A 45973-nucleotide genomic window follows, 5' to 3' on the forward strand; every position below is an offset into this window, starting at 1 on the left:
TCTGCCTGTATGGCGGTTACACTCTACATCCCAAAACCTGGTTCAAGGCTACAGTTAATGTTTGGTATTTTGGATTATCCAGCGTTTGTTGGTGCAGTGATCATTTTTTTGGCTATTCCTGGCCCGGGTAATTTGGCATTACTGACTTCCACGGCGACAGGAGGTAAGCGCGGCGGTATCAGTGCTACCTTAGGTGTGATCGCAGGCGATCAAGTCTTGATGTGGGCTGCTGTGGCCGGTCTGGCTGCAATTTTGAAAGCTTCTGCGCTTTGGTTTGGTCTTTTGCAATGGCTCGGGGCAATATATTTGGCCTATTTAGGATGGCAAATGATCAAATCTTCTCCTTCTGATGCGCCAATCTTAGACATGTCATCGGGACGGTTTTTCAGACAAACCCTCTGGATCACGCTGTTAAACCCCAAGGCTATTATTTTTTATATGGCATTTTTGCCTTTGTTTCTAGACCCGCTTCAGCAGCCTGGATTGCTGACTTTTGCGGTCATGGCGGTCACTGTCGCTGCATTGACATTTTTATATGGTGTGGGGCTGACCTTGCTTGCTTCGAAATTGTCTGGTTCTATGCGCCGTCATCCGCGCTTAGGACAATACTTGCAAAAAATGGCAGGTCTGGTTTTGTTGGGTTTTGGTTTGCGTTTGGTTTTACAGAAATAAACATCACATGGCTCATATTTTTTGCATTGCAAATCAAAAAGGCGGGGTTGGCAAAACAACTACCACCGTCAACCTCGCGGCCGCGCTTGCACTGATAGGGCAGCGCGTATTGATGATTGACCTTGACCCGCAAGGCAATGCCACCATGGGCTCGGGTGTAGACAAGCGTCAACTACAGCAATCGGTGTATGAGGTGTTGTTGGGCGAAACCGCGCTGGCTCAGGCGCGGGTCTCTAGCGTATGGGGAGAAGCGGCTGCCAAACCGAATATGCCCACCTACCATGTACTCGGTTCAAACCGTGATCTAGCAGGCGCAGAGGTAGAGTTGGTGAATCTAGAACACAGGGAAAAACGGTTGAAAAATGCGATTGCCGAAGTCGTGCATGACTATGACATCGTGCTGATTGATTGCCCGCCGTCACTTTCATTGCTGACCCTCAACGGTTTATGTGCGGCCCATGGTGTCATTGTTCCCATGCAGTGCGAATATTTTGCCCTTGAGGGCTTGACAGATTTGGTCAACACGATCAAACAGGTTCACGCCAATTTAAACAAAGACTTGAAGATCATCGGTTTATTGCGCGTCATGTTTGACCCGAGAATCACTTTGCAACAGCAAGTCAGCGACCAATTGAAGGCGCATTTTGCAGACAAGGTATTCAATACATTGATCCCCCGCAATGTGCGACTGGCTGAAGCGCCGAGTTATGGTTTGCCGGGCGTGGTGTTTGATCCCGCCGCCAAAGGCAGTCTGGCCTTTATCGATTTCGCCAAAGAACTGGTGCAACGTTTTCAGCAGGTTTGATTTTTTAAATACAAAGAAAAAATGGTTACCAAAAAAATTAAAGGATTAGGGCGTGGACTGGAAGCCTTATTGGGTCCTACGGCCAGCGAAATAGTGCCCCATGCCGGCGCTGATGCAACGCCTACCGTATTGAATTTGGATCAGATGGTGGCCGGTGTATACCAACCGCGCAAGCGCATGGACGAAGGCGCGTTGTATGAGTTGGCAGAAAGCATCAAATCGCAAGGCATCATGCAACCTATTTTGGTCAGAAAAATAGCCAGCGGTGGATATGAAATCATTGCCGGTGAAAGACGTTTTCGCGCGGCCAGACTGGCTGGTTTGACACAAGTACCGGTATTGGTCCGCGATGTCAGTGATCAAAATGCCGCGGCCATGGCGTTGATAGAAAACATGCAACGCGAAGATCTCAATCCATTGGAAGAAGCCATTGGCATACAACGCTTGATCAAGGAGTTTGGACTCACCCATGAGCAAGCCGCGCAAGCGGTCGGACGTTCACGCAGTGCCGCGAGCAATTTGCTGCGCCTGTTGAATTTGGCTGAGCCCGTTCAAACCATGTTGGTGGCAGGCGATATTGACATGGGCCACGCGCGCGCATTGCTGAGCTTGGACAAAGCGGCACAAATCACTGCCGCGAACCAGATCAATGCCAAAAAATTATCCGTCCGAGAAGCTGAAAACTTGGTGAAAAAAATTGGCGCAGATTTCTCCCTGGTGACGCAAAAACCGACAAAAGAAAAATCACGAGATATCAAGCGACTGGAAGAAGAGTTGTCTGACTTATTGACGGCGCAAGTGGAAATACGCATCAAAAAACAAACCAAAAGTAACGGAAAAATCGATCAAGCAGGCGAACTCTCGATAGCATTTGGCTCTATCGAATCCCTCAATGGTTTGATTGAAAAATTGCAACCCAAATAAGGCGTAACGCGTGACTGTATATTCAGTCAAAGTGTATGCTTGATGGACAGGCGAAAAAAACATGTTTTTATCAATGACTCACTGTGGAGACAACCCATGCCAATCCCCCATACTCTGACAGCATTGCGCTGCTGCACTGCCGCTTTTACGCTGGCGATTGCAACACATAGCTTTGCACAGGAAACGTTCAAGATCGGTATCGTCAGCTTTCTTTCGGGCCAAGCAGCAGAAAGCTTTGGCATACCTGCTGTCAACGGGGCCAAAGTTTTGGTGGATGCTTTCAACAAAGGCCAAGCCCCTGCCCCGTACAACAAACCCGGAATCGGCGGTATGCCCATCGAGGCGATTTATGTGGACGAAGCGGGTGGCGCGACCAAGCAAGTGCAGGAGCTTCGCAATTTGTACGAGCGAGAGAAAGTCGATGTGGTGGTGGGATATGTCGGCTCGGGAGATTGCTTGGCTGTTGCGCCAGTTGCAGAGGAATTGAAGAAATTTTTGATTTTGTATGACTGCGGCACGCCGCGCATTTTTGAAGATAACACCTTCAGGTATGTGTTCAGAACCGCTGCGCACGCCACCATGGACAACGTCGCCATGGCCAGGTATTTGAAAGAGCGAAAAATACCCGTCAAAACATTCAGCTTGATCAACCAAGATTACGCTTGGGGACAAGACTCGCGCAAAGACTTTATTCTGTCAATGAATAATCTTTACCCTGAAGCCAAACCAGCAGTAGATCAATTGCCAAAATTTGGGGCGGGTCAATATGGCACTGAAATTTCTGCGCTCATGTCTCAACCGGTGGACCTGATTCATTCGAGTTTGTGGGGCGGCGATTTGCAAGCCTTTATTTTGCAGTCAGCGCCACGCGGCATGTTTAAAAAGACGCAAGTCGTGTTGACGGCAGCAGACCATGTGCTGCCTGCATTAGGAAACAAAATGCCCGATGGCACCATCATCGGTGCGCGAGGCGCATATGGTTTGATGGCGCCGCCTTCACCGTTGAATACTTGGTGGTGGGAGTTGTACAGCAAAGCCAATAATGTGTATCCGGTGCAGGCGCCTTATCGCATGGCACAGGCGCTCATGGGCTTGAAACTGGCCGCAGAAAAAGCCATGGCAGCCAACAACGGAAAAAAACCATCCACCGAGGTGTTGGCAGCTTCATTGCGTGGCAGTGAATGGATGTCGCCAGCAGGCAAGATTCGCATGGCATTGTCCAATGGGCAGCAGGCTATTCAGGACACTGCCATCGGCCGCACCCAATGGAGTGAGGAGAAAAAGATGGTATTGCTTGAAGACATTCAGCGATTTGACGCGGAATGCGTCAACCCGCCCTTGAACATCAAATCCGAAGAATGGCTCAAGTCGGGGTTTGCGGGTGCCAAATGCGATCAAAAACCAACTACCGCTACCGACACCAACAACAAAGCAAAAAAAGCAGTGAAATAAAACATGAATTCTGATTGCTGAACTTATGCAACTCGCATTGACTATTCTGGTTGATGGCATCAGTTATGCCTCCTGGCTTTTCATTGTCGCGCTGGGCCTGACATTGGTGTTTGGTGTGTTAAAGATATTGAACATTGCGCATGGGAGTTTTTATGCGCTGGGTGCGTATGCAGCAGCCTCGGCGGTGGCGTGGATGAACGGCGTTACTTCCCAACCGCAGTGGTCTTTGTTGGCCATGCTGTTCGCCGCGGTGGTGGTGGCCATGTGCGTTGCCCCAGTGACAGAGCGAAGCGTGTTGAGATTTTTTTATGGTCGAGATGAGGTGTTGTTGGTCTTGGTCACTTATGCGATGTTTTTAATGCTCGAGGACATCACCAAACTCATTTGGGGTGCCAATCCTTACTATGTCTCTGAGCCCTATGCATTGTTTGGCAATATAGAAATTGGACAGCAAAGCTATGTCGGCTATGACTTGTTTTTGGTGCTGTTGGCGCTGACAGTGGGCTTGCTACTCTGGTGGGGTTTGAACCGAACCCGTACGGGAAAAATAGTGACAGCGGTGATTCACAGTCCAGAAATAGCCGCCAGCATGGGCATACAAGTTTCACGCGTTTATATGCTCGCTTTCACGGCAGGAATTTTTCTTGCAGCGCTGGGAGGCGCGTTTACTGCGCCCATGATTTCGGTCCAACCTGGCGTGTCTGTGGGTGTCATCATTATTTCCTTTGCCGTGGTCATCATTGGTGGACTCGGCAGCATAGAGGGTGCGGCCATCGGTGCTTTGATTGTCGGTTTGGCGCGTGCGTTTGCCGTGCATCTAGTGCCTGTGGCTGAATTATTTTCGGTGTACTTGGTGATGGCCTTGGTGTTGGTGTTCAGGCCTCAGGGTTTGTTTCAGCGCATACAAGCGCGAAAAATTTAAATCGATGCAAAACATACTCATTACCGTGTGCGGCATATTGATCGTTGGTGGCGGCGTTGGTTTGTTGCTTCCCCCTTGGTTGCAATTCATGTTGACCATGGCCATGGCCAATGGTTTGGTGTCTTTAGGTATTGTGTTGTTGATGCGCGGCGGTGTGGTGGCATTTGGTCAGGGATTGATGTCTGCCATCGGTGGATATGCGGCGGCGTTGGCGTTCATCCATTGGGGTTGGCAGGACGCTTTGTTGTTACCCATGCTCGGTGGCATTGCCGCTTGTTTGTTAACCGCACCTTTTGGTCCTTTGCTGGCCAGATACCGAGGGATTTTCTTTTCCATGTTGACCTTGGCTATGTCCATGGTCGGCTATGGCATTTTGGTGAAAACCGACAGCCTAGGCGGTTCGGATGGTTTCAATATGGGACGGGTCAGTTTGCTCGGACAAGCGTTGCCAGATCAGCAGGTCAGCTACGTGTTGTTCGTGGTTACCTTGGTTTTTAGTGTCTGTGCTTCAACGGCGGCCAAGGTGTATTTCTCATCCACCAGGGGTTTGGTGACTCAAGCCATACGCGATAACGAATTGCGGGTCGAATACATGGGCGGCTCTGTCAGCCACAACATGGCGATCAATTTCTGGCTCGCCTCTTTTCTTGGCGGCACCGGCGGCGCATTGGCGGTGATGGCGCTCGGTCATATTGACCCCAACTTCAGCTACTGGACCACTTCAGGGGAATTTGTGTTCGTTGCCATACTGGCAGGCACACAAAGTGTGATGGCTGTGATGTTGTCGTCGGTCTTGCTTGAAGTGGTACGTTCATTTTCAAGTTCGTATTTTCCCAGCACCTGGCAGTTGGCATTGGGCGTGTTTTTATTGTTGGTCATACGCTTCTTACCCATGGGCTTGGGGTCGCTGTGGCCGAATAAAAAGGATGCGGCATGAGCAGCGAAGCCTTTGTATTGCAAGCCAAGGGCTTGAACAAGCAATTTGGCGCCGTTGTCGCCGCCCAAGATATCCATGTCAGTGTTCGTTCTGGCGAGCGTGTGAGTTTGATTGGCAGCAACGGTGCCGGTAAAACCACCTTTGTGAACATGATCACTGGTTACGTCAAACCAGACAGTGGGGACATTGAATTTACCGGTCAGCCCATCACAGCCATGACTCCGCGGCAAATCACGCGTCTTGGCGTGGCTCGTTCGTTTCAAATACCGCAGTTGTATGCCAGCTTGAGTGTGCTGGACAATGTGTTGGTTGCACAAGCCTGCCACGATGACCGTTTATCGCTGTGGCGAACGGCACGCACAACGCAAGCCATTGCGCGCGCAGAGCAGGTGTTGACCCGTTTTCGATTGCAGGATCAACGTCATCGTTTGGTGGCCGAGTTGCCAGGCGGTATGCGCAAATTGCTCGATATTGCACTTGCGATGACAGGCCAACCAAGCTTGTTATTACTCGACGAACCTACCAGCGGCGTGGCGGCTGAAGAAAAGTTTCCGATGATGGACACGGTCATGCAGGCGCTGGACGGACAAGCCTTGACCACATTGTTTGTAGAACATGACATGGATATCGTCAGCCGTTATTGCGACCGGGTGATCGCTTTTTACAGCGGACGCATCATTGCAGACGACGCGCCCTCAGTGGCTTTGGCCAATGCCGATGTGCGTCGGTATGTCACAGGAGAAATCAACACAACCATCGGGGCCGCACATGCTTGAGTTGAAAAACCTCCATGTAGATATTGCTTCAGCCCAAGTGCTGCGCGGCTTTTCCTTGACGGTACAACAAGGGCAGATGGTGGGGCTGGTTGGACGCAATGGCGCAGGAAAAACCAGTACCTTAAGAAGCATCATGGGGCATTTGCCGCTGCGCGAAGGCGGTATTCAATTTGACGCTCAGGACCTGTGCACAATGCCTGCACATGCGCGAGCCGCATTGGGCATAGGCTATATGCCCGAGGACAGAGGACTGGTGCCAGAGTTGACGGTGGAGGAAAACATATTGATTCCGTTGTGGGTCCATAAAAGCTTGAAGTTAGAAGACCGCTTAGGCTTTGTTTACCACGTATTGCCTGAACTCAAAGAAATGGCACAACGACGCGCATTGCTGTTGTCGGGCGGCCAGCAAAAATTGGTGGCACTCGGTCGGGCATTGGCGGTGGGGACGCGCTTGCTGCTGTTGGATGAGCCCTTTGAAGGCGTGGCACCCGCACTGTCTATGAGACTCTCCGAGGTCATCTCCAAGCTCAAGGGAAGTGAATTATCCGTGTTGATTTCACAATCAGATTTGAACCACTCCAGCGGCTTGCTGGACGCAAGCGTGGTGATTGAGCGCGGCGCAAACGCCTCAATCTGACGATCATCATTTCTCACATGATGTGTGCGTAAGCGGATCCTATGCCACAAGCCTGAATATATAGAAACCCAGTACCGTTAGTCTAAAAAAATCTTACCTGGGTTCATGATATTTTTCGGGTCCAGTGCTTGTTTGATGGTGCGCATCATGGACACAGCGCCCACACCTGCCTCGTTCACCAAAAACTCCATTTTGTGCAGTCCTATGCCGTGCTCGCCGGTACAAGTGCCGTCCAAGGACAATGCACGAGCGACCAGTTGGTTGTTCAGGGTTTCTGCCTGGGCGCGCTCCTCGGCGCTGTTCGGGTCGATCAGGTAGCCGAAATGGAAATTGCCATCGCCCACATGGCCAACCAAAAAATAAGGGATGCCGGAAGCATCTACCTCGGCGATTGAATCTAACAAGCAATCGGCCAAGCGTGAGATCGGCACACAGGTATCTGTGCTGATCACACGACAACCTGGGCGGCTGGTGAGGCCGGCGAAATAGGTGTTGTGTCTGGCGGTCCACAAACGGGTTCTGTCTTCAGGTGTGGTCGCCCATTCGAAAGCTTGGCCGCCGAATTCAGAAGACACCTCTTGCACGGTTTCGGCTTGTTCCTTGACGCTGGCAGGCGAGCCGTGAAACTCCATCAGCAACATCGGTTGAACTGGCAGATTGACTTTGGAATACGCGTTCACCATGCGGACCGCATTGGTGTCAATCAATTCAACCCGCGCAATAGGAATGCCCATTTGAATGATTTGAATCGTCGTATGGACCGCTGCTTCAATGGAAGGAAAAGAGCAGGTGGCAGCAGAAACAGCTTCAGGCAATGGAAACAGTTTTAAAGTGATTTCCGTGATGACGCCCAGTGTGCCTTCGCTGCCGACCATCAAGCGCGTGAGGTCGTAGCCGGCGGAGGATTTGCGTGCACGCGTGCCCGTGCGAATGACTTCACCGCTGGCTGTCACCACTTCCAAGCCAAGCACGTTTTCGCGCATGGTGCCGTAGCGAACAGCATTGGTGCCGCTGGCGCGGGTGGCGCTCATGCCGCCGATGCTGGCGTCTGCGCCCGGGTCAATCGGAAAAAACAGGCCGGTGCTTTTGATTTCCTCGTTCAATTGTTTGCGGGTCACGCCTGGCTGCACTGTGACAGTCAAATCTTCAGGGTTGATACTGAGCACTTTTTTCATGCGCGAGACATCAATGCTAATGCCGCCTTGGACAGCCAGCAAATGGCCTTCAAGAGATGAGCCAATGCCAAAGGGAATGACGGGAACCGAATAATCACTGGCGTTTTTCACTGCAAATGCCACATCAGCCGTACTTTCGGCAAACACTACAGCGGCCGGCGGCGGCACCGTGGTGTAAGCGGATTCGTCACGACCGTGATGTTCACGCACAGACAAAGCAGTGGAACATCGATCGCCGAAATGCGCCTTGAGTAAGTCAATCAAGACCTGCGGCACATCGCGCAGGGCAATGACGGGCATTAAATGTTGGGCGGTGGTCGGTGCGTTCATGGCAAATTGCTCCTATGGTGTGACATTTTAAGCAGAGCAAGCCTTGTCAACACAAGGCGTAAACCCGCGCGTAAAAAGGCTGTATGAACAAGCCAGTGTCAGCAAGCACAAAGCCTCGGCGATGGAAACAATCAGGGCTTTTCTGGTAATGAGATACCAGGAAAGATTTTGATGACAGCGCTGTCGTCTTCCTTGGCAAAACCAGCGGTGCTGGCTTGCATGAACATTTGGTGAGCGGTAGAGGACAGCGGCAACGGAAATTGAGTGGCGCGTGCCATGTCCAGCACCAGTCCCAGGTCCTTGACAAAGATATCTACCGCAGACAAAGGGGTGTAGTCTGCTGCCAGTACATGGGCCATGCGGTTTTCAAACATCCAACTGTTGCCCGCACTGTGGGTGATCACTTCGTACAAGGCGGCAGGATCTACCCCTTCGCGCAGTCCGAGCGCCATGGCTTCTGCCGCAGCCGCAATATGAACGCCGGCCAGCAATTGGTTAATGATTTTGACCTTGCTGCCCGCGCCCGCGCGATCGCCCAGTTTGTACACAGAGGCAGCCATGGCATTGAGCATGGGTTCGCATAGGGCATAAGCGGCAGGCGATCCTGAGGTCATCATGGTCATTTGACCGCTGGCCGCTTTGGCTGCGCCGCCGGATATGGGCGCGTCCAAGTAAAGCAAACCCAGAGTATGTAAACGCGCTTCCAGCGCCATGGACCAGTTGGGGTCGACAGTGGAGCACATGACGAACACGCTGCCGGCTTGCATGGCGGCGGCTGCGCCTTTCTCACCGAACAAAACCGATTCGGTTTGTGCCGCATTGACCACCACGCTGACGACCACCGAACACGCAGCAGCCACATCCGCAGGCGATTCACATGCCACCCCGCCTTCGTTCGCAAACGCTGCGGCCGCGCCGGGGCGTGCATCACACACATAAACCTCATAGCCGGCGCGCCGCAGGCTGCCTGCCATACCGCGGCCCATGGCCCCCAGACCGATCACACCTGCTTTGATTGCCGCGCTCATGCTGAAACTTTCATAAAACCCCAAGCGTAGCCGACTTCTGGTTCAACTGAGACAATGTCAGCAAGCAAAAGGACATCGACCATGGGAAACCGACTCACACAAATAGCCACCCGCACCGGAGACGATGGCACCACCGGTCTCGGCGACAACCGCAGGGTCAGCAAAAACAGTTTGCGTGTGCATGCCATGGGTGAGGTCGATGAACTCAATTCACACATAGGCGTGTTGCTGTGTGAAGACATGCCGCCTGCCTTGCGCGAGCTGCTGGTCGAAGTCCAGCATCAATTGTTCAATGTCGGGGGTGAGCTCAGTATTCCCGGTTTCGAATTGCTGAAAAAAGACGCCTTGCTGTTGTTGGACAACGCCTTGGCAGACCATAACGATGCGCTGCCTAAGTTGCAGGAATTCATATTGCCAGCAGGCACTCGTGCCGCAGCGCTCGCCCATGTGTGCCGTACCGTGGCGCGACGTGCAGAGCGTGCCGTGGTGGCGTTGGGTGCCGAAGAAGCCTTGAACCCCACACCGCGCCAATACCTGAACCGCTTGAGTGATTTGATGTTTGTATTGGCGCGCGTGCTCAACCGCATGAACGGTGGAGATGATGTGTATTGGAAAAGTGAACGCATGAAAACCTCAGACGTATGAAGCAGGATCGGTGTCAACAAAGCCAGGTAGTGCAACCAGGACAGGTAAGCCTCCAATGGCATCGTATCTGGCTGAATGTGGCGTTGCTAGGGTGCTGCTCATCGACTGTGGCGATTGCAGCAGACAGGGGCTTGTATGCCATGGCGAATCCGGCGGCTGTGGCTTGTCAGGAGGCGGGCGGAAAGCTGACCAAAATCTATACCGACAAAGGCGAACAAGGCATGTGTACCTTGCCGTCAGGTGTGGTGTGCGAGGAATGGGCGTTTTTCAAAGGCACTTGTGGACTGGAACAGCCGGCGCAAAGCAAGTCTTCGACAGAAGGGGATAAGCCGGCTTCTTCCAAGTAATTTTTAATTGGGGTCAGATACCAATTAATTGAGCGACATATTCACGCCATGCCGGCTCGGTCGCCACACACCGCCTGCGGTAACGTTCGCGTCGGCCCGCCCGCCATGTCGTTTGTCCATTCGAAGTATTTCTCAGACAGTATTTCTGCGGTTATAGAAATCCCGCTTTAACCAAAAATTCACTGAAGGCCGAACAGGCGGAGGCGTTTTTTCGAGCGAAAGCGAAGAAAGAAAGCACGCCGGACGGGTCGGCCAAAGCGAGTTTTCAAATGGTAGGAGCGTGCCTTCAAATGCAGAAACGCCAACCTCTAACGGATGGGTGGGCCCAAGCGTGACTTAACGCTTCGAGAGAAGAAATGACAATATCAAGCAGATAGGTTGGCCTGAGAGTGCTTCAAACACCACGAGCCTCAAACCCTTGGCGCCAGCACGGACAAGGTCAGGCGCGACACGCAACTGGTGCGCCCTTGGTCATCGGTCATATCGATTTGCCAGACGTGTGTGCTGCGACCCATGTGTACAGGTCGTGCGATGCCGTTGACCCAACCTTCAGCAACGCCTCGGATATGGTTGGCGTTGATGTCAAGGCCAACGATGCGGTGCCCGACGGGCGTCGAATAATCAGCGCCGCATGAACCTAATGTCTCAGCCAACATGACACTGGAGCCGCCATGAATCACGCCGTAGGGCTGACGCGTGCGTTTATCTACCGGGATGCGTCCACGGATGAAGTCGGCGCCGATCTCCATGAACTCAATGCCCAAGCGTTCGGCTGCGGTGTCGACGTGGGTGGAGGTTAATATTTCAGTACTGATGGGTTTGGTCCAAATCGCCATGACAATCAAACTCTTTCAAAACAATGCTTCATCTTAGTGGCCTTGGCGACAACGCCAAATCACCTGTAGCTGATAACCTCTCGTCCTATGAACACCACCGCAACTGCTCCACCTCCATTTGTCCCGCAAATCCGTTTGTATCAGCAGTGGCTGGCCGAGCATCGCCAATTGCATTTTGCAGATTACCAAGCCATGTGGCGCTGGTCTGTCTTAGAGATAGAAAGCTTTTGGCAAACGGCATGGGACTATCTGGATTTGCAGTCGCCCACCAAGCACACGGCGGTGCTCGAGCGCAACACCATGCCGGGCGCGCGTTGGTTTCCAGGCGCACAGGTGAACTACGCGCAACAAGTGTTGCGCCATGCGGAGCCTGCGCATGCCGCTTGCATGCCGGCCATCATCAGCAACAACGAGCATGGAGCGCGGCGCGAACTGAGTTGGCCCGAATTGAAACGCCAGGCCGCTGCTTTGTCGCTCCATTTGCAAGCGCAGGGCGTGCAGCCCGGCGATCGCGTGGCGGCATATATGCCGAATATTCCAGAAACCATGATTGCTTTTTTAGCGGTGGTCAGCGTAGGCGGCATTTGGAGCGTGTGCGCACCTGACATGGGCACAAACGCTGTCGTTGACCGGTTCAAGCAAATCACCCCCAAGGTGTTGATCGCCGTCGATGGTGTCACCTATGGCGGCAAAGACCTAGAGCGACACACGGTGGTCAGTGAACTGCGTGCCGCTTTGCCCAGCGTCGAGCATGTGGTGATTTACCGCAACCTTGGCGATCAACCGGTCATTGCTGACAGCGCAGACTGGGCGCACATCATGCAGCGCGATGACGATGCGGTCAAAGCTTTCACTCCGCTGTGGTTAGCTTTCAATCATCCCTTGTGGATCGTCTATTCCAGCGGTACCACCGGTTTGCCCAAGCCCTTGGTACATGACCATGGCGGCACTATGCTCAATGGTTTGACACATAAAAACCTGCATTACGACGTGGCCTGTAGTTACGAGCCTAACTCTTGGGGCGAACGTTTTCTCTGGTATTCGTCCACCGGTTGGATCATGTGGAACGCGCAACTCAGCGGCTTGCTCAGCGGCACCACCTGCGTGATTTACGACGGTAACCCGGGCGGCTCCAAAGACAAACCCGATTGGAGCGTGTTGTGGCGTTATGCCGCAGCTGAAGGCGTGACGTTTTTTGGCGGCGGCGCTGCGTTTTTTGCCAATTGCATGAAAGCAGATGTGCAACTCGGTCACACGCCAGGCTTGCACACGGTACGCGCTTTGGGCACCACAGGGTCGCCATTGAGTGCCGAGGTGCAGCAATGGGGCAGTGACCAATTCAAGCAGGTGTATGCCAACGCTGGTGTCAAACGACCTGACATTTGGTGGTGCAATATTTCAGGCGGTACGGATGCCGGTGCGTATGTCGGCGGGCACCGTGAATTGCCTATGGTGGCTGGAGAAATGCAATGCCGTTTTTTAGGTGTCAGTGTGGAGGCGTGGAATGAGCAAGGCAAACCGGTGATAGACGAGGTGGGAGAACTGGTGGTGACGCAACCGCTGCCATGCATGCCGCCGTTTTTCTGGGGCGACACAGACAACCAACGCTATTTGGGCAGTTATTTCGATACTTTTCCTGCCGGCCAAGGCAGACAACCTGGCGGCGGCGACCTTGGCGCAGACGCGGGTGCGGTCTGGCGACACGGCGACTGGTTAAAAATCACCTCTGAAGGCCGCGCCGTCATATACGGACGCAGCGACGCCACTATCAACCGCTATGGTTTGCGTATGGGTACCAGCGAGTTGTACAGAGCCATTGAGTCCTTGCCCGAGGTGTTAGACAGCATGGTGGTGGATTTGGAATACCTGGGTAAAGAAAGTTATATGCCTTTGTTTGTGGTGTTGCGCCCGGGCTTGGCGCTGGACGAGGGATTGCGTGCACGGTTGAACGGCGCGATACGTACCGCACTGAGCCCGCGTTTTGTGCCCAACGACATCTTCCAGGTGGCGGAAATTCCGCGCACCTTGTCAGGCAAAAAACAAGAATTGCCGATTAAAAAGCTGATGCTCGGTCAGCCGGTGGAAAAAGTGTTGAACCGGGACGCCATGGCTAATCCTGCTTGTTTGGATTGGTATATCGAATTAGCGAAGAGGCATTTGGCGGGGGTAGGCTAAAGCTGGTTGGTAATTGGGGCCATGTAATTGGTATCTGACCCCAATTACATGGCCCCAATTACAAAACCATAAAATCTTATGCCCGGGTTTAACATCAGACAATCACACACACGGACAACCGGAGCATTCATGGCCAAGACCGCATTCCACTGGGACGATCCTTTGTTGCTGGACCAGCAACTGAGCGAAGACGAGCGCATGATTCGCGACGCCGCGAATGCGTATTGCCAGGACAAATTGCTGCCGCGCGTGACCGAAGCTTTCCGGCATGAAAAAACCGATGTCGCGATATTCCGCGAAATGGGCGAACTTGGTTTGCTTGGCCCCACCATCCCCGCGCAATACGGCGGACCGGAATTGAACTATGTGGCTTACGGTTTGATCGCGCGCGAGGTCGAACGCGTGGACTCCGGCTACCGCTCGATGATGAGCGTGCAATCTTCCTTGGTGATGTTGCCGATTTTTGAATTTGGCACCGAAGGCCAGCGCCAAAAATACTTGCCTAAACTCGCCAGCGGCGAATGGATAGGTTGCTTCGGTTTGACCGAGCCCGACCACGGCTCTGACCCAGCCAGCATGGCCAGTCGCGCGCACAAGGTCAAGGGTGGTTACACACTCAGTGGCAACAAAATGTGGATCTCCAACTCACCGATTGCCGATGTGTTTGTGGTCTGGGCCAAAGAAGTGACCGAGGCTGGCGTGGTCGGGCCGATTCGTGGCTTTGTATTGGAAAAAGGCATGGCGGGTTTGAGCGCGCCCGCCATCCACAGCAAAGTGGGTTTGCGTGCCTCCATCACAGGAGAAATCATCATGGATGGCGTGTTTGTGCCCGAAGACAACGCCTTTCCCGAAGTACAAGGTTTGAAAGGCCCGTTCACGTGTTTGAACAGCGCACGTTACGGCATTGCGTGGGGTGCCTTGGGTGCAGCAGAAGATTGTTTTCACCGCGCGCGGCAGTACACCTTAGACCGACAACAGTTCGGCAGGCCGCTGGCCGCCAATCAGCTCATTCAGAAAAAAATGGCCGATATGCAAACCGAGATCGCACTTGGCTTGCAAGCCTGTTTGCGTTTGGGTCGCATGAAAGACGAAGGCACGGCGTCGGTGGAAATCACGTCCATATTGAAACGCAATTCTTGCGGTAAGGCCTTGGATATAGCTCGCATGGCGCGCGATATGATGGGCGGCAATGGCATCAGCGACGAGTTCGGGGTGGCTCGCCACTTGGTGAACTTGGAGGTGGTCAATACCTATGAAGGCACGCACGATATTCACGCCTTGATTTTGGGCCGCGCCATCACCGGCATTGCGGCGTTTGCCAATTAAGCAGACTTGATCGTTGGCACAGCCATCACCGTTAATGTTTCTTTTGTAAATGAAGAGGATGCATTGATAACCAGAACAAGGCGGCATTGTCCTTGCCGCCGATAATCAGCGCATGAGCAAGAAGCAGCGTATCGTGGTGGGATTGAGTGGCGGCGTCGACTCGGCGGTCACGGCATTGATGTTGAAACGTCAAGGTCATGAAGTGGTAGGCATCTTCATGAAAAACTGGGAAGACGACGACAGCGATGAATATTGTTCATCCAACCAGGACTTCATAGACGCCGCCGCCGTCGCTGATGTGATCGGCATAGAGATCGAGCACATCAACTTTGCTGCTGACTATAAAGACCGCGTGTTCGCCGAATTTTTGCGCGAATACCAGGCCGGGCGCACACCTAATCCAGATATTTTGTGTAACGCAGAAATCAAATTCAAAGCATTTCTCGACCATGCGTTTGCGCTAGGGGCGGACAAAATGGCGACCGGTCATTACGCCCGGGTGCGCCTCAACCCGCGCACTGGTTTGTATGAATTGCTCAAGGGGTTGGACAACAGCAAAGACCAAAGTTATTTTCTGCACCGACTCACCCAGTCGCAGTTGTCGCAATCTTTATTTCCTGTGGGCGAGTTGCAAAAAACCGAAGTGCGCCGCATCGCCGATGAAGCCGGTTTGCCGAATGCGCGTAAGAAAGATTCCACCGGTATTTGCTTTATCGGCGAACGACCGTTTCGAGAGTTTTTAAACCGCTATATCGCCAAAACACCAGGGCCTATCAAAAACGATCTGGGTAGAAAAATCGGAGAACACCAAGGGCTGAGTTTTTACACACTGGGACAGCGTCAAGGCTTGGGTATAGGCGGCATCAAAGAAAAAGGTGTGCAGCGCGGCGGTGGCGATCACGCGCCTTGGTTTGTCGCACGCAAGGACATGCAAACCAACACCTTATGGGTGGTGCAAGGCCATGACCATCCATGGTTGTTGTCGGGGCGCTTGCAGTTTGAGGACGCGAGTTGGGCAACGGGATCTGCACCTGTATTGACAGATTGTTTTGCCAAAACCAGATACCGCCAAACCGATGCTGCTTGCTCTTTTTACTCACCCTCTGCAGGCGCTTATGAATTGTCATTTCCCGAAGCGCAGTGGGCGGTGACGCCCGGGCAGTCGGCAGTGTTGTATGACGGCGAGGTATGTTTGGGCGGCGGCGTCATTCTTTAAATGACAAAACCCCGCGAGGCGGGGTTTTGTAAACTGACATCAGACGCAGTTTTAAGCTGCAGTCAGCCAATAACCTGCGTTGAATGGGCTGCTCATGCGCAATGCCAGCGGAGACACATCGACCAGTTTGTCGGTCGGCATTTTTTCACCGTCACCGATTTCAATGCCTGTGGGTTCAATGCCGTCTGTGCGCTCAGCCGCTGTAGCCCGTGCTACTGAAAAAGAATAAAAGCAGCGGAATGACACTTTGCGCTCGGCCCAAAACTCGGCGGCTTCACGGAACACGTCCAACAGCTGTTCGCGTGCTTCTTTGTCGAATTTGGCGTGCGCTGGAATGTGTTCAAGCACCAAAATGAAACCGGGTTGCTGACCTGATTTGTAAAGCGCATCGCTTAAGCAGTCAAACAAAGTATCGAAATTTTTGCCGACTTGCTGTGGAAACGTGAATTGCTGAGCTGTCATGTCCAAAATATCTTGCTTGCTTTGGGCCAGCGCCAAATTGGCATACAAAAAGTGATAACCTAATTGCGATGCAGCAGTTTGCAAATCGGCCACGCGAAATGCGCGTATGGATTGCACGATATTTGTTTTGACTGTACGAAGAGGCATGTCCATCGCCATGGTATTCCTGCAAAATTGGAGTTTGAAACACTGTTTAGCGGTGTAAATGCCGTCAACAATGCCACTTGGCAGCACTGCATTCAGTGTTCAAACTCGGGTTAACCCGAAAATTCGATTCAGCAATTATCCGGCAAACTCGTTAAATATGCAAGGATAGGCTGCTTAACCAGCGTCCAAAACAGTGTCTATTTGTCTAAGTTGGCAAGTGCTCGCTTGCCGCCAGTGCTTTATCGAACTGAGTTTATATCGGCCACAGCAATGGCAGTCATGTTCACAATCCGTCTGACCGTGGTGCTGGCGGTCAGGATTTGCACTTGCTTGGCTGCCCCTAGCAAGACCGGGCCGATCGCAATATTGCCGCCTGCCGCGGTTTTCAGCAGGTTGTAGGTGATATTGGCTGCATCCAAGTTGGGTAAGACCAGCAAATTGGCATCTGAATGCAAAGTGCCATTTGGCATCAACACTTGTCTGGCGGCTGTGTCTATGGCCACATCGCCATGCATTTCGCCGTCAATCTCTAGCCAAGGGGCGCGTTGCTGCACCAATGACAGTGTGCGGCGCATTTTCAAGGCAGTCGGATGGTTGCTACTGCCGAAATTCGAATGCGACAACAAGGCCGCCTTGGGCTCTACACCGAAGCGCTTCATTTCCTCTGCTGCCATGATGGTGATTTCGGCCAATTGTTCGGCGCTGGGGTCGTAATTGATGTGCGTGTCAACCAAAAACAGCTGGCGTTCGGGCAGCAACAATGCGTTCATGCAAGCGTAGGTAGTGACGCCAGGACGTAGACCGATCACCTGATCTACGTAGTACAAATGGGAATCCGTCGTTGACCAGGTGCCGCAAATCAGGCCGTCGGCTTCACCCTTGTGTACCATCATGCAACCGATCAATGTCAGGCGACGACGCATATCTATCTTGGCCAGTTGTTGGGTGACGCCTTTGCGCTCGGTCATGCGGTGGTAACTTTGCCAAAAGTCCCGGTAGCGGTGATCGTCCTCTACATTCACGACTTGGTAATCAACCCCCTCGGTCAGGCGCAGGCCAAAGCGCTCGATGCGTTGGCTGATGACTGACGGGCGGCCGATCAAAATAGGTTTGGCGAGTCCTTCGTCGAGCACAATTTGCGAGGCGCGTAACACGCGCTCGTCCTCACCTTCGGCATAACAAATGCGTTTTTTACTGCCGCGCTTGGCCGCACTGAATACCGGCTTCATGGCGGCGCCAGAGGCATAAACCAGCGATTGCAATTTTTCGCGGTAAGCGTCCATGTCGGCGATGGGACGTTGCGCCACGCCGCTGGCAATCGCCGCTTGCACCACAGCAGGCGCAATCTTCATCATCAAGCGCGGGTCAAATGGCTTGGGAATCAGGTATTCGGGGCCGAATGCCAGGTTTTCGCCTGCGTAAGCAGCGGCAACCACTTCACTTTGTTCTGCTTGCGCCAGTTCGGCGATCGCGTGAACTGCCGCTATTTCCATTTCAGATGTGATGGTGGATGCGCCTGCATCGAGTGCGCCGCGAAAAATATAGGGAAAGCACAGAACGTTGTTGACTTGGTTCGGGTAGTCGGTGCGCCCTGTGGCCATGATGGCGTCGTCACGCACCTTCAACACCTCTTCGGGTAGGATTTCCGGTGTTGGATTGGCCAGCGCCAGAATCAGTGGCCGCGCAGACATAGCTTTCACCATCTCCGGTTTGAGCACACCGCCGGCAGACAAGCCCAAAAACACATCGGCGTTTGCAATGACTTCGCCGAGTGTGCGAGCCGAGGTGGGTTGAACAAACGCGATTTTGTCTTCGTCCATCAATTCGCTGCGACCTTCGTAGACCACGCCAGCCAAATCAGTGACCCAAATATTTTGGCGTGGCATGCCCAGTTTCACCAGCATGCCCAGACAGGCCAGTGCTGCCGCGCCAGCGCCGGACGCCACCAGTTTGACCTTGGAAATATCTTTGCCGACGACTTTCAATCCGTTCAATATGGCGGCGCCGACCACGATAGCGGTGCCGTGCTGATCGTCATGAAACACCGGAATCTTCATGCGTTTTCGCAATTGGCGCTCGACATAAAAACAATCTGGCGCTTTGATGTCTTCCAGGTTGATGCCGCCGAAAGTGGGCTCTAAAGCCGCAATGATGTCCACCAGTTTGTCGGGGTCTTTTTCGTTGATCTCAATATCAAACACGTCGATGCCGGCAAACTTTTTGAACAATACGCCTTTGCCTTCCATCACCGGCTTGGCGGCGAGTGGGCCAATGTCGCCCAAGCCCAGCACAGCCGTGCCGTTGGTGATGACCGCAACCAAGTTGCCTCGGCTGGTGTATTTGTAAGCGTTGTTCGGGTCTTTGACGATCTCTTCACAAGGCGCGGCTACCCCAGGCGAGTAAGCCAAAGACAAGTCATGTTGGTTGACGAGTTGTTTCGTGGCTTGGATAGCGACTTTGCCAGGTGAAGGGAACTCGTGGTATTCGAGTGCTGCGCGGCGCAATTCGGCGCGGGCTTGCGGGCTGGTGTGGTCGGCCGCTGGCGCTTTCTGATCACTCATGCTTTTCTTTCGATCAATGCGGGTTCAAAATTTGTAGCTGTATTCAACAATATAAGCGTCGCTGTCACGGACATTGGTACGCGCAACCCAAGCTCTTTCCCAACGCAATTCGAGCGCATGTTGTTCAGCTATGTCAATACGGGGACCGACCCATATTTTGTTGAGATCATGGCCGCTGCTGTTATCTAAAGCTCTTTGCACACGCAGACCCGATGAAATACCCAACGCATTGTGATCGTAGTGCAATGCAGCCTCGCTGTAGCCGTAAAAATACTTGTCACTGCTGCCGTGAACCCGACCGGCCAGAGCGCGAAAACTCATGCTTAGCTCGCCTTGTAAGGGAACATTTTTCAGCGCCCGCAGCGCCAACCTTTGCACATGACTGTAAGACGAGGTGTTGCCATTTGTGGTTTTATCCCGCTCTACATTGACCAGCAAATCGATGCGGTGAACCCCAGCGTCTTTGAAACTTAATCCGGGCATCAAGGTGATGGATTGGGCGCGGCTGATTTGATCGGACATTTTTTCGTATTCATACGCCATACCCAATGCCGGGCGCCCGCCCCACAGCGTGACTTCTGCTTGCACGTTGCCACTCACCAGGCCTGCCAGCAGGCAAGCCCATAGGCTGTGGAGGCAGGAGAAAGAAAAGGGTGAGCTAAAGCAATGCATTGCTCAGAGCATACAACGAACAAATCCACAGATTTTTGATCCCATAAGAAAGCATGGGCTCACGGTACCAGCCATTGCAAAGCCTTGCTGCGCTGCGAGGTTTGTTTGCCAGCCAATACAAAACCTTGGCACTCTGCGGTCACAGCCATGAATTTCCATACGCCCTCCTCCAGCAGTTGCCATTCTCCGGTGACGCCCGGTGCGGGCGGCGCCAGCAGCAACGGCAAATCAGGTGTTTTGACTGCCACCGGCATGACAGGAAATACAACCTCGGTCTGGGTCCCGGCCAAGCTGGCGCCGAGTGCGCGTGCAGCCGTCATGATGGGCATCACATAGGGAAGCAAGCGGTTATTTGCCGAAGCGTACTGCGCCACATCGCCCAGCGCGTAGACGTGCGGATCGCTGGTTTGCAAAAAAGGGTTGACCAGCACGCCTTTGTCGCATTGCAGACCCGCGTCTTTCAACCAACTGATTTGGGGTCGAAGTCCGATGGCACTCAGCACCAAGTCTGTATCGATGGTTGCGCCGCTTTTCAATGTGGCTTGCAAGGCGCCGCTGTGTTTATTCAGACCGATCACGCTGTCACCAAAATACCAAGCCACACCCAAGGCCGTCAGCGCTTGCTGCAATTGCAAACTGGCTTGCTCAGGAAGCAAGGCGGACAGTGCGCGAGAAGCAGGATCGGCGACCTGAACCTTGAAACCCGCGCGGCCGAGGTCATTGGCGAACTCGCAACCGATCAAGCCTGCACCCATGATGAGCACGCGCATGCCCGGGTGTAAGCGTTCACGCAGCCGTGCGTAGTCGGCAAGTTGATTCACCGACAAAACGGAATCGGCGGCGTCACCCTCTAGCGGGATGCGAATCGGGTCTGCGCCGTTGGCCAGTACCAAGCGGCTGTAAGCGAACACACCTTGGTCAGTGTGCAATTCTTGCTTGGTGAGGTCTAGGGTCAAGGCGCGTGTGTGGGTTTGCAATTGCAGGTTCAAGGGAGCTGCCAATTCGCTGGCCAAGCCGTTACGCAACTGTGCAGGCAATTTGTTTTGCGCAAATGCTGTTGACAACGCGGGTTTCGGGTAGGCATCCCCTGCATCAGCGGTCAACAGCATCAGCGGCGTCTGCGTGTCATGCTTTCGAAACTCCTTGATGACCGTCCAACCGGCCAGGCCGCTGCCCAGCACCAACACGGGTGCGTTGCTCATGGCTTAGACCTCAACCATTTCAAAGTCAGACTTTGACACGCCGCAATCGGGGCATGTCCAATCGGCTGGCACATCGGCCCACAGCGTGCCAGCTGCAATACCGTCTTCGGGTCGACCGGTGGCTTCGTCATAGGTAAAGCCGCAAACAATACAAACATAGGTTCGGTGGGTGTTGCTCATGAAAACTCCTGCGTGATTCGTTAATGATTAAGGGTGAGTATCGCTAAATCCTGTGCTCAGGCTGTGACCAAGGCCAGACGTGCTTTGTAGTGGTTGGCGTGCCGTTCTTCCACGGTGGCCAAAGCCGCAAAGCGTTTTTGAGCTTTTAACAATGTCGCTTTGAACTGTGCCGCGTGAACACGGGACTCTTCGATCTGCTCGTTCATCTCGGCTACTGCTGCCGCGTTGCCCTCGGCCTCGGCAGCTTGTCTGAACGAGGGGTACATCTCTGTGTACTCGTAGGTTTCGCCATCGATGGCGACTTGTAAGGCCTTAGCTGGTGTCATATCCGCTTTGGGGTAGAGCAAATCCAAATGACCGAAAGCGTGGTGCAGCTCCTGCTCGGCGGTTTCCTCAAACGTGCGGGCGGTTTCTTCATCCCCCATGGCGCGTGCAATGCGGGCGAAATAACGGTATTTGGTGTGCGCCATGGACTCGCCAGCAAAAGCGGCTTCAAGATTGGCCATGGTCTTGATCTCGGGGCGTTGGTTGTTGCTCATAAAGACTCCTGTGATTGATGAAATGAATCGGTACAGGAAGAATGATAGAGGCTTTCGATAAATAAAGCCAATTGATATAAGCTAATTGATTGATAGCCTCTATGATGTGAGAGGAGGACGGCTTCAGCCTCGCATCAAAGCTTCAATTTCATCCGCGTCCACAGGCACCGCGCGGCTGATCAACTCGCAGCCGCTGGCCGTGACGATGGCATCGTCTTCAATGCGTATGCCGATGTTCCAAAACTCTTCAGGCACGTCCTTGCCTGGGCGCACGTACAAGCCTGGCTCCAAGGTCAGCACCATACCGGGATGCAAAACCCTGCTCGGGCGCGGTTGCACCATCAGGCCGGTCAACGGATCGGCTTTGGCGGCCTCGGTATTCTTTTCGCCGGGCTCGACATAACTACCGCAATCGTGAACATCCATACCCAGCCAGTGGCTGGTGCGGTGCATGTAAAACGGGAAATAGGCTTTCTTCTCCAGCACATCGTCCAGCGAGCCGTGTTTGTCGTGCGACAACAGGCCCACATCCAGCAAGCCTTGGGCTAAGACTTTCAGTGCTGCGTTGTGTGGGTCGTTAAAACGTGCGCCAGCGCGGGTAGCGTCTGCTGCAGCGTATTGCGCGGCCAGCACAATGTCGTAGAGCCTGCGTTGAGGAGCAGTGAATTTGCCATTCGCAGGGAACGTTCGGGTGATGTCAGACGCATAGCCGTCGAGTTCGCAACCGGCGTCAATCAACACCAGTTCGCCGTCATGCACGGGTGCGGCATCGGCGCGGTAATGCAGCACACAGGCATTGGCACCGGCGGCAACGATGGACGTGTAAGCAGGGAATTGCGAGCCGTGGCGGCGGAACTCGTGCAGCATTTCAGCGTCAAGGTGGTATTCGCGCACATCCTGCCCGTCGCGCAGCATGCGTGCGCTCAATTGCATGGCGCGTACATGGGCAGCGGCGCTGATTTGCGCGGCGCGGCGCATGGCGTCTTGTTCGTGCGCGTCTTTGACCAAACGCATGTCATCCAGCAACACGCACACATCTTGTTGAACCGAGGGACAGGACACGCCCAAGCGAACACGGGCGCGAACTTTGTTTAACCAACCATCGACTTGGGCAGACATTCCATCGTGCGTGGCAAACGGGTACCAGACCGAGGCCTGGTTTTCCAGCAGCTGGGGCAATTGCGCGTCCAAATCGGCCACAGAAAACGCTTGGTTCACCCCTAGCGCGGCTGGCGCGGCTTCAGGACCTAAGCGAATGCCGTCCCAAATTTCACGTTCCAAATCTTTGGGCTGGCAAAACAAAGTGCTGCGTCCGTTGGCCTCTATCACCAACCATGCATGTGGTTCGGAAAATCCGGTGAGGTAATAAAAATAGCTGTCGTGGCGAAACGGAAAATCCGCGTCGCGGTTGCGCACGCGCTCAGGCGCAGTCGGAATCAAAGCGATGCCGCCAGCGCCTAATTGGGCGGCTAAAGCAGCGCGGCGGGTGGAGTAAATGGAAGTCATAGAGCCATTGTAGAAGTCGGTTTTGGCGATTGTCTTTGTGGTTGCTATAAAACCTTTAAAAGACTGTATTCAGTCGACGCATTTCGCTCACTCAATCAAACCCATCAGCTATTTGAAAACCTACTCGGCGCAACTGCTGGCACACATCGCCGCATACCGCGTGCCCTTGGTGATTACCCAAAATGGCGCCGCGCGGGGCGTATCGCAAGAGGAGGCGCTTTATGAGGAAACGTTCAACTGCGCCAATCGCTCCGGCGTTCCCACATCCACCCATAGGCCGCTGTACAACGACGCGGTCACCCAACCCTCGTCCATGGCACGACGCAGTAAGGGAGCCAGCGGCGCTTTGACGGATTGCGGGTTGCCTGCGGGAATGCCACACCGGGCTTCGCTGAAAAATGTTTTTTTGTACAGTGCAATGGTGCTGAAGGTGTAACGCGGTGATTCATCTGAAGCAGAGGATGCACCCGCACCAGTCAATGAACCAGTATTTGCATCCGCAATGTGCTGGGTCGTTGTTGTGGGGCACGGCAGGTTCAAAGCCAATCCCTCGGCGGACAAACCAAAGTCGCCAGCCGGGTTGTGTGCCGGATTGGGCACCAGCCAAAGATGCGCCAATGCATTGCTCGCTTTGAAATTGTCGTAAACCTCCGTAGAAAAATCAAACCCAGGCGCAAACACATCGCCTGCCGCCACCCAAAAAACGTCTTTCAACAAAGGCAGGGCACGCACAATGCCGCCCGCAGTTTCAAGTGCTTCACCTGCACCGCGTCCTTCGTGCGAGTAAAGCAGGCGCATAGGGTGGGTCGAAGCGGTAGTTGCAACAGGCGCAAAAGCCGATGAATATGAAACCAAGTAAGACCCGAAAGCCGGTTCAATCTGATCGCCTAGCCAGCCAGTATTGATCACCACCGATGAAACTCCGGCGCGTGCCAAAGCACGCAACGGATACTGAAGCAACGGCAATCCATGCACTTGAAGCAGTGGTTTAGGGCAGGTGTCGGTGAGCGGGCGCATGCGCTCGCCGCGACCAGCGGCCAAGACCATGGCCTGGGCCGAACCTGTAAAAATGTTTGCGTGCGTGTTCAAAGTCACAGTGCTGCGAGTGTAGCCAGCCACGCCGTTGCTGCAGCCAGCGAATCGGTTTGAATGACTGTTGCCTGTGCTAACCGCTGGTCAAAACCGCTGCTACGGGCCACACAGCCGCACCCAGCCGGTTTGGTTAAAATAATAGGTTCCCCTATTCACACCCCTTTTACGGAGCCTTTCATGGCGAACCACCAACAAATGGCCAGTGCAATTCGTGCATTGGCAATGGACGCGGTACAACTTGCAAATTCCGGTCATCCCGGCGCGCCCATGGGCATGGCGGATATCGCAGTTGCACTCTGGGGCGAACACCTCAAACACAACCCAACCAATCCGCATTGGGCCAACCGAGACCGCTTCGTGCTGTCCAACGGACATGGCTCAATGTTGATATATGCGTTGCTGCACCTTACTGGCTATGACTTGCCGATGAGCGAGTTGAAAAACTTCCGCCAGTTGCACAGCAAAACCGCTGGTCACCCCGAGGTCGGTATCACCCCCGGCGTGGAAACCACCACCGGCCCGCTCGGCCAAGGCATCACCAACGCGGTGGGCATGGCGCTGGCAGAAAAACTGCTGGCTGCCGAATTCAACCGCCCCGACCACGATATCGTTGACCATCACACCTATGTCTTCTTGGGCGACGGCTGCATGATGGAAGGCATCAGCCACGAAGCTTGCGCTTTGGCAGGTGCCTGGAAGCTCAACAAGTTGATTGCGCTTTATGACGACAACGGCATTTCCATCGACGGCAAGGTCACGCCTTGGTTCATCGACGACACACCCGCGCGTTTCAAGGCCTACGGCTGGAACGTCATCACGGTCGATGGCCATGATGTGAATGCGGTGTCTCAAGCCATTGCCAACGCTAAACACAGCGCAGACAAGCCCACCCTCATCGCTTGTAAAACACACATTGGCCAAGGCAGCCCCAATCGGGTCGACACCGCCAAAGCACATGGAGAGCCTTTGGGCGCAGACGAAATCGCGCTGACCCGAGCCGCCATCCATTGGCCGCATGAGCCGTTTCATGTGCCTGCTGATGTGTACGCCGATTGGGACGGCAAGTCCAAAGGCACGCAGCAAGAACAGCATTGGAAGCAGTTGTTCCAAGCGTATGCAACCGCACACCCCGCACTGGCTGCTGAATACAAACGCCGCATGGCAGGGGAGTTACCTTCCAATTTCCACCAAACCGTGGTCGATGCCGTGGTCGCAGCCAATACCAAAGCAGAAACTGTGGCCAGCCGCAAAGCCAGTCAACTGGCGCTTGAAGCCTTGACCGCGGCCATTCCCGAGCTGCTCGGCGGCAGTGCCGACTTGACCGGCTCTAACCTGACCAACACCAAGTCCACACCGAATATGCGTGTCGATCTGGCGGGCCGCGTCGTCAAGGACGAGCATGGCCACGGCGGTCGTCATATCAATTACGGTGTGCGAGAGTTCGGCATGGCTGCCATCATGAATGGCATCACGCTGCACGGCGGCTTCATCCCTTACGGCGGCACATTCCTCACTTTCTCCGACTATTCACGCAATGCCATCCGCATGGCGGCATTGATGAAGCAGCGCGTGGTGCATGTGTTCACCCACGACTCCATCGGTTTGGGCGAAGACGGCCCAACCCACCAATCGATAGAACACGCAGCTTCTTTGCGCTTGATCCCTGGACTGGATGTGTGGCGTCCGGCGGATACCGCAGAGACAACCGTCGCATGGGCAGTGGCATTGCAAAACGCACACCGCCCGACCGCCTTGCTGCTCAGCCGCCAAAACCTGCCATATTTGCCCAAAGGCGACAGCAAGGCCAAAGACGCCAGCGGTCTGGACGCGATCAACAAAGGCGCTTATGTGCTGGCCGAGCCCTCCGAAGTTGGCATGAATAAAAAAGCGCAAGCCGTCATCATCGCCACCGGCTCTGAAGTACAGCTTGCACTCAAAGCGCAGGCTTTGCTGGTTGAACACAAAATTGCTGTACGCGTGGTGTCTATGCCCAGCACCACCACGTTTGACCGCCAAAGCGTGGCGTACAAAACGGCAGTATTGCCAGCCGGAGTGCCGCGCATTGCGGTCGAAATGGGCAGCACCGACGGTTGGTGGAAATACGGCGTGTCGGCAGTCGTAGGTATAGACACTTACGGCGAGAGTGCGCCCGCGCCCGTGTTGTTCAAGCATTTCGGCTTCACGCCTGAAAACGTCGCTGACACCGTGCGCAAAGTGTTGCAACGCGGTTGATGTTTCAACGCAGCCTGATGGATGCAGGCTGCGTAGGTTTTATATTGTTTAACTTGTCTACAGAGAAAGATCAGCCATGGCTATCAAAGTAGGTATCAACGGATTCGGTCGCATCGGTCGCATGGTATTTCGTGCCGCTATTCAAAACTTCAACGACATTGAAATCGTTGCCATCAACGATTTGTTGGAGCCAGATTACCTCGCATACATGTTGACGTACGACAGCGTCCATGGCCGCTTCAAAGGTGAGGTGTCGGTTGACAACGGCGTGCTGGTGGTCAATGGCAAAAAAATTCGTCTCACACAAGAGCGTGACCCGGCTGCATTGAAATGGAACGAGGTCGGCGCTGATACCGTGATTGAAGCCACGGGTTTGTTTTTGGACAAACCCACCGCCGAAAAACACCTGGCGGCTGGCGCCAAAAAAGTGTTGTTGTCAGCACCCTCAAAAGACGACACGCCCATGTTTGTTTACGGCGTGAATCACCACACCTACGCCGGACAAACCATCGTCTCTAACGCCTCTTGCACCACCAACTGCTTGGCACCTGTGGCCAAAGTGTTGAATGACAAATGGGGCATCAAGCGTGGTCTGATGACCACGGTGCATGCCGCCACGGCCACACAAAAAACCGTGGACGGTCCATCGAACAACGCTTGGCGCGGTGGCCGCGGTATGTTGGAAAACATCATTCCTTCCAGCACTGGCGCAGCCAAAGCGGTTGGCGTGGTGATTCCGGCATTGAACAAAAAACTCACTGGTATGTCCTTTCGTGTGCCGACCTCCGATGTGTCCGTGGTCGATTTGACGGTGGAGTTGGAAAACCCCGCCAGCTATGCCGAGATTTGCGCTGAAATGAAAGCACAAAGTCAGGGCGCATTGAAAGGCGTGCTGGGCTACACCGAGGACAAAGTCGTGGCCACGGATTTCCGCGGCGAGCCTTGCACCAGTGTGTTTGACGCAGACGCAGGCATTGCTTTGGACAGCACCTTCGTCAAAGTGGTCAGCTGGTATGACAACGAATGGGGTTACTCCAACAAGTGCTTAGAAATGGTGCGCGTGATTGCCAAGTAATCAGGTCAATCTCATCACCCAAGCGCCCTGCGGGGCGTTTTTTGTTGGCGCGTGTGGTGATGCGTGCCAAGTGAACTGACAGCGTGACATCAAAGGCTAACATCCATCCATGGATTCAGTGATTTCAAATTTCAAAGCGCATATCCGTCAAGCCGCTGCTGATGGATTAGTCTTACGCATACAAGGCGGCGGCACCAAGCATTTTTACGGTGAGCACAACCCTTCCCATGCCGTGCTGGACACACGCGCCTACACTGGCGTGGTCAGTTACGAGCCCAGCGAGTTGGTGGTGACAGCGCGATGCGCAACACCACTGGCAGAACTTGAGCAACTGCTGTCTACCCAAGGTCAATGTCTGGCTTATGAGCCGCCACATTTTGGCGCAGCTGCGACCGTCGGCGGCATGGTGGCCTCTGGGCTGGCCGGACCGTCGCGCGCCACTGTCGGTGGTGTGCGTGACCATGTGCTGGGCGTCAAGATGATCAACGGCTTAGGCGAAGAACTGACCTTTGGCGGTCAGGTCATGAAAAACGTCGCTGGCTATGACGTGTCGCGTTTGCTTGCAGGAAGCATGGGCACCTTGGGGGTGATCACTGAGGTGTCGCTCAAAGTGTTACCAAGCGCACCAGCGGAAGCCACGCTGGCCTGTCAACTGTCGCAGCTTGACGCTTTGAACCAATTGCATCGTTGGGGCGCGCAGGCGCTGCCGCTGAATGCAAGCACTTGGTTGAATGACCTCACCGACACGGCCAACAACGGTGTGTTGTTCGTGCGATTGCGCGGCGCGGTTGCTGCCGTCGAAGCCGCTTGTCCGCGCATGATCGCCGAGGTGCAGGCCTTGGGTGGTCAGGCCAGACGCATGGAACAACTTCCAGCGGCAGAGGATTGGCAGGCTGGGCGAGAACAAACCCATTCTTTTTTCAAGGCAGCATCATCTGAACACTGTTTGTGGCGTTTGAGTGTGCCGCCGACCACGCCGGTGCTGGATCTGCCCTACGCCATGTATATCGAATGGCACGGCGGTTTGCGCTGGTGCTGGGCGCCTGTGTCTGCGGCGTCACAGTTGCGTCAGGCCGCTCGCCAGGCTGGCGGTCATACCACCTTGTTCCGACGAGGCTTGGGCGTTGGTGATGATGTGCCTGTATTCACGGAATTGCCCGCGGTACAACTGCGTATTCAGCGCGATTTACAAAAACAGTTTGATCCACACGCTGTGTTTAACACGGCACGACTTGGTATTTAATTGATGCAAACCCAACTCTCCCCCGAATACCAGCACACCGCCGATGGCCTAGAAGCTGAAGCCATATTGCGCAAATGTGTGCATTGCGGATTTTGTACCGCGACTTGTCCGACCTACCAACTTCTCGGTGACGAGCTAGATGGCCCGCGAGGACGCATTTACCTGATCAAACAAGTGCTTGAAGGTGCAACGCCGACACGCGATACACAGTTGCACTTAGACCGCTGTTTGACCTGCCGCAACTGCGAAACGACTTGTCCCAGCGGCGTTCAATATGGCCACCTGGTGGACATCGGTCGCAAGCTGGTCGATGACAAAGTGCCGCGCCCTGCCAGCGAACAAGCGGTACGTTGGGCTTTGAAAGAGGGTTTGAATTCACCGCTGTTTGCGCCGGCCATGAAGTTGGGTCAAGCCGTGCGCGGTTTGTTGCCTGGTTCCCTCAAAGCCAAGGTACCCGAAGCGCGTAGCGCAGGTCTTTGGCCGACGCAAAACCATGCACGGCAAGTCTTGATGCTGGCTGGGTGTGTGCAACCGTCTATGAGCCCAAACATCAACAGTGCGACTGCGCGGGTGCTGGACGCTTGCGGCATTCAAACCTTGGTTGAGCCGCTGGCTGGTTGCTGTGGCGGCGTCAAATTTCATTTGAACGACCAAGACGGCGCCTTGGTGCAAATGAAAAACAACATCGATGCCTGGTGGCCACATGTCAGCCAGGGCGTGGAGGCGATTGTGATGAACGCCTCAGGCTGCGGCGTTACCGTCAAAGACTATGGCCATATTTTGCGCAACGATGCAGCTTACGCAGACAAGGCCAAACGCATCAGTGCATTGACCAAAGACCTGAGCGAACTGCTCCCGGATTTGGTGCCTGCATTGAAACAGCGTATGCCAGCGCAGTCTGCCCAATCATTAGGGCTGATGGCGTTTCACCCGCCCTGTACGCTACAACACGGACAGCAACTCAAAGGCGGCGTGGAAAGCCATTTGAACGCGCTTGGGTTCAAACTGCAAGTCGCCTCCAACGAAGCGCATTTGTGCTGCGGCTCGGCTGGCACTTACAGCGTGCTGCAACCGGCCATGGCCACCCAGCTGCGCGACCGCAAGCTCGGCAACCTTCAGGAGATGCGTCCGCAAGCCATTCTGAGTGCCAACATAGGTTGCATCACGCATTTACAAAGTGGCACGCAAGTGCCGGTCAGGCACTGGGTAGAAATAGTGGATGAAGCGATGTTTACGGCTGCGGCGCATTCAACCGTTGCATAAATGCCGGGGACAGCAGCAATTGCTCTTCGATAAGGGCACACAGTTTGGGGCGCTCAAACGGTTTGAGCACCATGGCATTGACGCCCACATCCAGACAGCGTTGATGGTCATCGGCATTCACGTTGGCGGTGAGTGCCAGCACAGGTACGTCACGTTGTGGCACAGGCCATTGCGTGCGCAAACGTCGTGTGGCCTCAATACCATCCATCACCGGCATCAGCATGTCCATCAGTACGAGATCAAAGCTTTGTTTGCTCAATGCGTCCAACGCCTCTTGGCCATTGCCAGCCTGTTGCAAAAAGGCATGGGGCCAGTGAGAGTTCACCACTTGGCAAGCCAATAAACGGTTGACCGCGCTGTCGTCGACCACCAGAAAACGGACGTTGAATGATTGAAGACGGGTGATGCCGGTGTCATCCTCGATAGACGGTGAAGTCTGTTCTGCGCTGACCATTGGCAGCGCAAACCAGAACCGCGAGCCTTGGCCCTGCTGGCTTTGCACGCCGATTTGTCCGCCCAACAACTGAACCAAATGGCGACTGATGGACAAGCCCAATCCATTGCCGCCATAAACGCTTGCTGTGTCGTTGCTCGCCTGTTCAAAGCGTTCGAAAATTTTGTCAATTCTTTCGCTGGGGATACCGATGCCAGTGTCTGTGACAGAAAACAACAACTGATTGTCTTGGCATTCAACGCTTAAGCTGACCGTCCCCTGGTGGGTGAATTTGATGGCGTTACCCAATAAATTAACCAGAATTTGCATCAAACGGTGCCGGTCTGATTGAACAAAAACCGGTAGGTTGGGGCCGGTCTGCAGCGTGTAGAGGATATTCATGCTGTTGACCCGTTGCAAAAACAAATTGAATGCAGCGCGAACGGTGACCATCAATTCAAACGGCTCATGTTGCACTTTCAATTGCCCGCTTTGCAGCAATGAAAAATCCAGTACATCATTGATGACGGTCATTAAATGGTCGCTGGACTGCTTCACCAACTCGGCCAATTCCAGCGCCCTTGGCAGGTCTTTGACATCTTGTCTCAGCAAATCGCTAAAGCCGATGATGGCGTTCATCGGTGTGCGCAATTCATGGCTCAGCAAGGCAATGAAATTATTTTTGACCACTTGAGCGCGCATCAGTTCGGTACGCGACTGCAACAAATTGGCTTGTCGTTTCGCACTCAGGCGCAGCGTGCGCACATACAGGCGTTCGTAGATCAATGGCAAGGACAAAAGAAAAATACTGATGGCCACATTGTTCCAAGCGTTGAGTCGCAGTAACTGAGGCGGCGCCACATAAAAAGGCGAAATCCAAGCTTGCCAACTGCTGAGCGCTAAACCACCCAAGCAAAGCAAATACACCGTCATCCAGAAAATACCCGCACGCACGCTGAGCAAAACCAAGGGAATCAAGGGCGCCATGACCAGCCAATTGAGGGCATTGGAAAACATGCCGCCGGTCAAGATGGCTTCGCGTAGCAAGTGAAAAACGCCGTAGCCGATGGCGGCATTGAGCGTCCAGTGCAACGGCAAACCCAACACAAACATAAACATAAATAGGCAAATGACCAGACCCAACACATAGGTGTTGAATTGGCCGACCGGGTCGGGTGTCTGGCTGGCAATGATGAAATTCATCAAGGCCAGACAAAAAGTAAAGCCTATATAAAACTGTGATTTGGTGTCATGCCAACGCGACATCACGTGCGATCGATACGATTGCCACAGGGTCTTGTTTGTTTCAGCCATGCAAGCTCCTTGCGTCATGCACCAACCGCTCGACCGACGTTTGCAGCAAAGCTTTGCTCAGGGGTTTAACCAACACATCGTTCATTCCTGCCGCCAGGCATTCATCATGGTCATGTGGGTGGCTGCTGGCGGTCAAGCCAATCACGACCAGCTTCTCCAGAACAGGGTTCTGCATGGCGCGAATGGTGCGTGTGGCTTGCAAGCCATTCATCTGCGGCATCATCAAATCCATCAATATGGCATCCACCTTGTGGTTTTCCACATACATCAGACATGATTGAGCGCTGGAGACACAATGCAACGAAGCCTGCGGCCACAATTGAGCGCACATCAGACTGGCTACTTTTAAGTTCATGGCGTTGTCATCCACCAGCAACAGCGACAGCGGTTGCTTTTGCAGCGCAATGCCGCGGTCAGTGACGGCTGCGTTGTGCGCAGGTGCATCACAAACCAGCAAGGGGATGCGAAACCAAAAATAGGCGCCATGTCCCGGCTGACTGCGCAAGCCAATCTGTCCACCAAACAAATCAATCAAGCCCTTGCAAATGGCCAGGCCCAAGCCTGCACCACCGAATTCGATATGGGTTTGTTGGTCAGCGTGTTCGAAGCGGTTGAAGATGAAAGATTGCAACTCTGGTGCAATACCTACGCCGGTATCGATCACTTCAAACAACACATGGTCCTGATCCTTACTCACTTGCAGCCGGACTTCGCCGTTCTGGGTAAATTTGAACGCGTTATCAATCAAATGACACAGCACATCCTTGATTCGCAAGGCATCGGTCATCAACCATGCGGGCAATTCAGGGCTCAGACTGGCATGAAAACGCACGGGGTCGTTGGCCGGTCGCTTGTACTTTTCCATACACTGAGTGAACGCGTCGGGAAAGTAGGTGGGCGTTAATTTCAATGGCAGGCGACCCGCCTGGATTTGAGAAAAATCCAGAATTTGATTCACCAGTGTGAGCAAGCGCTCGGTAGACGAGCGAATCAAGTCCAGTGTTTGCAGACTTTTTTTCTCGGCGGTTAATTCGGCACGAATCACGTCATTGAAGCCCAGAATGGCATTCATGGGCGTGCGCAACTCGTGACCGACCGAAGCCAGAAATTGGTCTTTGTAGGACTCTGCTTGCAACAGGGCGGTTCGGTTGGCGCTCAACTCGATGTTGCGCTGGGTGATTTCACTTAACTGGTGGTTGTAAATACGCAGGTACACCATCAATCCACCAAACAAACTGATGGCAGTGAACACGTAATTACCCAGCGACCACCATAGATGTTTCTGGCTATACACATAGCTGACGGGCAGCCAACCGTTTTCTGTCAACGGCACCAGGATCAGTAACGACAATTGAACCACCCCGATCCACACCAATGAATCGCGCCAGCCCAGTAAAAACATGGCGGGCACCGGCAGAATCATGAGCCAGATGATGGATGAAGAGAACAAGCCGCCAGAGACCCACACGCAATACATCACCAGCAGGTAAGACTGGATCAACAACATGTGAGTGGCCAGTTTCATTGACCAGTGAAAAACACGATAAGCCAGTCCGCTCAGGCAAACCCCAGTCAAAGCTAACCAGAACGCATGTTTGAACGCAAACGGTTCAGACAGCAATAAAAACACCACCAAATTGGCCAAAATGACGAAAAAAAACAGGACAAAAACACTCTCAAGCTGGTTAAACGCCATGTTCCAGCCAGCCCCAAACAACCTTAATAGGCGGCTGCGAAGTCTGGTGGTGGCGGACATGGTTAAGACAAGGTCAGTGCTTGTTCTATGTCGGATGCCAATGCCGCAGGTTTGTCCAGTGAAGCGAAACGTTTAATGACTTGACCATCACGTCCGACCAGAAATTTGGTGAAATTCCATTTGATGCCTTCGCTGCCCAACACGCCTGGTGCTTGTTGTTTCAGCCATTGAAACAAGGGGTGGGCCTGGTTGCCATTGACGTCAATCTTCTCCATCATGGCAAAGCTCACGCCATAGTTTTTTTGACAAAACGCACCGATCTCGGCATTGCTGCCCGGGTCTTGTGCGCCGAACTGGTTGCACGGAAAGCCCAGCACCACCAGGCCTTTATCGGCATAGGTTTGGTGCAATTGCTCCAGCCCGCTGAACTGGGGTGTGAAACCACAAGCGCTGGCGGTGTTGATGATCAACAGCACCTTGCCCCGATGGTCAGACAGATGCACTGTCTGGCCGTTGATGTCATTGGCTTGAAAATCGTAAAGGGAAGCGGCGTTCATTCGGACTCCTTGGTGTGAGCTTGCATTGTCGCCAAAATAGCAGCAAAAACAATCATTAACCCACCCATGAGTTTGCGTAAGCTCAACTCAGACACGCCCATGAACACAGACGAAGCCGTGGCAAACACAATCTCTGACAACATGACCAAGGCGGTGGTGTGAGCTGGCAATCGGGCTGCGCCGTATTGCAAACTGAGGTTGGAAAATAGCAGGCACAAGGACAAACCCAGGGCAAATGGCCACCAACTGACATCGGTTGGCAGGCTCACCAGACCAAGGGGCGCCAAAGCTGCCGCTGCCACTGCCGTGATGCACATACCGCCGCCAAACATCGCAGCCATGCGATCGCTCTCGGGCAAATAGGCCAATTTGCGCAACATGGCGTTGTTCAGCGCAAAGCTGGCGCCGCCCAACAAGGCCAAGTAATCCATGGCGCCGCTGGGCCATGGCCAAGGTGTCTCTGGCGTCTTGAGCACCAAGGCCACGCCGCACAGCGCCAGCAGCAGACGCAGCATCGCCATGCGATGGGGTTTTTCATCTAAGAGCCACCAGGCAAACAATACCGACCATGCAGGCATGGTGTAGAACAGCAGCACCACCCGCACCACATCACCCTGCGTGACCGCCCAATTAAAGCCCAAGTTGGTCAGGCCGGAGCCTAGAAATAACCACCAGAGTTGCGGGTGCTGACGCAGGCTGCGAAACCATTGCGGGCGCAGCATGCAAATGAAGGCAAATGACAAGCCATACATCAAAGAGGTGGCCCACAGGGGATGTAATCCCCGCCATTGCATTTCGCGCAATGGCCACCAGCACACACCAAACACCAAGGCATTGGCCACCAAGCCCAACACCGGACCTAGGGTGGACTTCGTCATGCATCAGTGCCCAGGATCCTGGCGGGCAATCTCCATCAAGCGAGCGACTTCCTGCGCGTGATGTAAGCAGTTGCTGGCATGCCAACGTTGTATCAGCCACATATTGCCGGCGACAAACAAGCCAAAGCAGACGATGGCAGCAAAAGCGCTCAGCCCCATGCCTGTGGCCAGCGCGTAAAGTCCACCCAAAGCGAGTATGCAGGCTTGCTCATTGAAATTTTGTACCGCAATCGAACGCCCGGCACCCATCAAATTGTGCCCGCGATGCTGCAATAAGGCATTCATAGGAACCACCAAAAACCCGCCCAGACCACCCAACAGTATGAAGAAAGGCGCTGCAATCCAGACGTTGCTGATGAAATTCATCACCAAAATCAACAAGCCCATGGCGATACCCAGTGTCATGACGCGAGGTGCGTCCACCAGTTTCATGCGAACCGATGCAATCACAGCACCTGCCGCGGTGCCGATGGCGACCACCCCCACCAGTGAAGAGGCTTGGGTGGTGGAGTAGCCCAATGCCACTGCGCTCCAGGCCAGCACGATGTAGCGCAAATTGCCACTGGCGCCCCAAAACAAAGTGGTGGTGGCCAAAGAAATTTGACCCAGTTTGTCGGTCCACAACAGCTTGTTGCAGCGCCAGAAGTCGGGCACCAGCGCCAACAGGTTGAAGACCAGACCGTGTTCTTTTTGGCTGTGCAAAGGAACCAAGGTCACGCCGGTTTCGGGTATGCGGGTATTGAACCAGGCCGCCAGCACGTACAAAAAAACAATCAGACTGATGGCGGCTTCGGGCGGGGTGTCTATGCCTGTGTCGATGAAGGGTACATCCACACTGAGTAACAGACCAGAGACCATGGGCCCGACCAATTGGCCGCCGATCAGCACCCCCAAGATGATGGAGCCTATCGTCAGCCCTTCGATCCAGCCATTGGCTTTGACCAACATGGAAGGCGGCAACAGTTCGGTGAGGATGCCGTACTTGGCGGGCGAGTAGGCGGCCGCACCCAGACCCACAATCGCGTAAGAGATCAACGGGTGCGAGCCAAACAACATCATCAAACAACCCACAACCTTGATGCCGTTGCTCACAAACATGACCTGCCCCTTGGGGCGCGAATCGGCAAATGCGCCCACAAACGGTGCCAGCACCACATAAAACAAAGCGAACATAGGCACCAGTGCGGCGCGTTGCCACTCGGCACCGCCCGAGGCTTTGAGCAATTCAACCGCTGCGACAAACAAGGCGTTGTCTGCCAGCGAGCTGAAAAACTGCGCCGCCATGATGGTGTAAAAACCGCGTTTCATGAATGAAAAGGCCAGTTAAATAAGCGGTAGAAGAGAGTCACAAAGTTGTCAATATTCAAGATGCAGGCCTTGTAGCCCGTGGGTTATATCACGCCGATAGAGGGCCTGTCAGCCCTGCGACAATCTCCCGCATGCCACGTCCCATCCATGCCTACATTCACACCGATGCGCTGCGCCACAACCTGCTGCGCTTGCGTCAATCGTGTGCAGATGCGCGCGTATGGGCGGTGGTCAAGGCCAACGCCTATGGCCACGGTCTGGCGCATGTGTTTGAAGGCCTGCGTGGCGCTGACGGCTTTGCGTTGCTTGACTTGAATGAGGCGCAATGCCTGCGCGAACTAGGTTGGCGAGGTCCGATATTGCTGCTCGAGGGCGTGTTCGAACAACGCGATCTGGAAACCTGTTCACGGCTGGATTTGTGGCATGTGGTGCACCATGAAGCACAGATTGACATGCTCAGCAAACACAAGACCCAAGTGCCGCAACGCGTATTCTTAAAAATGAATTCTGGCATGAACCGTCTGGGTTTCATGCCGCAGGCCTTCCGTTCGGCATGGGTGCGTTTGAATGCATTACCGCAAGTCGATGAAATCTCGCTCATGACGCACTTCGCTCACGCCGACGAGGTGCTTGGTGTGGATCAGCAGCTGCAAGTGTTTCAACAGCACAGCGGGGACTTGCCGGGTGAGCGCAGCCTTGCCAACAGCGCGGCGGTATTGCGCCATGGCGCACGAGACGACGTGACTGCCGATTGGGTACGCACAGGCATTGCGCTGTACGGCAGTTCGCCAGACCATGGTTTGCATGATGCAGCGCATTGGGGTTTACAACCGGCCATGAGTTTGCGCAGTCAACTCGTCAGTGTGCAGCCACTCAAAGCGGGTGAGACGGTGGGTTATGGCGGTGTGTTTACCGCGCCGCACGACATGACGGTGGGTGTTGTCGCTTGCGGGTACGCAGATGGGTATCCGCGCCATGCACCTACGGGTACGCCGGTGTTGGTCGACGGGATGCGAACCCGCACACTCGGGCGGGTCAGCATGGACATGTTGTGTGTCGACGTGACAGATGTGCCGGCCGCTGGCTTTGGAACCGATGTGACATTGTGGGGCAGTGCTTCCAGCGGACAGGTACTGTGTATCGATGAAGTGGCGAAGGCGGCAGGCACGGTGGGTTATGAACTGATGTGTGCATTGGCGGCGAGAGTGCCTGTCACTGTTGCCTAGGCTGACCTATCCGGCAGTAATGGGTAACTGACCCCAATTAACTCATCAATGCTTCAGCCTGCTGCGTGATCCGCTCAATCAACACTGCTGCGGACGGTGCATCATGCAACAAACCCACGGCCTCGCCCACCGTCACATGGGCGCGTTCAAAGTCCTGCGCTGCCACACCTGCTTCGTAGTCTGCGCGGGCAGCCTCTGGCGCAGCACGCAATGCATCCGTGCGCGACTCCCATTGCCGGTGTAAACGGTTACGCAAAGCGCGAAAGTCAAACTCGGGCGGCCAGTTTTTTCGCCTCAATACATCAAACACTGAAGAGCGTGCGGTATCGTCCCCGTTCGCAGTCAATGCCGCCGTCACGGCGCCAGCCGTTGCCAGGCTTTCGGCACTCGCCCACAGCCGCGTGCCCATCAATACACCGTCAGCACCCAGCATCAAAGAAGCAGCAAGACCGCGCCCGTCGGCAATGCCTCCTGCCGCCAGCAGCAATGTTGAAGCGGATTCGCGAGCCAGCGCATCTGCTATTTCAGGCACCAGCGTGAAGGTTGCGCGCGCTTGTAAGCTGTTCATGCCGTGTCCACCGGCTTCCGCACCTTGTGCCACGATCATCGCCGCGCCGGCTTCTAAACAAACCGGCAATTGCTCTAGCCGTTGAATTTGACAAATCAAAGGTATGCCGCGTTTGGCTATTCGCGCCGCAAAGGGACGCGGGTCGCCGAATGACAGCATCAATGCAGCGGGCTGGTGTGGCTGATCAAGCAACCAGTCCAATGCGCTCGTATCCTCGTCCAATTTCCATGCAATGAATCCGCAGCCCAGACGGGCTAAAGCATCTTCATCCTCCTGCAAATGTTGGATAGCAAGTGAATGCTCTGTTTGCAGCCAACTCAATTCGCCATAACCACCGCCTAGCAAACCCAAAGCGCCAGCGCGGGCACATGTGGCCGACAGTGCACCGCCTGTTGCAAGTGCCATGGGTGCAAGCGCAATAGGTGTGGTGAGCTTGAAAGCAGTCGTGAAACGTGTTTGCATCAAAAAATAATCAGTGGTCGATTGGTGGGCGTAAACACCGAGTGTTCAATCCACCAAAGCCTGCGCCACCAACGCTTTGAGCATGCGCCGGTAATGCGCCCGCAACGGACTGGGTGACTGGGTCATGTACACCGTGCAAATGTGTTCTTTCGGATCGGCCCAGAAATACGTGCCCGCATAACCTGCCCACATGAATTCACCCGCGCTGCCGTGCACCGGCGCCATGCCATCTGCTTGCCGCACCAGAAAACCCAGACCAAAGGTATAGCCTGGCGAGCCGAGCAGCAACTGACCGGGGTTGATGGGCGTGGCAATGGCTGACCCCAAATGGTCTGCCGTCATCAATTGCACCGTGGAGCGCGACAGAATCCGTGCACCATCGAGTTGACCGCCATTCAATAGCGCCTCACAAAACCGCAAATAGTCGGCTGCGGTGCTGACACCGCCAGCGCCGCCTGAGTCATTGCCGGGTGGCTGGCTGATATCGATCAATTTATTGGCCAAGCCAGTCATCGGGTCATTGGCAAACGCTTCAGCGACGCGTGAAGCTTTGGACGCCGGTACATCAAAGCCGGTATCGTTCATCTTCAAGGGTTTGAACAAACGTTGCTGCATGAACTCGTTCAAACGTTGACCAGTGACCGCTTCTATCACGCGCCCTTGGATATCTACTGACATGCTGTATTCCCAAGTGGTGCCGGGTTGTTGTGCCAGCGGTGCTTTGCCAATGCGCTCGGCCATGTCGGCGCCGCTGATGTTGCGCGCATCAAAGTCGCGTGCAGTGCTGTAAATACCAGCATCTGTGTAAGCCTGTTTCACCAAGGTGTTTTTGGTCAATTCACCATAAGCCAGACCGGAAGTGTGACGCAGCAAGTCATGGATGGTCGGTTCTTTGTGGGCAGGCACCAGTTTGAAATTCACACCGTTGTATGGCTGCTCCAGTGTGGCCACACTCACCATGGGATTTTTGAATGAAGGTAAATATTTAGACACGGGGTCGGTGAGTTGCACCTTGCCGTCTTCGACCAGCATCATCAAGGCCACCGACACCATGGGCTTGGTCATCGAATAAATGCGAAACACCGAATCGGTTTGCATAGGCGCATTGGCCGCGTTGTTCAAACCGCCATAGGCTTTGCTAAACACCAGTTTGCCTTTGCGCGCCACCATCACCACCGCACCGGGCAGACGCTTGCTGTCGATTTCGGCTTGCATGGCGGTATGGATTTTGTCTAGGCGCTGGCTGGACATGCCGACCGATTCGGGGCTGGCCACCGGCAAGGCTTGCGACCATGAGAGCCCGGCATGAAGCAATGCAGCTACACCTAGCAGCGACCATAGGCGCCACGCGGGCGCAGCTTTATCCGAGGTGGCGGCTGAACGAGACAACACAGCGCGGCAAAAGGGGTTCACATCAAACACGGTCAATCTCCTGAAGCATGAAAACGACTGGCCAACCACACCAGCAACAACACCGGCACACCCAATAAAGCGGTGCCGGTGAAAAACCAGGCATAACCTGCAGCGTCCACCGCCACGCCCGAAAAACCGGCTAAAAATTTCGGTCCGAGCAGCATCAACGAACTGAACAAAGCATACTGCGTGGCCGAGTACTGTACGTTGGTGAGAGATGACAAATAGGCGATGAAAGCCGCAGACGCGATGCCACTGCCCAAATTGTCAGCAGACACCACCGCAATCAAAGCATACACATCATGTCCGTGTAATGCCAGCCAAGCAAACAGCAGGTTGGTCGCGGCACTCAACACCGCACCGATCATCAACACCTTCATCACACCCCAGCGCAGCACCATGGCGCCGCCAATGAACGCGCCCACCAGCGTCATCACCACGCCATACAGTTTGGTGACAGTCGCTACTTCTTCCTTGGTGTAACCCATGTCTACATAAAACGGGTTGGCCATGATGCCCATGACAATGTCGCTGATACGGTAAGTGCCTATCAAAGCCAGTAGCAACACCGCATGCCAGCGGTAGCGCTTCACAAATTCGGCAAACGGCGCGATCACCGCGACTTGCAACCATTCGCGCAAACTGTGCGCCGGCGGCAAATCCACGTGCGCCGGCTCTTTGGAAAACAACACGGTGACCATGCCGACAGCCATAGACACAGCCATAGCGGCATAGGCCACGGCCCACGCTTGGTCTTGGTAGGTTCCTGCTGGCAAGCCGCCGCTTTCAGCGCGTGCCGCAATCCAAAACACACCGGCACCCGCCCAAATCATGGCCAAACGGTAACCGGTTTGGTAGCTGGCAGCCAGCACCGCTTGCAACCGCGCCTGCGCGGACTCGATGCGAAACGCGTCCAGCGCAATATCTTGCGTGGCTGAACCGAAAGCGGTCAACAACGCAAAACCCACCAAAGGTGTCAAAGAGACTTGCGGATTGCTCAACGCCATGCCTGACAATCCTGCTACCACGCAGCATTGCGCCAGCAGCAACCAACTGCGGCGACGCCCCAACAAGGCCGTCAATACCGGCAAAGGCATGCGGTCTACCCATGGCGCCCAAGCCCATTTGAATCCATAGGCCAAACCCACCCAACTTAAAAAACCGATGGTGGCGCGGTCAATACCGGCTTCTCGCAACCTAAAACTCAGCGTGCCCAGCACCAGCAACAAGGGCAAACCAGCGGCAAAACCCAGCGCCAGCATGCGCAAGCTGTGGGGACTGAGGTAAATCAGCATGGAATCCACCCAGCGCAATGGCGAAGGCTTGACAGTTGAGGTATCGTTCATACCTTGTATTGTGATGCGACTCTCAAATTCAGAACCCATGCTCTCTAAACGACAATTCATCTACCACTGTGCAGGCTGTGCGCTGGGCTTGTCAGCGACTTCCTTGCTGGCGCGCGAAGGCGTAGAGGTTGGCAACACCTCGGGCTTCACCAAGCTGGTTCCCGCCGCCCAAGTCGAAGGCTCTGCCACCCAGCAATATGCGCAACTCCTCAAGCAAGCCAAGGACAAAAACGCACTCGCACCTGATGACCATCCCGAAGTGCTCCGCTTGCGTGCGATCGCGCAAAAGCTGATTCCCTTCAGCTACGAGTGGAACCCCCGCGCCAAAGACTGGAAGTGGGAAATCAACCTGATCGGCTCGGCACAAATCAATGCGTTTTGCATGCCGGGCGGCAAGATCGCTTTTTTCCATGGCATCTTGGACAAACTGCAACTCTCAGATGATGAAGTGGCCATGGTCATGGGCCATGAAATCGCACACGCATTGCGCGAACACGCACGCGAGCGCATGGGCAAGAGCGAAGCCACCAATGTATTGGCGACGATTGGCAGCGCTTTGGCCTCTGCGTATTTCAAAGTCGATCCCAACCTGACCGACGCCGTGGCCAAACAAGGGGCGAATTTACTGACCTTGAAATTCAGCCGTGAAGACGAAACCGAAGCAGACTTGGTCGGCATGGAGTTGGCTGCGCGAGCTGGCTACGACCCGCGCTCGGGCGTCACGCTTTGGCAAAAAATGAGTGCGGCCAACAAGGGTGCGCCGCCGCAATGGCTGAGTACCCACCCATCGGGCGCCACCCGCATCAAAGAAATCGAAACCAATCTGCCCAAGGTCATGCCCTTGTATGAAAAATCAGCGCAAGCCAAACCATAGTTATTCAAACAGCCTTTATAGGGCGCACACATGATCTCAAGGAATCACATGAAACACACATTGCTGGCCTGGTGCTTGGCGGCGCTTGGTTTGAACGCCAACGCACAAAACATCGACTTCGTCACGCCCAAAGACGGCGACACCGTAACTTCCCCGTTCATGCTGAAGTTTGCGGTCAAAGGCATGGAGGTGTCGCCCGCCGGTGAAATCAAACCTGGCACCGGGCATCACCATGTGTTGATCGACACCGATGCGGTGCCGGAAAACCAAGTCATTGCGATGGACGCGCAACACAAGCATTTCGGTAAAGGCCAAACCGAAACCGAGTTGACTTTGCCGCCCGGCGAACACGTTTTGAGTCTGCAATTTGCAGATGGTGCACACCGCTCCTACGGTGAGGCCTACCGCAAGACGATTCGCGTCACAGTGAAATAAAAGCACTCGACGCCTTAGTTAAAACGCCCCAGCCAATCGAGCAGCAAAGCGTTCACCGCCGCGCTTTGTTCGCGCTGTAAAAAGTGTCCCGCGTTCGGTACTTCGCGGTATTCATAAGGCCCGCCAAAACAAGCCGCTTGCTCGCGCATCAGCTCGGCACGCATATCTTCCGCGCCGCACAAAGCCAAGGTTGGAACCGTGATGGCGTGCTGCATGGCCGCGCGCAGTGTGTGCAAGGCCGGGTCGGCTTTGGCTGGGTCGAACATGGCGCGGTAATAGGCCATCGCGGTGGTCAACACGCCCGGTTGACGCAGGCATTGTTTGACCTGTGCAATGTGTTCGCCGTCCTCATAACCCGGTGCCGACCAGTACTGCCACAGGTAGTCAATGAACGCCATGTCGTTCTCAAGCAAAGCCTGCTCGGGCAATGCCGCTTGCTGAAAAAACCACCAGTGGAATGAACGCTGAATATGTTTGGGCACCAACAAATAGTTGTTGACGATGTGCGGATGCGGCACCGCCATCAACACCGCGCTGTGCAACAAATCGGGGCGGGCGGCACACAGCGCATAGCCGATGATGGCGCCCCAGTCTTGGCCGATGTAATGCAGTTTCTCGCCGGGTGTTATGGCTTCAATCAAACCCGAGAAGCCATGCACCAGACTGGCTTTGTCAAAGTAGGCGTTCTCGGCCACGCGCGAGGGCAAGTAGCCGGGCAAGTAAGGCGCGATGACCCGGTAGCCCGCCTGCGTGAGCGCCTCTATTTGCGCCCACCATGACTGCGGAATGTCCGGAAAGCCGTGCACCAGCAACAGCAAGGGACCGCTGCCTTGGGCGAGGCACACAAAGTCGACGCCGTTGGCGTGAATGTGCAACTCTTCTTGCATCTCAGGTGCCGCCGACATAGGGGTTGCTGCGGCGCTCGCGCCCGAACGTGCTCTCCGGGCCGTGTCCGGGAATGAACACTGTGTCGTCGCCCATGGGCCACAGGCGCTGCGTGATGCTGTCTATCAAATGCTGGTGATTGCCTTGAGGGAAATCGGTGCGGCCAATACTGCCTGCGAACAGCACATCGCCGACGAATGCGCGGTTCATCTCCGCCGAATAAAACACCACATGGCCTGGCGTGTGTCCTGGGCAATGCCGCACCGACAAGCTGTGTTTACCCAGCGTGACCGTGTCGCCATCGGCCAGCCAGCGCGTGGGCTTGAAAGGACGTGCAGGCGGAAAACCGTAAGTGGACGCGGCCAAGGGCAAACCGTCTATCCAAAACTGATCGCCCGGGTGCGGCCCGATGATGGGCAAATGCAACTGCTCGGCCAGATCAGCCGTGGCACCCGCATGGTCTAAGTGCGCGTGGGTGATCCAGATGTATTTCAGAGTGATGCCCAACTGCTTGCAAGCGGAGAGCAACATGTCTACATCGCCGCCCGGGTCGATGACGGCAGCGGTCATGCCCTCGTCCTCCCAGACCAAAGAACAGTTTTGTTGGAAGGCGGTGACGGGGATGGTTTCGTAGTGGAGCATGGCGTACGAGGAGCTGTTTGGTTAGAGTTTAGGACTTGTGGAAATAGTTTCAAGCTTGAGTAAATGCTTGCCCGGCAGGCAAGTAAAAGTTCGCGCCGACAAAAGCCGTATTTTCCTCTCGCATTGTCACGTCATTGGTCACGTTGAATAAATGAGAACCTGACCATTGACGAATAACCAAGTTGAATTTAACATTGTTGTAACAGGAGCAGAAATGGAAATTGCAATTCGCAACATAGGCAATAGCAAAGGGGTAGTGCTTCCCAAGCCATTGCTTGCCCAAGCGGGATTGGAAGGAGAGTCCACCGCGTTGGTTCAGATCGAGAACGGCTCTATCGTCCTTTCCAAATCAAGTAAACCACTGCGTGCCGGTTGGGCCGAGGCTGCGGCTGTAGTCTCTGCACAAGGTGAGGACGACTTACTGATGGGTGAATTTGGCAATGCAGATGATGCGGAGTTGCGCTGGTGAAGCGCGGCGAGATTTGGCTGGTCAACCTTGACCCCACGATAGGTTCTGAAATCAAAAAGACACGCCCGTGTGTCATCGTGTCACCACCCGAATTGAACCAATATCTTCGAACCGTGATGATGGCACCCATGACTTCAAAAGGCTTTGCAGCTCCTTTTCGCGTGCCGGTCACGCATGCGGGCACCAAGGGACTGATTGTGTTAGATCAACTTCGCTCAGTAGACAAGCAGCGATTGGTTAAGAAATCAGGGCAAGTGTCAGCTAAGACTTTGGGAACTGTTTTAAAAACATTGCAAGAATTGTTCGCTGAATAAACTTCATATGTAAAAAAATCAATATTTGCATTTAACAGGTTAAGACCATGTCAGCGCTCAAACCTCAACACCCCATCATCAAAACCACCAAACCGCAACGCCAGCAGATCCATCACATAGTTTTGATGCACCCGCCATGGAGATGCCGCGCCTTGCTTGGGCAACATGGCGCTGGCGCGTTGCACATAGCCTGATGTGAAATCTAAAAAAGCTTGCGTGGTTTGTGCCGGATCGTGCTGCGGGTTGACACACCGGTAACCGCGTTTGTCCATGTACTTGAACAGCCTGCATACATAACTGGCGGTCAAGTCGGCTTTCAAGGTCCATGACGCATTCGTGTAACCGAAGGCCACAAACATATTCGGCAAGCCCGAGAGCATCATGCCTTTGTAGGCCAGCGCTTCCCCTGGCACAAACGCTTGTCCGTCTACACGCACAGCTACATCGGCCAATACATTGAGTTGCAAACCGGTGGCGACCACAACAATGTCTGCTTTCAAAGAACTGCCGTCTTGCAAGCTGATGCCATCCGCTTCAAACCGCGCAATTTGCCCGGTCGCCACACTCACTTTGCCTTGGCGAATCTCTTTAAACAAATCACCGTCGGGCACAGCGCACACGCGCTGATCCCATGGCTGGTAGCGTGGCGTGAAATGCGTCTTCACATCAAAATCGCGGCCCAGGGCTTTCTTCACCATGCTGATCAAATAATTTTTAAAGAACAGCGGTTTGCGTCTGGCGAGTTGGAAATAAAAAATGCCTTGCAATATATTGCG

Annotated in this window: 43 protein-coding genes and 1 pseudogene; 22 read left to right on the top strand and 22 right to left on the bottom strand. The window is 54.3% G+C overall.

All coding sequences use genetic code 11. The features are described 5' to 3' along the window. The first annotated feature begins 57 nt into the window (after positions 1–57). The 8 genes from AC9UG7_RS06295 to AC9UG7_RS06330 all read left to right on the top strand — a co-directional run bounded on the left by AC9UG7_RS06295 (position 58) and on the right by AC9UG7_RS06330 (position 7125). Complete coding sequence (locus AC9UG7_RS06295) at positions 58–672, top strand: LysE family translocator (protein ID WP_509585780.1); 615 nt, start codon at positions 58–60, stop codon at positions 670–672. A 7-nt stretch (positions 673–679) separates the two neighbouring features. Beyond that, complete coding sequence (locus AC9UG7_RS06300) at positions 680–1477, top strand: ParA family protein (RefSeq protein WP_509585702.1); 798 nt, start codon at positions 680–682, stop codon at positions 1475–1477. A gap of 21 nt (positions 1478–1498) precedes the next feature. Next, positions 1499–2401 (top strand): ParB/RepB/Spo0J family partition protein, encoded by a 903-nt coding sequence (locus AC9UG7_RS06305; protein ID WP_509585704.1) that lies wholly within the window; start codon positions 1499–1501, stop codon positions 2399–2401. Positions 2402–2497: 96 nt separating this feature from the next. Continuing rightward, the gene (locus tag AC9UG7_RS06310) at positions 2498–3853 is read left to right on the top strand and encodes an ABC transporter substrate-binding protein (protein WP_509585706.1); all 1356 of its coding nucleotides are present in this window, start codon (positions 2498–2500) and stop codon (positions 3851–3853) included. Positions 3854–3878: 25 nt separating this feature from the next. Beyond that, on the top strand, positions 3879–4775 hold the full coding sequence (locus tag AC9UG7_RS06315) for a branched-chain amino acid ABC transporter permease (protein WP_509585708.1): 897 nt from the start codon (positions 3879–3881) through the stop codon (positions 4773–4775). Positions 4776–4779: 4 nt separating this feature from the next. Beyond that, on the top strand, positions 4780–5712 hold the full coding sequence (locus AC9UG7_RS06320) for a branched-chain amino acid ABC transporter permease (protein ID WP_509585710.1): 933 nt from the start codon (positions 4780–4782) through the stop codon (positions 5710–5712). Further along, positions 5709–6488, top strand: coding sequence for an ABC transporter ATP-binding protein (locus AC9UG7_RS06325; RefSeq protein ID WP_509585712.1), 780 nt, complete (start codon positions 5709–5711; stop codon positions 6486–6488). The genes AC9UG7_RS06320 and AC9UG7_RS06325 overlap by 4 nt, the downstream gene beginning before the upstream one ends. Then, a complete protein-coding gene (locus AC9UG7_RS06330; RefSeq protein ID WP_509585714.1) occupies positions 6481–7125 on the top strand; it encodes an ABC transporter ATP-binding protein in 645 nt (214 codons plus the stop codon). The genes AC9UG7_RS06325 and AC9UG7_RS06330 overlap by 8 nt, the downstream gene beginning before the upstream one ends. 77 nt (positions 7126–7202) lie before the next feature. On the opposite strand, the gene AC9UG7_RS06335 is transcribed toward AC9UG7_RS06330, so the two are convergent. Continuing rightward, positions 7203–8630, bottom strand: coding sequence for an FAD-binding oxidoreductase (locus AC9UG7_RS06335; protein WP_509585716.1), 1428 nt, complete (start codon positions 8628–8630; stop codon positions 7203–7205). A 131-nt stretch (positions 8631–8761) separates the two neighbouring features. Next, complete coding sequence (gene ltnD / locus AC9UG7_RS06340) at positions 8762–9658, bottom strand: L-threonate dehydrogenase (protein WP_509585718.1); 897 nt, start codon at positions 9656–9658, stop codon at positions 8762–8764. Between the two features lie 81 nt (positions 9659–9739). Between ltnD and AC9UG7_RS06345 the strand changes: the two genes are divergently transcribed. Beyond that, positions 9740–10303 carry a cob(I)yrinic acid a,c-diamide adenosyltransferase gene (locus AC9UG7_RS06345; RefSeq protein ID WP_509585720.1) on the top strand — a complete coding sequence of 188 codons (564 nt, stop codon included), beginning with the start codon at positions 9740–9742 and terminating at the stop codon, positions 10301–10303. Then, on the top strand, positions 10300–10650 hold the full coding sequence (locus AC9UG7_RS06350; protein ID WP_509585722.1) for a putative hemolysin: 351 nt from the start codon (positions 10300–10302) through the stop codon (positions 10648–10650). Before AC9UG7_RS06345 ends, AC9UG7_RS06350 begins: the two co-directional genes overlap by 4 nt. Positions 10651–11060: 410 nt before the next feature. On the opposite strand, the gene AC9UG7_RS06355 is transcribed toward AC9UG7_RS06350, so the two are convergent. Further along, positions 11061–11486 (bottom strand): hotdog fold thioesterase, encoded by a 426-nt coding sequence (locus tag AC9UG7_RS06355; protein WP_509585724.1) that lies wholly within the window; start codon positions 11484–11486, stop codon positions 11061–11063. 87 nt (positions 11487–11573) lie between these two features. Here AC9UG7_RS06355 and AC9UG7_RS06360 point away from each other — a divergent pair, with 87 nt between their 5' ends. The 3 genes from AC9UG7_RS06360 (at position 11574) to mnmA (ending at position 16203) form a co-directional block, all read left to right on the top strand. Continuing rightward, positions 11574–13661: an acetoacetate--CoA ligase gene (locus AC9UG7_RS06360; protein WP_509585726.1), complete on the top strand. Its 2088-nt coding sequence runs from the start codon at positions 11574–11576 to the stop codon at positions 13659–13661. 129 nt (positions 13662–13790) lie between these two features. Next, positions 13791–14987, top strand: coding sequence for an acyl-CoA dehydrogenase (locus AC9UG7_RS06365; RefSeq protein WP_509585728.1), 1197 nt, complete (start codon positions 13791–13793; stop codon positions 14985–14987). 112 nt (positions 14988–15099) lie between these two features. Beyond that, positions 15100–16203 (top strand): tRNA 2-thiouridine(34) synthase MnmA, encoded by a 1104-nt coding sequence (gene mnmA, locus AC9UG7_RS06370; RefSeq protein ID WP_509585730.1) that lies wholly within the window; start codon positions 15100–15102, stop codon positions 16201–16203. A 219-nt stretch (positions 16204–16422) separates the two neighbouring features. Here the strand turns inward: mnmA and AC9UG7_RS06375 are convergent. The 8 genes and pseudogenes from AC9UG7_RS06375 to AC9UG7_RS06410 form a co-directional block, all read right to left on the bottom strand. Then, positions 16423–16824: pseudogene (locus AC9UG7_RS06375) on the bottom strand (barstar family protein); the annotation flags it as partial. A 227-nt stretch (positions 16825–17051) separates the two neighbouring features. Beyond that, positions 17052–19373 (bottom strand): NADP-dependent malic enzyme, encoded by a 2322-nt coding sequence (locus AC9UG7_RS06380; protein WP_509585732.1) that lies wholly within the window; start codon positions 19371–19373, stop codon positions 17052–17054. Between the two features lie 24 nt (positions 19374–19397). Continuing rightward, complete coding sequence (locus AC9UG7_RS06385) at positions 19398–19973, bottom strand: hypothetical protein (protein ID WP_509585734.1); 576 nt, start codon at positions 19971–19973, stop codon at positions 19398–19400. A gap of 131 nt (positions 19974–20104) precedes the next feature. Continuing rightward, entirely contained in the window at positions 20105–21247 is a 1143-nt protein-coding gene (locus tag AC9UG7_RS06390) for an FAD-dependent oxidoreductase (RefSeq protein ID WP_509585736.1), read from the bottom strand. Positions 21248–21250: 3 nt separating this feature from the next. Further along, positions 21251–21427 (bottom strand): rubredoxin, encoded by a 177-nt coding sequence (locus AC9UG7_RS06395; RefSeq protein WP_509585738.1) that lies wholly within the window; start codon positions 21425–21427, stop codon positions 21251–21253. A 56-nt stretch (positions 21428–21483) separates the two neighbouring features. After that, positions 21484–21966, bottom strand: coding sequence for a rubrerythrin family protein (locus tag AC9UG7_RS06400; protein ID WP_509585740.1), 483 nt, complete (start codon positions 21964–21966; stop codon positions 21484–21486). A 123-nt stretch (positions 21967–22089) separates the two neighbouring features. After that, positions 22090–23472 (bottom strand): aminopeptidase P N-terminal domain-containing protein, encoded by a 1383-nt coding sequence (locus tag AC9UG7_RS06405; protein ID WP_509585742.1) that lies wholly within the window; start codon positions 23470–23472, stop codon positions 22090–22092. 219 nt (positions 23473–23691) lie between these two features. Continuing rightward, positions 23692–24519 carry a nucleotidyltransferase family protein gene (locus AC9UG7_RS06410; protein WP_509585782.1) on the bottom strand — a complete coding sequence of 276 codons (828 nt, stop codon included), beginning with the start codon at positions 24517–24519 and terminating at the stop codon, positions 23692–23694. Positions 24520–24741: 222 nt separating this feature from the next. On the opposite strand from AC9UG7_RS06410, the gene tkt reads away from it, so the two are divergent. The 4 genes from tkt (at position 24742) to glcF (ending at position 30377) form a co-directional block, all read left to right on the top strand. After that, entirely contained in the window at positions 24742–26796 is a 2055-nt protein-coding gene (gene tkt, locus AC9UG7_RS06415) for a transketolase (RefSeq protein WP_509585744.1), read from the top strand. A 76-nt stretch (positions 26797–26872) separates the two neighbouring features. Then, the gene (gene gap, locus AC9UG7_RS06420; RefSeq protein ID WP_509585746.1) at positions 26873–27871 is read left to right on the top strand and encodes a type I glyceraldehyde-3-phosphate dehydrogenase; all 999 of its coding nucleotides are present in this window, start codon (positions 26873–26875) and stop codon (positions 27869–27871) included. A gap of 109 nt (positions 27872–27980) precedes the next feature. Further along, on the top strand, positions 27981–29114 hold the full coding sequence (glcE, locus tag AC9UG7_RS06425; RefSeq protein ID WP_509585748.1) for a glycolate oxidase subunit GlcE: 1134 nt from the start codon (positions 27981–27983) through the stop codon (positions 29112–29114). A gap of 3 nt (positions 29115–29117) precedes the next feature. Next, a complete protein-coding gene (gene glcF, locus AC9UG7_RS06430; protein ID WP_509585750.1) occupies positions 29118–30377 on the top strand; it encodes a glycolate oxidase subunit GlcF in 1260 nt (419 codons plus the stop codon). On the opposite strand, the gene AC9UG7_RS06435 is transcribed toward glcF, so the two are convergent. From AC9UG7_RS06435 to lplT, 5 genes are read right to left on the bottom strand one after another with little or no spacing between them, the layout of a single operon-like run. Next, positions 30346–32124 carry an ATP-binding protein gene (locus tag AC9UG7_RS06435; protein WP_509585752.1) on the bottom strand — a complete coding sequence of 593 codons (1779 nt, stop codon included), beginning with the start codon at positions 32122–32124 and terminating at the stop codon, positions 30346–30348. The genes glcF and AC9UG7_RS06435 overlap by 32 nt on opposite strands. After that, positions 32117–33880 (bottom strand): hybrid sensor histidine kinase/response regulator, encoded by a 1764-nt coding sequence (locus AC9UG7_RS06440; RefSeq protein WP_509585754.1) that lies wholly within the window; start codon positions 33878–33880, stop codon positions 32117–32119. The genes AC9UG7_RS06435 and AC9UG7_RS06440 overlap by 8 nt, the downstream gene beginning before the upstream one ends. Positions 33881–33882: 2 nt before the next feature. Beyond that, on the bottom strand, positions 33883–34377 hold the full coding sequence (locus tag AC9UG7_RS06445) for a glutathione peroxidase (RefSeq protein WP_509585756.1): 495 nt from the start codon (positions 34375–34377) through the stop codon (positions 33883–33885). Then, the gene (locus AC9UG7_RS06450; RefSeq protein WP_509585758.1) at positions 34374–35255 is read right to left on the bottom strand and encodes a DMT family transporter; all 882 of its coding nucleotides are present in this window, start codon (positions 35253–35255) and stop codon (positions 34374–34376) included. The genes AC9UG7_RS06445 and AC9UG7_RS06450 overlap by 4 nt, the downstream gene beginning before the upstream one ends. Positions 35256–35258: 3 nt before the next feature. Continuing rightward, positions 35259–36563, bottom strand: a complete 1305-nt coding sequence (gene lplT / locus AC9UG7_RS06455; RefSeq protein WP_509585760.1) for a lysophospholipid transporter LplT — start codon at positions 36561–36563, stop codon at positions 35259–35261. A gap of 131 nt (positions 36564–36694) precedes the next feature. Between lplT and alr the strand changes: the two genes are divergently transcribed. Next, positions 36695–37789 carry an alanine racemase gene (gene alr / locus AC9UG7_RS06460; RefSeq protein WP_509585762.1) on the top strand — a complete coding sequence of 365 codons (1095 nt, stop codon included), beginning with the start codon at positions 36695–36697 and terminating at the stop codon, positions 37787–37789. A gap of 37 nt (positions 37790–37826) precedes the next feature. Here the strand turns inward: alr and AC9UG7_RS06465 are convergent, their stop codons facing one another. Genes AC9UG7_RS06465 through AC9UG7_RS06475 form a run of 3 tightly spaced genes read right to left on the bottom strand, consistent with a single transcriptional unit; the run spans position 37827 to position 41578 of the window. Then, a complete protein-coding gene (locus AC9UG7_RS06465) occupies positions 37827–38819 on the bottom strand; it encodes an NAD(P)H-dependent flavin oxidoreductase (protein ID WP_509585764.1) in 993 nt (330 codons plus the stop codon). Positions 38820–38864: 45 nt separating this feature from the next. Beyond that, positions 38865–40241 (bottom strand): serine hydrolase domain-containing protein, encoded by a 1377-nt coding sequence (locus tag AC9UG7_RS06470; RefSeq protein WP_509585766.1) that lies wholly within the window; start codon positions 40239–40241, stop codon positions 38865–38867. A 2-nt stretch (positions 40242–40243) separates the two neighbouring features. Next, positions 40244–41578: an AmpG family muropeptide MFS transporter gene (locus AC9UG7_RS06475; protein ID WP_509585768.1), complete on the bottom strand. Its 1335-nt coding sequence runs from the start codon at positions 41576–41578 to the stop codon at positions 40244–40246. 13 nt (positions 41579–41591) lie between these two features. Between AC9UG7_RS06475 and AC9UG7_RS06480 the strand changes: the two genes are divergently transcribed. Beyond that, on the top strand, positions 41592–42452 hold the full coding sequence (locus tag AC9UG7_RS06480; protein ID WP_509585783.1) for a M48 family metallopeptidase: 861 nt from the start codon (positions 41592–41594) through the stop codon (positions 42450–42452). 30 nt (positions 42453–42482) lie between these two features. Then, a complete protein-coding gene (locus AC9UG7_RS06485) occupies positions 42483–42887 on the top strand; it encodes a DUF4399 domain-containing protein (RefSeq protein WP_509585770.1) in 405 nt (134 codons plus the stop codon). A gap of 14 nt (positions 42888–42901) precedes the next feature. Here the strand turns inward: AC9UG7_RS06485 and AC9UG7_RS06490 are convergent, their stop codons facing one another. Next, on the bottom strand, positions 42902–43792 hold the full coding sequence (locus tag AC9UG7_RS06490; protein ID WP_509585772.1) for an alpha/beta fold hydrolase: 891 nt from the start codon (positions 43790–43792) through the stop codon (positions 42902–42904). Continuing rightward, positions 43776–44414, bottom strand: a complete 639-nt coding sequence (locus tag AC9UG7_RS06495; protein WP_509585774.1) for an MBL fold metallo-hydrolase — start codon at positions 44412–44414, stop codon at positions 43776–43778. Before AC9UG7_RS06495 ends, AC9UG7_RS06490 begins: the two co-directional genes overlap by 17 nt. Positions 44415–44628: 214 nt before the next feature. Between AC9UG7_RS06495 and AC9UG7_RS06500 the strand changes: the two genes are divergently transcribed. Both AC9UG7_RS06500 and AC9UG7_RS06505 read left to right on the top strand, forming a co-directional pair. After that, positions 44629–44883: an AbrB/MazE/SpoVT family DNA-binding domain-containing protein gene (locus AC9UG7_RS06500; RefSeq protein WP_509585776.1), complete on the top strand. Its 255-nt coding sequence runs from the start codon at positions 44629–44631 to the stop codon at positions 44881–44883. Then, positions 44877–45197, top strand: a complete 321-nt coding sequence (locus AC9UG7_RS06505; protein ID WP_509585785.1) for a type II toxin-antitoxin system PemK/MazF family toxin — start codon at positions 44877–44879, stop codon at positions 45195–45197. Before AC9UG7_RS06500 ends, AC9UG7_RS06505 begins: the two co-directional genes overlap by 7 nt. A gap of 50 nt (positions 45198–45247) precedes the next feature. Here the strand turns inward: AC9UG7_RS06505 and AC9UG7_RS06510 are convergent. Continuing rightward, positions 45248–45973: NAD(P)/FAD-dependent oxidoreductase (locus AC9UG7_RS06510; protein ID WP_509585778.1), on the bottom strand; the 726-nt coding region annotated here is incomplete at its 5' end.

Origin of the sequence: Limnohabitans sp., assembly GCF_046052765.1 — a bacterium.
In the GTDB taxonomy this organism is placed as follows: Bacteria; Pseudomonadota; Gammaproteobacteria; order Burkholderiales; family Burkholderiaceae_C; genus Limnohabitans.

What these genes read in the sequence shown, in the direction of transcription:
- AC9UG7_RS06295 (WP_509585780.1), top strand. Translation starts at nt 58, where the DNA reads ATGTTTGGTATTTTGGATTATCCAGCGTTTGTTGGTGCAGTGATCATT.
- AC9UG7_RS06300 (WP_509585702.1), top strand. Translation starts at nt 680, where the DNA reads ATGGCTCATATTTTTTGCATTGCAAATCAAAAAGGCGGGGTTGGCAAA.
- AC9UG7_RS06305 (WP_509585704.1), top strand. Translation starts at nt 1,499, where the DNA reads ATGGTTACCAAAAAAATTAAAGGATTAGGGCGTGGACTGGAAGCCTTA.
- AC9UG7_RS06310 (WP_509585706.1), top strand. Translation starts at nt 2,498, where the DNA reads ATGCCAATCCCCCATACTCTGACAGCATTGCGCTGCTGCACTGCCGCT.
- AC9UG7_RS06315 (WP_509585708.1), top strand. Translation starts at nt 3,879, where the DNA reads ATGCAACTCGCATTGACTATTCTGGTTGATGGCATCAGTTATGCCTCC.
- AC9UG7_RS06320 (WP_509585710.1), top strand. Translation starts at nt 4,780, where the DNA reads ATGCAAAACATACTCATTACCGTGTGCGGCATATTGATCGTTGGTGGC.
- AC9UG7_RS06325 (WP_509585712.1), top strand. Translation starts at nt 5,709, where the DNA reads ATGAGCAGCGAAGCCTTTGTATTGCAAGCCAAGGGCTTGAACAAGCAA.
- AC9UG7_RS06330 (WP_509585714.1), top strand. Translation starts at nt 6,481, where the DNA reads ATGCTTGAGTTGAAAAACCTCCATGTAGATATTGCTTCAGCCCAAGTG.
- AC9UG7_RS06335 (WP_509585716.1), bottom strand. Translation starts at nt 8,630, where the DNA reads ATGAACGCACCGACCACCGCCCAACATTTAATGCCCGTCATTGCCCTG.
- ltnD (WP_509585718.1), bottom strand. Translation starts at nt 9,658, where the DNA reads ATGAGCGCGGCAATCAAAGCAGGTGTGATCGGTCTGGGGGCCATGGGC.
- AC9UG7_RS06345 (WP_509585720.1), top strand. Translation starts at nt 9,740, where the DNA reads ATGGGAAACCGACTCACACAAATAGCCACCCGCACCGGAGACGATGGC.
- AC9UG7_RS06350 (WP_509585722.1), top strand. Translation starts at nt 10,300, where the DNA reads ATGAAGCAGGATCGGTGTCAACAAAGCCAGGTAGTGCAACCAGGACAG.
- AC9UG7_RS06355 (WP_509585724.1), bottom strand. Translation starts at nt 11,486, where the DNA reads ATGGCGATTTGGACCAAACCCATCAGTACTGAAATATTAACCTCCACC.
- AC9UG7_RS06360 (WP_509585726.1), top strand. Translation starts at nt 11,574, where the DNA reads ATGAACACCACCGCAACTGCTCCACCTCCATTTGTCCCGCAAATCCGT.
- AC9UG7_RS06365 (WP_509585728.1), top strand. Translation starts at nt 13,791, where the DNA reads ATGGCCAAGACCGCATTCCACTGGGACGATCCTTTGTTGCTGGACCAG.
- mnmA (WP_509585730.1), top strand. Translation starts at nt 15,100, where the DNA reads ATGAGCAAGAAGCAGCGTATCGTGGTGGGATTGAGTGGCGGCGTCGAC.
- AC9UG7_RS06380 (WP_509585732.1), bottom strand. Translation starts at nt 19,373, where the DNA reads ATGAGTGATCAGAAAGCGCCAGCGGCCGACCACACCAGCCCGCAAGCC.
- AC9UG7_RS06390 (WP_509585736.1), bottom strand. Translation starts at nt 21,247, where the DNA reads ATGAGCAACGCACCCGTGTTGGTGCTGGGCAGCGGCCTGGCCGGTTGG.
- AC9UG7_RS06395 (WP_509585738.1), bottom strand. Translation starts at nt 21,427, where the DNA reads ATGAGCAACACCCACCGAACCTATGTTTGTATTGTTTGCGGCTTTACC.
- AC9UG7_RS06400 (WP_509585740.1), bottom strand. Translation starts at nt 21,966, where the DNA reads ATGAGCAACAACCAACGCCCCGAGATCAAGACCATGGCCAATCTTGAA.
- AC9UG7_RS06405 (WP_509585742.1), bottom strand. Translation starts at nt 23,472, where the DNA reads ATGACTTCCATTTACTCCACCCGCCGCGCTGCTTTAGCCGCCCAATTA.
- AC9UG7_RS06410 (WP_509585782.1), bottom strand. Translation starts at nt 24,519, where the DNA reads ATGGTCTTGGCCGCTGGTCGCGGCGAGCGCATGCGCCCGCTCACCGAC.
- tkt (WP_509585744.1), top strand. Translation starts at nt 24,742, where the DNA reads ATGGCGAACCACCAACAAATGGCCAGTGCAATTCGTGCATTGGCAATG.
- gap (WP_509585746.1), top strand. Translation starts at nt 26,873, where the DNA reads ATGGCTATCAAAGTAGGTATCAACGGATTCGGTCGCATCGGTCGCATG.
- glcE (WP_509585748.1), top strand. Translation starts at nt 27,981, where the DNA reads ATGGATTCAGTGATTTCAAATTTCAAAGCGCATATCCGTCAAGCCGCT.
- glcF (WP_509585750.1), top strand. Translation starts at nt 29,118, where the DNA reads ATGCAAACCCAACTCTCCCCCGAATACCAGCACACCGCCGATGGCCTA.
- AC9UG7_RS06435 (WP_509585752.1), bottom strand. Translation starts at nt 32,124, where the DNA reads ATGGCTGAAACAAACAAGACCCTGTGGCAATCGTATCGATCGCACGTG.
- AC9UG7_RS06440 (WP_509585754.1), bottom strand. Translation starts at nt 33,880, where the DNA reads ATGTCCGCCACCACCAGACTTCGCAGCCGCCTATTAAGGTTGTTTGGG.
- AC9UG7_RS06445 (WP_509585756.1), bottom strand. Translation starts at nt 34,377, where the DNA reads ATGAACGCCGCTTCCCTTTACGATTTTCAAGCCAATGACATCAACGGC.
- AC9UG7_RS06450 (WP_509585758.1), bottom strand. Translation starts at nt 35,255, where the DNA reads ATGACGAAGTCCACCCTAGGTCCGGTGTTGGGCTTGGTGGCCAATGCC.
- lplT (WP_509585760.1), bottom strand. Translation starts at nt 36,563, where the DNA reads ATGAAACGCGGTTTTTACACCATCATGGCGGCGCAGTTTTTCAGCTCG.
- alr (WP_509585762.1), top strand. Translation starts at nt 36,695, where the DNA reads ATGCCACGTCCCATCCATGCCTACATTCACACCGATGCGCTGCGCCAC.
- AC9UG7_RS06465 (WP_509585764.1), bottom strand. Translation starts at nt 38,819, where the DNA reads ATGCAAACACGTTTCACGACTGCTTTCAAGCTCACCACACCTATTGCG.
- AC9UG7_RS06475 (WP_509585768.1), bottom strand. Translation starts at nt 41,578, where the DNA reads ATGAACGATACCTCAACTGTCAAGCCTTCGCCATTGCGCTGGGTGGAT.
- AC9UG7_RS06480 (WP_509585783.1), top strand. Translation starts at nt 41,592, where the DNA reads ATGCGACTCTCAAATTCAGAACCCATGCTCTCTAAACGACAATTCATC.
- AC9UG7_RS06485 (WP_509585770.1), top strand. Translation starts at nt 42,483, where the DNA reads ATGATCTCAAGGAATCACATGAAACACACATTGCTGGCCTGGTGCTTG.
- AC9UG7_RS06490 (WP_509585772.1), bottom strand. Translation starts at nt 43,792, where the DNA reads ATGTCGGCGGCACCTGAGATGCAAGAAGAGTTGCACATTCACGCCAAC.
- AC9UG7_RS06495 (WP_509585774.1), bottom strand. Translation starts at nt 44,414, where the DNA reads ATGCTCCACTACGAAACCATCCCCGTCACCGCCTTCCAACAAAACTGT.
- AC9UG7_RS06500 (WP_509585776.1), top strand. Translation starts at nt 44,629, where the DNA reads ATGGAAATTGCAATTCGCAACATAGGCAATAGCAAAGGGGTAGTGCTT.